Source organism: Leclercia sp. EC_58, from assembly GCF_019584355.1.
GTDB lineage: Bacteria > Pseudomonadota > Gammaproteobacteria > Enterobacterales > Enterobacteriaceae > Enterobacter.
The window spans coordinates 576,301-633,528 of the sequence record NZ_VDAM01000001.1; the positions used below are offsets into that span (position 1 = coordinate 576,301).

The window sequence follows — 57,228 nt, forward strand, 5'->3', positions numbered from 1 at the left end:
GAAGATCCTGGAAGTGATGTCCAAAGCGGTGAACGTCATTGCGGAAGGCGAAGTTCTGCAGCTGATGAACGTCAACGACCCGGACATCACTGAAGAGAACTACATGCGGGTGATCTACAGCAAAACCGCTCGTCTGTTCGAAGCCGCTGCGCAGTGCTCCGGTATTCTGGCCGGCTGTACTGACGAGCAGGAGCGTGGGCTGCAGGATTACGGGCGCTACCTTGGCACCGCCTTCCAGCTGATCGACGATCTGCTCGACTACAGCGCCGATGGCGAAACGCTCGGCAAGAACGTCGGTGATGACCTTAATGAAGGCAAACCGACGCTGCCGCTGCTGCATGCTATGCGTCACGGCACCCCTGAACAGGCTAAGCTTATTCGCGAAGCGATTGAGCAAGGAAACGGTCGACATCTTCTGGAACCTGTACTGGAAGCAATGGCAACCTGTGGTTCCCTGGAATGGACGCGCCAGCGTGCTGAGGAAGAAGCGGATAAAGCCATTGCCGCACTTCAGGTCATCCCTGACAGCCCATGGCGAGACGCCCTGATCGGCCTCGCGCATATTGCTGTTCAGCGCGATCGATAACCCCCGATGAACTCTCTTTTATGTGAAAAGAGAGTTCTAGTAAGTTCCAATTTTTATCCATGAAACTGTTAAATAATCCCCTTACAGGCCGCATGATTAAAGCCCTGGTAAAATCCGAATATTGCCTCCTGTAATGCGAACTTTTTAGAACCGATGTTTGAAGAAGGTATAGTAACACTGTCATTTAAGAGGAAATGACGTACACGTACCCGAACAGAGGGATAGCTGAATGGATAAGAAATTTACCGACTGGCACTCGGCCGATATCATCGCCGCGCTGCGCAAAAAGGGAACATCACTTGCTGCAGAATCCCGCCGTAATGGCCTGAGTTCATCCACCCTTGCAAATGCGCTAACGCGCCCCTGGCCAAAGGGAGAATTGATCATTGCTACAGCGCTCGGCACCGACCCTTGGGTTATCTGGCCATCACGCTACCACGACCCCATCACTCACGAGTTTGTCGACAGAACGCGCATGATGCGCCATAAGAAACAAGAAAAAGAGCGCCAGGAATGACGCTCTTGTAAACGGGAATAGCAACCCCCCGGTCATTTTGGCAGGGGGCTGCCGGAACGATTACTCGCCTTTTACACGCTCAATATTTGCACCCAGAGCGCGCAGTTTATCTTCAATGCGTTCATAGCCGCGATCGATGTGATAAATACGATCCACCAGCGTCGTCCCTTCCGCAATACAACCTGCCAGCACCAGGCTCGCAGAAGCACGCAGATCGGTTGCCATCACCTGAGCACCAGACAGTTTTTCCACGCCATGACAGATCACGGTGTTACTTTCGATCTCAGCGTGTGCGCCCATACGGATCAGTTCCGGTACATGCATAAAACGGTTTTCAAAAATCGTTTCAGTGATCACACCCGTCCCTTCCGCCACCAGGTTCAGCAGAGTAAACTGGGCCTGCATATCGGTCGGGAATGCCGGATGCGGAGAGGTACGTACGTTAACGGCTTTCGGACGTTTACCGTGCATATCCAGGCTGATCCAGTCTTCGCCGGTTTCAACATCGGCACCGGCTTCGCGCAGTTTTGCCAGTACCGCGTCCAGCGTATCAGGCTGGGCGTTGCGGCAGACGATCTTACCGCCGGAGATGGCTGCGGCGACCAGGAAGGTCCCGGTTTCGATACGGTCAGGCAGGACGCGATATACGCCGCCACCCAGACGCTCAACGCCTTCAATGGTAATACGGTCGGTGCCCTGACCGGTGATCTTCGCGCCCAGCGTATTCAGGAAGTTCGCGGTATCCACGATCTCCGGCTCGCGGGCGGCGTTCTCGATGATGGTGGTGCCTTCGGCCAGCGTCGCTGCGGACATGATGGTGACGGTAGCGCCAACGCTTACTTTGTCCATCACGATGTGGGCGCCTTTCAGACGGCCATTCACGGACGCCTTCACATAGCCCTCTTCCAGCTTAATTTCTGCGCCCAGCTTCTCAAGGCCAAAAATGTGCAGGTCCACCGGACGCGCGCCAATGGCGCAACCGCCCGGCAGAGAAACCTGGCCCTGTCCAAAACGGGCCACCAGCGGACCCAGCGCCCAGATGGATGCACGCATGGTCTTCACCAGATCGTAAGGGGCGGAGAAGTTATTCACGTTGCTGGCGTCGATCCAGACGGATCCGTTACGCTCAACCTTGGTACCCAACTGGCCGAGCAGTTTCATGGTGGTATCAATGTCTTTCAGCTTTGGTACGTTCTGGATCTCTACCGGCTCTTCCGCAAGCAGTGCGGCGAAGAGGATCGGCAGCGCGGCATTTTTAGCGCCGGAAATTGTGACTTCGCCCTGGAGACGCGTCGGCCCCTGAACACGAAATTTGTCCATGTAATTACTCTCTGTATGAATTCAACCGTGCTGCGGGCAAATCACCCTCAGCTCAAAAACCGTTTAGTTTGCGATCGCGTGCCCACTCTGTAGGGGTAAACGCCTTGATCGACAGGGCATGGATACGATTATCCGCGATATATTCCATCAGCGGCGCATAGACAGCCTGCTGCTTCTTCACGCGGCTCATGCCGTCAAAAATCTCACCCACAGCAATAACCTGAAAGTGGCTGCCGTCGCCGGAGACGTGGACTTCCTGAAGGGCGAGTGCGTTCATCAGCACTGTCTGGATTTCATGATTTTCCATGGGTTCTATATCATCTGGTAGTGAAAACAAGCCCAACATCTTAGAGCAAAGTGGCGCGGTCTTAAATAAGCAAAAAGCCCCGACGATGAAACTGTCAGGGCTTTTGATAGTAACGTACTGAAAAAATTAGCGGGGCAATACGTCTTCCGGCAGATTATAGAGCTGGGCCAGGGTGACGACATTGTCGCTGACGCCCGAAAGCGTCACCGGGATGCCCTGCTGCTTGCCCGTTGAGACCAGATGAACCAGCAACGCCACACCCGCCGTATCCACGCGAGAGATACCACTCAGGTCGATTCGGGAAACTCCCTTCATGGCATCGTTCCGCGCATCCCAGAGAGGATTCAGATAATCCTGATCCAACTCGCCTGAGAGTAATAACGTCTCACCCTCACGGGTCCAGCTCAGCTGCGACATAATTACTTGTTTCCTTCCAGGGTAATTTTCTGACGTGCGATGCTGTTCAGCTGCGCGGTCAGACCATCAATGCCCTTGGTACGCAGCAGATCGCTCCATTCGTTCTGCTTGGTGGTGATCATGCTGACGCCTTCGGCAATCATGTCGTAAGCCTGCCAGTTACCGCTCTGGGTGTTCTTACGCCACTGGAAATCCAGACGCACTGGCGGACGACCGTTCGGATCGACGATGGTCACGCGGATAGGCACGATGGTCGCAGAACCCAGCGGCTGCTCCGGTGCGATCTGATACGTCTGACCGTGGTACATGGCGAGAGCCTGACCGTAGGCCTGCTTCAGATATTCACGGAACGCAGCGAAATAGGCTTCGCGCTGCGCAGGCGTTGCGTCTTTGTAGTAACGGCCCAGCACCAGCGCACCAGCATATTTCACCTGGACATAGGGCAGCAGTTCCTGGTCAACCACATCACGCAGATAGTCAGGATTGGAGCGGATCTTTGGCTGCTCATTTTTAAGGCGATCGAAGGTTTTCTTTGCTGCCTCATTCATCTGTTGATAAGGATTGCTCTGATCGGCTGCGTTAGCTGCAGTCAGAGGGGCAATCATCAGCATGGCAACCATTAACAGTCGTTTAATCATGAATTACTTCTCCTGAGATGAATTCGTCGTGCCAACAGGCGGCGTAATGTCACTCTGCGCAGGGGTCTGCGCAGCTTGATTCTCGTCACCCCCTTTACTGTTGCTGTTGTAAAGGAACTGACCAATCATATCTTCCAGCACCATGGCTGACTTCGTATCCTGAATCACGCCACCGTCCTTAAGGATAGACGTTCCCAGTTCGGGATCGTCAAAACCGATGTTCAGCGCCAGGTATTGTTCCCCTAACAGACCGGACGTACGAATAGAGAGGGAGCTGGTATCCGGAATATGGTTGTAGCGCTCTTCGATATCCAGCGCGACGCGTGGCAGATAGGTTTTCTCATCGAGGGTGATATCGGCGACGCGCCCTACCACTACCCCGCCAATACGCACCGGAGAACGGCTCTTCAGGCCGCCGATGTTATCGAAGGTGGCATAAATACGGTATGTCGGCTCGGTGCGGATGGTCGTTACGTCCGCCACTTTAAAGCTTAAAAAGAGTGCTGCCAGCAGCGCCAGCAGGACAAATACGCCAACCCAAATTTCTACTTTTTTCGTTTGCATGAACTCATTTCCCAAACATCAGTGCGGTGAGCACAAAATCCAGAGCCAGTATGGCCAGCGACGAATGAACAACGGTACGGGTGGTTGCCCGGCTGATACCGGCAGACGTCGGGATCGCATCGTAGCCATTGAACAGCGCAATCCAGGTGATCGTCACGGCAAATACCGCGCTTTTAATCAGGCAGTTAACCAGATCCAGACGCCAGTCAACGGCGCCCTGCATCGCTGACCAGAAGAAACCGGCATCGATCCCTTTCCACTGCACGCCAACCATCGAACCGCCCCAGATGCCGACCGCGACAAAGAGGATAGTTAACAGCGGCAGCGAAATCATACCGGCCCAGAAGCGCGGCGAGATGACCCGACGCAGCGGATCCACGGCCATCATTTCCATACTGGAGAGCTGCTCCGTGGCGCGCATCAGGCCGATTTCAGCGGTCAGCGCCGAACCGGCACGTCCCGCGAATAACAGCGCGGCGACCACCGGTCCCAGCTCACGCAGCAGGGAGAGCGCCACCAGCATTCCGAGGCTGGTTTCTGCGCTGTAGGTAGTGAGAACCAGATACCCCTGCAGCCCCAGCACCATCCCGATAAAGACCCCGGAAACGATGATAATGAGCATCGACAGCACGCCGACATTATACAGCTGGCGCACCAGCAGAGGGGCATGTTTGCGGAATTCCGGTTTCCCGACCAGCGCATTGAATAACATCAACCCGGCACGCCCGAACGTCCTGATGGTTTTTATGCCACGGTGTCCGAGAGCGGCCAACGCATTTAACAGCATGAGTGGCTTAACTCCCTATTCCCAATAGATCTTTATGATAATCACCCGCAGGATAACGGAACGGCACGGGGCCATCTGCAATGCCGTCGAGGAACTGACGGACTCGCGCATCGCTGTTGGTCTGCAATGATTGGGCGCTACCATGCGCCACAATTTTTTTATCCGCCACGATATAGGCGTAGTCGGCAATGCTCAGCACTTCCGGTACGTCATGAGATACCACAATACAGGTTACGCCCAGCGCGCTGTTCAGCTCAGAGATCAGTTTGACCAGCACGCCCATGGTGATTGGGTCCTGCCCGACAAACGGCTCATCGAACATGATCAAATCGGGTTCCAGCGCGATCGCGCGCGCCAGCGCCGCACGGCGGGCCATACCGCCAGAGAGTTCGGAAGGCATCAGCTTCGCCGCGCCACGCAGCCCCACAGCCTCAAGCTTCATCATTACGGTGCTTTTCAGCAGCGCCGGGGGCAACTGCGTATGCTCACGCAGCGGGTAGGCGACATTATCGAAGACATTCATGTCAGTAAATAGCGCCCCGGACTGGAACAGCATGCTCATGCGTTTACGCACGGTATAGAGGCGCGAGCGTGACATTGCCGGAATATTTTCGCCATCAAAAAGGATCTCGCCCTGGCTTGGCGGAATTTGCCCTCCAATCAGGCGTAACAGCGTTGTTTTACCAATGCCGGAGGGGCCCATGATGGCGGTAATTTTACCGCGGGGCACGGTGAGAGAGATGTTGTCAAAAATGACCCGGCTGCTGCGCGTGAAGCTGACGCCACGGACATCGACTATATTCGCCTCATTCAGGCTCATGTACATTTCCTTTCTGTTGCCGGTTCAGGATCAGCTTGATGCCTGATTTCGCCGCAAACCCAACATTTTTACAGAATATTACCTCTGCCGGTAAGCGAAAGCTGGCATTTGTTTTACTTTTACAGCGCATAAAGTCAAAATTAGGATTCGTTACATCTACAGACAGTATGCAGCGGCAGAGATTTTTTCTCAGTGGACCGGCGAGTATACCTGAAGAAAGGACTTTTGATGCTTCTTGCAACGGCACTGTTAATAATTGGTTTACTTTTGGTGGTCTACAGTGCCGACCGTCTGGTGTTCTCCGCTTCAATCCTCTGCCGTTTGTTAGGTGTTCCCCCCCTGATTATTGGGATGACAGTGGTCAGCGTGGGCACTTCCCTGCCGGAGATCATCGTCTCTGCGGCCGCCTCGATGCACGATCAGGTTGATCTTGCGGTAGGAACGGCTATTGGCTCCAATATCGTCAATATCTTGCTCATCCTGGGCCTTGCTGCGCTACTGCATCCATTTCGCGTGCATTCTGATGTTCTGCGGCGTGAATTACCGCTAATGTTAATTGTCAGCCTGCTGGCGGGTTATGTGTTATATGACGGGCAGTTAACCCTCAGCGATGGCATTTTTCTGCTGGCGCTGGCGGTCATCTGGCTGTTTTATATTGTGAAGCTTGCCCGGGCGGCAGAAAAGCAAGGCAGTGACACGTTAACCCGCGAACAGGTGGCAGAGCTGCCGCGTGAGGGGAACTTACCCGTCGCGCTGCTCTGGCTGGGCGTGGCGTTGATCATCATGCCCATGGCGACGCAGATGATTGTAGATAACGCTACGGTTCTGGCCAACTATTTCGCCATGAGCGAGTTAACCATCGGCCTGACGGTGATTGCCATTGGTACCAGTTTGCCTGAGCTCGCAACGGCTATCGCCGGGGCGCGTAAGGGTGAAGATGACATGGCGATTGGCAATATCATCGGCTCGAATATTTTTAATGTTGCTATCGTGCTTGGCCTGCCTGCCCTGATTGCCCCTGGCGCGTTTAATCCGCTCGCGTTCAGCCGCGATTACGGGGTGATGGTCTTAGTCAGCGTAATTTTCGCCCTGCTCTGCTGGCGGCGAAAAAGGCAGATTGGTCAGGGCGCTGGTGCGCTGCTGACGGTGGGATTTGTCGTATGGATGGCGATGCTGTACTGGCTCTCGCCGCTTCTCTCTGGGTAAACGGAAACGCATTATGTCGCAAATAGAATTGCAGCCGGGTTTTGACTTTCAGAAAGCAGGAAAAGAGGTTCTGGAGATTGAACGTGAAGGTCTGGCGCAGTTAGATCAATACATTAATCAGGACTTTAGCCTGGCGTGCGAAAAACTTTTCCACTGTCCTGGCAAAGTCGTGGTGATGGGGATGGGTAAATCTGGCCATATTGGCCGTAAAATGGCAGCGACCTTCGCCAGTACCGGCACGAAAGCGTTTTTCGTCCATCCCGGCGAAGCGGCGCATGGCGATCTGGGTATGGTTTCGTCACAGGATATCGTCATTGCGTTATCCAACTCGGGCGAATCGAATGAGATCCTGGCGCTGATCCCGGTCCTGAAACGCCTGCACGTTCCCCTGATCTGTATTACCAGCCGTCCGGAGAGCAGCATGGCGCGCGCCGCAGATATCCACCTGTGCGTTAAAGTGCCAAAAGAAGCCTGTCCCCTGGGGCTGGCACCGACCTCCAGCACCACTGCCGCGCTGGTTATGGGTGATGCGCTGGCCGTCGCCCTGCTTGAAGCGCGCGGCTTTACCGCCGAAGATTTTGCCCTCTCCCATCCGGGCGGTGCGCTGGGACGTAAACTGCTGCTGCGCGTAAATGATATTATGCATACGGGGGATGAAATTCCGCACGTCAGCAAAGAGGCCTCCCTGCGCGATGCGCTGCTGGAAATTACCCGCAAAAACCTCGGGATGACCGTCATCTGCAACGATCAGATGAAGATTGAGGGTATCTTTACCGACGGGGATCTCCGTCGCGTATTCGATATGGGTGTGGATGTCCGTAAGCTGGGTATCGCCGATGTGATGACCTCAGGCGGCATTCGGGTGCGTCCCGGCACGCTGGCCGTTGAGGTACTGAACCTGATGCAGTCCCGCCATATCACCTCCGTTATGGTTGCCGATGGCGACCAGTTACTGGGTGTGGTACATATGCATGATCTTTTGCGCGCAGGCGTAGTGTAATGAAGGATAAGACAATGATTAATACGGGTGCATCCCTTGCAACCTGTTATGGCCCGGTAAGCGCGCAGATGATGTCGCAGGCCGAGAAAATTCGCCTGCTGATCCTGGATGTGGATGGCGTGCTGTCAGACGGCCTGATTTACATGGGCAATAATGGTGAAGAGCTGAAAGCGTTCAACGTGCGTGATGGCTACGGGATTCGCTGTGCCCTGACGTCTGGCATAGAAGTTGCCATCATCACCGGACGTAAGGCTAAACTGGTAGAAGATCGGTGCGAAACGCTGGGCATTACCCATCTCTATCAGGGGCAATCCGATAAGATGGTCGCTTTCAGGGACTTACTTGGTAAACTTGCCATCGCCCCGGAAAACGTTGCCTATGTCGGAGACGATCTTATTGACTGGCCAGTGATGGCAGAAGTGGGACTTAGCATCGCCGTGGCCGATGCCCATCCGCTTTTGATCCCACGCGCTGACTATGTCACCCGGATTAACGGTGGCCGTGGCGCAGTACGAGAAGTCTGCGACCTGTTACTGCTGGCGCAAGGTAAGCTTGATGAGGCCAAAGGGCAATCGATATGAGTAAAACCAGACGTTGGGTTATTATTCTGCTAACGCTTGTCGTACTGGTACTGATTGGCGTGAATCTCGCTGACCGGGACGACGAACAAGCGCCGACGGTCAACACGAACGATCCAACGTATAAAAGCGATCACAGCGATACCGTCGTTTACAGCCCGGAAGGGGCGCTGAATTACCGCCTTATCGCTCAGCACGTTGAGTATTTTTCCGAACAGGGCGTCTCATGGTTTACTCAACCGGTGATGACCACGTTTGATACCGATAAAATTCCGACATGGTCGATTAAAGCAGATCGGGCAAAACTGACGAATGACCGTATGCTTTATCTGTATGGCCATGTTGAAGTGAATGCGCTGACCGCAGATGCGCAGTTGCGCAAAATCACGACCGATAACGCACAGATAAACCTTGTGACTCAGGATGTAACATCGCAGGATCTGGTCACGTTATACGGCACAACATTTAATTCCAGCGGTCTGAGAATGCGCGGGAACTTACGCAGCAAGAACGCAGAGCTGATTGAAAAGGTTAGAACCTCTTATGAAATTCAAAACAAACAAACTCAGCCTTAATTGTGTTATAGCCAGCGCCCTGCTGGCCCTTAGCCTGCCTGCGCTTGCTGTGACGGGTGATACCGAGCAGCCGATTCATATCGAATCTGATACGCAATCACTCGATATGCAAGGCAACGTGGTGACCTTTACCGGCAACGTGGTCGTGACTCAGGGCACCATCAAAATTAATGCCGACAAAGTGGTGGTGACGCGTCCTGGCGGTGAGGACGGGAAAGAGATTATCGATGGCTACGGCAACCCGGCCACCTTCTATCAGATGCAGGATAACGGCAAGCCGGTGAAAGGCCACGCCTCCCAGATGCACTACGAACTGGCGAAAGATTTCGTTGTCCTTACCGGTAATGCGTACCTGGAGCAGCTCGACAGCAACATCAAGGGCGACAAGATCACCTACCTGGTCAAAGAGCAGAAAATGCAGGCCTTCAGCGAGAAAGGCAAACGCGTGACCACCGTACTGGTTCCATCGCAGCTGCAGGACAAAAATAGCAATCAGGCCCCGGCACAGAAAAAGAGTAACTAATTCGTTATGGCAACATTAACTGCAAAGAATCTCGCCAAAGCCTATAAGGGCCGCCGCGTCGTGGAAGATGTCAGTTTGACCGTCAACTCCGGCGAGATTGTCGGCCTGTTGGGTCCTAACGGTGCTGGTAAAACCACCACCTTTTATATGGTGGTGGGCATTGTTCCGCGCGACGCGGGTAACATCATTATTGATGAAGAAGATATCAGCCTGCTGCCCCTGCACGCCCGTGCGCGCCGCGGGATCGGTTATCTGCCGCAGGAAGCATCCATTTTCCGTCGCCTGAGCGTTTTCGATAACCTGATGGCGGTGCTGCAGATCCGCGATGATCTGACCGCCGAACAGCGTCAGGATCGCGCCAACGAGCTGATGGAAGAATTCCATATCGAACACCTGCGCGACAGCATGGGCCAGGCGCTCTCCGGTGGTGAACGTCGCCGTGTGGAAATTGCCCGCGCGCTGGCGGCTAATCCGAAATTTATTCTGCTCGATGAACCGTTTGCGGGCGTTGACCCCATTTCGGTTATCGATATCAAACGTATTATTGAGCATCTGCGCGACAGTGGCCTCGGGGTTCTCATCACCGACCACAACGTACGTGAGACGCTGGCGGTGTGTGAGCGTGCCTATATCGTCAGCCAGGGCCACCTCATCGCCCACGGTACCCCGCAGCAGATCCTCGAAGACGATCATGTTAAGCGCGTGTATCTTGGGGAAGACTTCAGACTCTGATAGGGTAGAAGTTAAGACTCGCGTAAACGGAGAAAAATGCTCTGAACATGAAGCAAGGTTTGCAATTAAGGCTCAGCCAACAGCTGGCAATGACGCCGCAGTTACAACAGGCTATTCGTCTGTTGCAACTGTCGACGCTGGAACTGCAGCAGGAGCTCCAGCAAGCGCTGGAAAGTAACCCCCTGCTCGAGCAAACCGATCTTCACGATGAGGTAGAAACGCAACAAAGCCAGGATAACGAGACCCTCGACACGGTTGATGCCCTTGAGCAAAAAGAGATGCCTGACGAGCTCCCTCTCGATGCCAGCTGGGATGAGATCTACACCGCCGGCACGCCATCCGGTACGCGCGCAGACTACCAGGATGACGAGCTGCCGGTCTATCAGGGCGAAACCACCCAGTCACTGCAGGATTACCTGATGTGGCAGGTGGAGCTGACGCCGTTCTCCGATACCGATCGCGCCATCGCCACCTCCATTGTGGATGCCGTGGATGAGACCGGCTACCTGACCGTGTCGCTGGACGATATTCTGGAGAGCATAGGCGATGACGAGATTGAGCTCGAAGAGGTCGAAGCGGTCCTGAAACGCGTTCAGCGCTTTGACCCCATTGGCGTCGCCGCGAGAGATCTCCGTGACTGCCTGCTCATTCAGCTTTCGCAGTTTGTTAAAGAGACCCCGTGGCTGGAAGAGGCCCGACTTATCATCAGCGAACATCTGGATCTGCTTGCCAACCACGATTTCCGCTCATTGATGCGCGTCACGCGGCTGAAAGAGGAGATCCTGAAAGAGGCGGTCAACCTGATTCAGTCGCTGGATCCGCGCCCGGGGCAGTCTATCCAGACCAGCGAGCCGGAGTATGTCATTCCCGATGTGCTGGTGCGCAAGCATAACGGTCTGTGGACCGTCGAGCTGAATTCCGACAGCATTCCCCGCCTGCAAATCAATCAGCAATACGCCTCAATGTGCACCAGCTCGCGCAACGACTCGGATAACCAGTTTATCCGCAGTAATCTGCAGGAAGCCCGCTGGCTGATCAAAAGCCTTGAGAGCCGCAATGATACACTGCTGCGCGTCAGCCGCTGCATCGTCGAGCAGCAGCAGGCGTTTTTTGAGCAGGGTGAAGAGTTTATGAAACCGATGGTGCTGGCGGATATCGCCCAGGCCGTCGAGATGCATGAGTCGACCATTTCTCGCGTGACGACGCAGAAGTATCTGCACAGCCCGCGTGGTATTTTTGAGCTTAAGTATTTTTTCTCCAGCCATGTCAACACCGAAGGCGGCGGCGAAGCCTCGTCGACGGCCATTCGGGCGCTGGTGAAAAAATTGATCGCCGCGGAAAACCCCGCGAAACCGCTGAGTGACAGTAAGTTGACCACCATGCTGTCCGAACAAGGTATCATGGTGGCACGCCGCACTGTTGCGAAGTATCGAGAGTCTTTATCCATTCCGCCGTCAAACCAGCGTAAACAACTGGTCTGACACAACCGATAAGGAAGACACTATGCAGCTCAACATCACAGGACACAATGTCGAAATCACTGAATCCCTGCGTGAATTTGTGAATACCAAGTTCGCTAAGCTCGAGCAGTATTTCGAGAGGATCAACCAGGTCTATGTTGTGTTAAAAGTGGAAAAAGTGACTCATATCTCGGATGCTACCTTGCACGTCAACGGGGGCGAAATCCATGCCAGTGCGGAAGGGCAGGACATGTACGCGGCTATCGACGGCTTGATTGACAAGCTGGCACGACAGCTAAACAAACATAAAGACAAACTGAAACAACACTAATTGTCCGGGCAGTTAACGGGTGCAGGACGGCCTGTTGTGAAACACAACGGGCCCTTTGTACAGTTAGCGCTTAGGTGAAATTATGATGAATAACGATTCCACTCTACAACTGAGCAGTGTCCTTAATCAGGAATGTACCCGCAGTGCCGTTCACTGCCAGAGCAAAAAACGTGCGCTGGAGATCATCAGTGAACTGGCCGCAAAACAGCTGAGCCTGGCGCCACAAGTGGTCTTTGAAGCGATCCTCACCCGCGAAAAAATGGGCAGTACCGGCATCGGTAACGGCATCGCCATTCCACATGGCAAACTGGAAGAGGATACTCTGCGCGCTGTAGGGGTGTTTGTTCAACTGGAAACACCTATCGCCTTCGATGCCATTGATAACCAGCCGGTCGATCTGCTGTTTGCCCTGCTGGTGCCAGCCGATCAGACCAAAACGCATCTGCATACGCTCTCGCTGGTGGCTAAACGTCTGGCGGATAAAACCATCTGTCGTCGTTTACGCGCGGCGCAGAGCGACGAAGAGCTTTATCAAATTATTACAGAAACGGAAGGCAATCAGGATGAGGCGTAATCGGGTGATGGCTTTAACATCTGTGGTCCTGAGGAGAAACGGTACATGGTGCTGATGATCGTCAGCGGGCGTTCGGGCTCCGGGAAATCGGTCGCCCTGCGCGCGCTGGAAGATATGGGCTTTTACTGCGTGGATAACCTGCCGGTGGTGCTTCTGCCCGAGCTGGCCCGTTCGCTGGCGGATCGGCAGATCTCTGCGGCAGTCAGCATCGACGTGCGTAACATGCCTGAATCGCCAGAGATCTTTGAGCAGGCGATGAGCAATCTGCCAGAGGCCTTTTCACCTCAGCTGCTGTTCCTTGATGCCGACCGCAATACGTTGATTCGTCGCTACAGTGACACCCGCCGTTTGCATCCGCTCTCCAGTAAAAATCTGTCGCTGGAAAGTGCCATTGACCAGGAGAGCGATCTGCTGGAGCCGCTGCGCTCGCGCGCCGATCTGATCGTCGATACCTCAGAGATGTCGGTCCATGAGCTGGCGGAGATGCTGCGCACCCGTCTGCTGGGTAAACGCGAACGCGAGCTCACGATGGTCTTTGAATCGTTCGGCTTTAAGCACGGTATCCCTATCGATGCAGACTATGTGTTTGACGTGCGCTTCTTACCGAACCCGCACTGGGATCCGAAGCTGCGCCCGATGACCGGCCTGGATAAGCCGGTCGCAGCCTTCCTTGACAGACATACGGAAGTGCATAACTTTATCTATCAGACGCGCAGCTATCTTGAACTCTGGTTGCCGATGCTGGAGACAAACAATCGCAGCTACCTGACGGTGGCGATTGGCTGTACCGGGGGTAAACACCGTTCGGTCTATATTGCTGAGCAACTGGCTGACTATTTCCGCTCGCGCGGTAAAAACGTGCAGTCCCGTCATCGTACGCTGGAAAAACGTAAAACATGACCGTAAAGCAGACCGTTGAAATCACCAACAAGCTGGGCATGCATGCCCGCCCGGCGATGAAGTTATTTGAACTGATGCAGGGATTTGACGCGGAAGTTCTGCTGCGTAACGACGAAGGCACCGAAGCCGAAGCCAACAGCGTCATCGCTCTGCTGATGCTGGATTCGGCAAAGGGCCGTCAGATTGAAATTGAAGCCACTGGCCCGCAGGAAGTGGAGGCGCTGGCAGCAGTCATTGCGCTGTTCAACGCCGGGTTTGATGAAGATTAATGCAGCTTATTGGCCTGCATAAATCCTTCCCCACCGAGCTGGCGCATCTGGCGCAGGATCCACGCCTGACGGCTACGTACATAGCCTGATGGCGCACTGGCCTTAAAGCGAATCGGGTTCGGTAACACAGCCGCCAGCAGCGCGGCCTCCGACGCTGTCAGACGGCTTGCTGGTTTGTTGAAATAGCGCTGCGCCGCGGCTTCTACCCCAAATATCCCTTCGCCAAATTCCGCGATATTGAGATATACCGTCAGGATCCGTTTCTTACTCCACACCGTTTCGATACCCAGCGTCAGCCCGGCTTCAAAGCCCTTTCTCACCCAGCTGCGACCGTCCCATAAAAACAGGTTTTTCGCCGTCTGCTGAGAAAGCGTGGATGCCCCGCGGATACGGCTCTCGTTGCGCTCGTTATGCGCTAGCGCCTTCTCGATCGCCCCGACGTCAAACCCCCAGTGCTGAGGGAATTTTTGATCTTCGGCGGCAATCACGGCCAGCCCCATCCAGGGGGAGATCTCATCCATACTCACCCAGTCAGAATGCGCAAAGTAGCTGAAATTACCGCTCAGCCAGTTGCTCACCTGACGTTCAACCATTACCGCTGAAAATGGCACCGGCAGAAAGCTGAACAGGGCGATACCCCCACCCCAGAAAACCGCCATAATCAACAGAATGCGAATGACGATCCGTCTTAACCAACCCGCTTTCGGACGTCTTAACTTCATGCAGCGAGTACCAGTACGCGGGTGACCAGCTTCTCAATGCCCGTCGCCGCTTCCGCAATAGTTTGTGCCAGCATGTAAGCAGGTGTGGTGACGATCCTGTTCTCTTCATCAACCACAATATCATCCACCGGACAGGGGATATGCTCACCGCCCATATCCTCGATAGCCTCAGCGGTATCAATATCCGTGCCGATGGTCAGGCGCAGCGGCATATCAAAAATGGCTGGCAGCATCGCAGGGGCGATACAGATAAAGCCCAACGGTTTACCAGCTTCATGCATCTGCAGCGCCAGCGCTTTTAAATCACTGTCTACCCGGCAACCACTTCCCTGGGCGGCAAAATCGCTCAGGTTTTTTGCCGCGCCAAAACCGCCCGGCACAATCAGCGCGTCCAGCTCGGTAGCCCGGGCCTCGCTGAGCGGACGAACCTGTCCACGCGCGATCCGCGCGGCCTCAATCAGGACGTTACGGCTTTCGGCCATCGTTTCGCCGGTCAGGTGGTTGATCACGTCGACCTGGGTTTTATCCGGGGCGAAGCAGACCGCTTCGGCGCCGTTACGCGCCAGAGCCAGTAGCGTCAAAACAGCTTCATGAATTTCAGAACCATCGTAAACACCACATCCGCTCAGTACCACGCCAACCTTTTTCATCCTGGGATCCCTCTCGAAAAATGCTAAATGCACATTAAAGATTCTGATTAAAACGGTATGCTTCACACATTTAACTGATTCATGTAACAACGTATTTAAGATTTGCTATCTTAACTGCGTGCAGCCTAAAGTTTCCGGCTACGCCATTTACGAAAAAAACTATTTCTATTCAGGCGCAGCCAAGATTTCCCTGGTGTTGGCGCAGTATTCGCGCACCCCGGTCTACCGGGGTCATTTTTTTCTGCTCTCCACCCAGGCTTTCAGCACAGCCACATCGTTCTGCCACTCCTGCTTCATCTCCTCAACCCATTCACCCACGTTATCTTCCCACGCGGGTAAATCCGGAGACTGAATCTGCTGACCAAGCTGCTGCAGATGACGCAAACCCACCGATCCAGCCGCTCCTTTGATTTTGTGGCCTTCTTCAACGATGCCTTTCTTATCCCGCGCCGTCAGGTTTGACTCAAGCACGTTTAAATAGCCCGGCATCATCTTCTCGAAAATCGCCAGGCCATCGGTAATCAACTTCGGACCAACCAGATCGATGTACTGCTCGAGCATGTCGATATCCAGCAAAGACTGCGCTTTCTCTGTATCTACCTTCGTCATGGTGCTCTCCTCTTCGTCACAGGTGTCCCAGAACTTCTTGATCATGGCGGTTAAGGCGGGTACCGCCAGCGGCTTGCTCAGTACATCGTCCATACCAGCATCCAGGTACTCTTTTTTGTCTTTCAGCACGTTGGCGGTCAGCGCCACCAGCGGCGGCAGTTCGTCGCTGGCGTAACGGCTCGTCAGCTCGCGCGAGATATCCAGCCCGGTCATATCCGGTAACTGAATGTCCAGCAGCACCAGGTCATATTCGCCCGGCGTGAACATCTCCAGCGCGGCTTTACCGGTCATGGCAACGTCCACGCTGCTGCCCAGTTTCTCCAGCACCGATCGCGCGACAATCACGTTCAGCTCGATATCTTCCACCAGCAGCACATGCAGGGCAGGCAGAGGCATATCGTCATGGGCAAAGGTGTCCTCGACCTCTTCCGCCACTGCCGGGGCCCGAATGCTGAGTTTAAAGACAGAGCCGTGCCCAGGGTTGCTGGTCACCGTGATATCACCGCCCATGCTCTTCGCCAGACGGCGCGATACCGCCAGACCGATGCCGGTCCCGGTAGCGGGTTTGCCCCCGTGGCTGTCTTTAACCTGGTAATACATGGCGAAGATTTTGTCCTGCTCCTCCTGCGGGATCCCGATCCCGGAATCTTCCACCTCGAAGTGCAGCATCTCCCCCTCGCCGTAGCGCACGCGAACCGCCACCTGGCCACTCTGGGTGAATTTGACCGCGTTGCTGATTAAGTTCCACAGGATCTGGCGCAGGCGCGTGCCGTCGGTCACCACCTTATGCGGCAGCGGCAGGGTTGGCTCCATCACAAAGCGTAGCCCTTTCTGCTGCGCCTGCAGACCGGAGAGGTTTTCCAGATCGGCCAGGAAGCTGGTGAAGTCCACCGGCTGGTTATCCAGTTGGACTTTGCGCCGCTCCATCTTATCCATATCAATAATATCGTTGAAGATATTGCCGAGCGTGACCGCCGAGACATGGATGGTTTTAAGATATTTCTCCTGCTCGGCCGTCAGTTCGGTGTCGAGCAGAATGCGGCTTAACCCGACGATACCGTTAAGCGGAGTACGCAGTTCATGGCTGATGGTGGAGATAAAGGTCGTTTTATCCCGGCTGGCGCGCTCCAGCGCATCCTGGTAGCGCTTACGCTCGGTAATATCACGCCCGAAGCCCATCAGCCCGTGGCGTTTCCCGACGCGGTCGTAATACGGCACTTTACGGATTTCGAAGCAGGCTTTGCGCCCGTCCGGGTAGTCGAGCCACTGCTCGTAGGTCAGGGAGACGTTGTGACGGAACACCTTCTCATCGGTTTCGATAACTTTGGCTGCCGCTTCCGGAGAATAGACATCCTGCGGGCGCAAGTTGATAAGCTGTTTTTCGCTCTTACCGGTCAGTAACTCCATCGCCCGGTTACAGCCGGAGAACTCTTTATCTTCATTGCGGTAGAAGACCAGATCCGGGGAGGCATCAAGGAAAGAGCGCAAGAACGAAGACTGCTGCTCAAGCTGGATCTGCGTCTGTTCACGCTCTTTCATCTCGATTTTCAGCTGTTCCAGCGTAGTCTGGCGCTCAGCCTCCGCTTTTTCACGATCTGAGATCTCCTGGTTCAGCTGAGCGATGTTGTCTTTTAGCTGCACGTTGAGCTTCAGATCGCGCTCGCGCATCTCTTCCAGCTTTTCCACCAGCCGGGTCAACCGCTGGCGGGACTCCTCCAGCTGCTCAACCACCACCGAGAGGAAATAGACCGCCCAGGGCGTAATCAGCAGGCCAAAGAAAATGGAACGTATAAGGTCGATACTCTCAACCTGGCCGTGGAGCACCATGGTAATGGCCATCTGTACCACAATCGCCAGCACCACCAGCGCCAGCGCCAGCAACAGGGAGAAGCGCACCAAGCCAAGCTTCATCATCAGATCGACATAGTATTGCGCCAGTAACCGAATTTGCTTCATAAGGGATCTCTTCACGACGTCATCGCACAATAATACTCAAATTCCAGGCAAGACGTTGAAGGTTGTGCAAAAAAGTGAGGGGTAAAACAGGCGATGCGCCTCACTTCCCGGGCAGGGAAGTGAGGCGGGAGGGATTACGAGCGCTTCAGCAGCAGCCAGAGGCTGATCACGAAGAAGGAGGCGCTCGGTAGCAGCGCGCCAATCACCGGCGGTATACCGTACACCAGCGTCAGCGGGCCGAAGATTTGGTCCAGTACGTAGAAGACAAAGCCGAAGCTGATACCTGTCACGACACGCACGCCCATCGGGACGCTACGCAGCGGACCAAAGATAAACGACAGCGCCATCAGCATCATCACCGCCACCGAGAGCGGCTGGAAGACCTTGCTCCACATGTTGAGCTGATAACGTCCGGAATCTTGGCCGCTCGATTTCAGGTACTTCACGTAGTTGTACAGGCCGCTGATGGAGAGAGCATCCGGATCCAGCGCAACCACACCGAGCTTATCCGGCGTCAGGTTGGTTTTCCAGGTGCCAGAGACCGTTTGCGACCCGGTGATCTGTTTTGGATCCTGCAGGTTTGATTCATCTACCTGCGACAGACGCCAGACCTTGTTATCAGTATCAAACGTGGCCGACGCGGCGTAACGCACCGCCTGCAGACGACGCTGATCGTTAAAGCTGTAAATGCTCACACCGCCGAGGGAGTTATCGCCCGTGACGCGTTCGATGTAGACAAAGTTATTGCCATCTTTCGCCCACAGCCCCTGTTGGGTAGAGAGCAACGAGCCGCCATACATCATTTGCGCGCGGTAGTTACGCGCCATCTGTTCGCCCTGTGGCGCAACCCACTCCCCCATCGCCATGGTCAGCAATACCAGCGGGATCGCCGTTTTCATGACCGAGAGTGCCACCTGCATACGGGTAAAGCCGGAGGCCTGCATGACCACCAGCTCACTGCGCTGCGCCAGCATCCCCAGCCCCAGCAACGCCCCTAATAGCGCCGCCATCGGGAAGAAGATTTGCACATCTTTTGGAATGCTGAGCAGGGTATACATACCCGCGCCCATGGCATCGTAGCTCCCCTGCCCGGCCTTTTTCAGCTGGTCCACAAACTTGATGATGCCGGAGAGCGACACCAGCATGAATAAGGTCATCATGATGGTGGTGAAAATGGTTTTACCGATATAGCGGTCAAGAACGCCAAACGCCTGCATTACACCGCTCCTTTACGCATAAACCGGGCCCGCACGCGGCGCATCGGCACGGTGTCCCACAAGTTGAGGGCAACGGCCAACAGCAGATAGAGTCCGTTAATTACCCAGGTCCAGATAACCGGGTCAATTTTTCCTTTGCCGCCGTTCGATTTGATCGACGTTTGCAGCAGGAAGAACACCAGATAAAGCAGCATGGCCGGCAGCATGGAGAGCACCCGTCCCTGACGTGGGTTTACCACGCTAAGCGGCACCACCATCAACGCCATCATAAATACAGTGAATACCAGGGTGATTCGCCAGTGCAGCTCCGCGCGGGCGCGATTGGTATCGGTATTGATCAGTGTGCGCATGTCCATCTGCTCGGTATCGCTGGGATCCAGCGCAACCGCCTGATGACCAATAATTGCCTGATAGTTCTGGAAGTCAGTGATGCGGAAATCACGCAGCAGCGCCGTGCCTTCAAAGCGGGTGCCTTTGTTCAGCGTCACAATCTGCGAACCGTCTTTCCCCTGCGCCAGCTGGCCGGAATCGGCCACTACAACAGAGGGACGGGCATTGCCCTTGGGACGGATTTGCGCAAGGAACACATCGTTAAAGCGGTTGCCATCCACGCTTTCGATAAACAGCACGGAGTTACCATCCGTTGCCTGCTGGAACTGCCCCTGGGCCAGCGCGGCCATACCGGGGTTGGCTTTCGCCTCTGCCAGCACTTCATCCTGATGACGAGAAGAGACCGGACCGGCCCACATGACGTTTACGGCGGCCACGATGCCGGTGAATAACGCCAGGAGCATAGCGGCTTTAACCAGAACCGCTTTGCTCAGACCGCACGCATGCATGACGGTGATTTCACTTTCGGTATAGAGTTTACCGAGCGTCATCAGCAGTCCGAGGAAAAGGCTAAGTGGCAGGATAAGCTGCGCCATTTCAGGCACGCCCAGCCCAAGCAGAGAAAGCACCAGATTTGTGGGAATTTCGCCATCAACAGCCGCGCCGAGGATCCTTACCAGTTTCTGACAGAAAAAGATCAGAAGCAGTATGAAGAGTATCGCCAGCTGGCTTTTGAGCGTCTCCCGCACCAGATATCTTATGATTATCACATTAAATACGCCCGTAAAAACCCGTCTCTTTGCAGGAAAATCGCTTGTTTCATGGCTTAAACGTCATTTATTCTCTTGAGTCGTCGAAATCATCGCTAAGATTAGAACACCCGACGGATTCGCGCTTCAGGAGTTATTATGACGTGCCGAAACCGTAATAACGTAAGATTAACACGAAGTCACCGCAACAGCGGGTACGAGTTACGAAAGGTTTCAATTCTATCCGTAGCTGCCGCTGTTGTCTTTAAGATTCAGGAGCGTAGTTCATGGAGTTCAGTGTAAAAAGCGGTAGCCCGGAGAAACAGCGGAGTGCCTGCATCGTTGTCGGCGTGTTTGAACCCCGCAGACTCTCTCCAATCGCCGAACAACTCGATAAGATCAGTGACGGCTACATTAGCGCCCTGCTGCGCCGCGGCGAGCTGGAAGGCAAGCCGGGCCAGACATTGCTGCTGCATCATGTGCCTAACGTCCTCTCCGAGCGCATCCTGCTGATTGGCTGTGGCAAGGAGCGTGAGCTGGACGAACGCCAGTACAAACAGGTCATTCAGAAAACCATCAATACGCTGAATGATACTGGCTCAATGGAGGCCGTCTGCTTCCTGACCGAACTGCACGTCAAAGGCCGCAATACCTACTGGAAAGTACGCCAGGCGGTTGAGACAGCCAAAGAGACCCTTTACAGCTTCGATCAGCTGAAAACCACTAAAAGCGAACCGCGTCGTCCGCTGCGTAAGATGGTCTTTAACGTCCCGACCCGTCGCGAGCTGACCAGCGGTGAACGCGCCATTCAGCATGGCCTGGCTATTGCAGCCGGTATCAAGGCCGCGAAAGATCTGGGCAATATGCCGCCTAACATCTGTAACGCGGGCTATCTTGCGTCACAGGCGCGTCAGCTGGCTGACTCCTACAGCAAAAATGTTGTCACCCGCGTGATTGGCGAACAACAGATGAAAGAGCTGGGGATGCACTCCTATCTCGCCGTCGGTAACGGTTCACAAAATGAATCCCTGATGTCGGTCATTGAGTACAAAGGCAACCCGGCAGAAGACGTACGTCCGATTGTGCTGGTGGGTAAAGGCCTGACCTTCGACTCCGGCGGTATCTCCATCAAGCCTGCCGAAGGCATGGACGAGATGAAGTACGACATGTGCGGCGCGGCGGCGGTTTACGGCGTAATGCGCATGGTGGCCGAGCTGCAACTGCCAATCAACGTGATTGGCGTGCTGGCGGGCTGTGAAAACATGCCAGGTGGTCGCGCCTATCGTCCAGGTGACGTCCTTACCACCATGTCCGGGCAGACCGTTGAAGTCCTGAACACCGACGCCGAAGGCCGTCTGGTGCTATGCGACGTGCTGACCTACGTTGAGCGCTTCGATCCAGAAGCGGTTATCGACGTCGCAACCCTGACCGGCGCCTGCGTGATTGCCCTGGGTCACCACATCACCGGCCTGATGTCGAACCACAACCCGCTGGCGCATGAGCTGATTGGTGCCTCCGAGCAGGCGGGCGATCGTGCATGGCGCCTGCCGCTGGGCGATGAGTATCAGGAGCAGCTGGAGTCGAACTTTGCGGATATGGCGAATATCGGCGGTCGTCCTGGCGGTGCTATCACCGCGGGCTGCTTCCTGTCGCGCTTTACCCGCAAGTACAATTGGGCACACCTGGATATCGCGGGCACCGCATGGCGCTCCGGTAAAGCCAAAGGCGCAACTGGCCGTCCAGTGGCTCTGCTGTCGCAGTTCCTGCTCAATCGCGCCGGTTTTAACGGCGACGAGTAAGGGTAAATGCCGGGTGGCGGCGTCGCCTTACCCGGCCTACAAACGGCAGTAAACCGTAGGCCCGGTAAGCGTAGCGCCACCGGGCTTAAGCATTTAAAGTCACCACAAGAAACCCCATATATGAAAAACGCAACGTTCTATCTTCTGGACAATGACACCCAACAGGATGGCTTAAGCGCCGTTGAACAACTGGTGTGTGACATTGCCGCAGAACGTTGGCGCGCGGGTCTTCGCGTGCTGATTGCCTGCGAAGATGAGCAGCAGGCCATCCGTCTGGATGAAGCGCTGTGGGCACGACCGCCGGAAAGTTTTGTTCCGCATAATCTGGCGGGAGAAGGACCGCGCGGCGGTGCGCCGGTGGAGATCGCCTGGCCGCAAAAGCGTAACAGCAGTCCACGCGATATTCTGATTAGCCTGCGCAGCGGCTTTGCAGATTTTGCCACCGCTTTCACAGAAGTGATAGACTTTGTCCCTCACGAAGATTCCCTGAAACAACTGGCGCGCGAACGCTATAAAGCGTACCGCCTGGCTGGTTTTAACCTGAATACGGCAACCTGGAAATAATGGAAAAGACATATAACCCACGCGATATCGAACAGCCGCTTTACGAGCACTGGGAACAGCAGGGCTATTTCAAGCCTAACGGCGATGAAAGCAAAGAGTCCTTCTGCATCATGATCCCGCCGCCGAACGTCACCGGCAGTTTGCATATGGGGCATGCCTTCCAGCAGACCATCATGGATACCATGATCCGTTACCAGCGCATGCAGGGCAAAAACACCCTGTGGCAGGCCGGTACTGACCACGCGGGTATCGCTACCCAGATGGTGGTTGAGCGTAAGATTGCCGCTGAAGAAGGTAAAACCCGTCACGACTATGGCCGCGACGCCTTTATCGACAAAATCTGGCAGTGGAAAGCGGAATCTGGCGGCACCATTACCCGTCAGATGCGCCGTCTCGGCAACTCCGTGGACTGGGAGCGCGAGCGCTTCACCATGGACGAAGGTCTTTCCAATGCCGTTAAAGAAGTGTTCGTCCGTCTGTATAAAGAAGACCTGATTTACCGTGGCAAGCGCCTGGTAAACTGGGACCCGAAACTGCGCACCGCCATCTCTGACCTGGAAGTGGAAAACCGCGAGTCGAAAGGCTCCATGTGGCACATCCGCTATCCGCTGGCCGATGGCGCAAAAACCGCAGACGGTAAAGATTACCTGATTGTCGCCACCACCCGACCGGAAACCCTGCTGGGCGATACCGGCGTGGCCGTTAACCCGGAAGATCCGCGTTACAAAGATCTGATTGGTAAATTTGTGGTGCTGCCGCTGGTGAACCGCCGTATTCCGATTGTGGGCGACGAACACGCCGACATGGAAAAAGGTACCGGCTGCGTGAAGATCACCCCGGCACACGACTTTAACGACTACGAAGTGGGTCGTCGTCACGCCCTGCCAATGATCAACATCCTGACCTTTGACGGCGATATCCGTGAAAGCGCAGAAGTGTATGACACCAAAGGCAACGAATCTGACGTTTACTCAAGCGACATTCCGGCTGAGTTCCAGAAGCTGGAGCGCTTCGCTGCGCGTAAAGCGATCGTTGCCGCTGTCGACGCTCTGGGCCTGCTGGACGAAATCAAGCCGCATGACCTGACTGTCCCTTATGGCGACCGTGGCGGCGTGGTGATCGAGCCGATGCTGACCGACCAATGGTACGTCCGTGCTGACGTACTGGCGAAACCCGCGGTTGAAGCGGTCGAAAACGGCGACATCCAGTTCGTACCGAAGCAGTACGAAAACATGTACTTCTCCTGGATGCGCGATATTCAGGACTGGTGTATCTCCCGTCAGCTGTGGTGGGGTCACCGTATCCCGGCATGGTATGACAACGAAGGCAATGTCTACGTTGGCCGTACTGAAGACGAAGTGCGTCAGGAAAACAACCTGAGCGCGGACGTTGCCCTGCGTCAGGACGAAGACGTACTGGATACCTGGTTCTCCTCCGCGCTGTGGACCTTCTCCACCCTCGGCTGGCCAGAAAACACCGACGCGCTGCGTCAGTTCCACCCAACCAGCGTGATGGTCTCCGGCTTCGACATTATCTTCTTCTGGATCGCCCGCATGATCATGATGACCATGCACTTCATCAAAGATGAAAACGGCAAGCCGCAGGTTCCGTTCCATACCGTCTATATGACCGGTCTGATCCGTGACGACGAAGGCCAGAAGATGTCCAAGTCCAAGGGTAACGTTATTGACCCACTGGATATGGTTGACGGTATCTCTCTGGAAGAGCTGCTGGAAAAACGTACCGGCAACATGATGCAGCCGCAGCTGGCTGAGAAGATCCGCAAGCGCACCGAGAAGCAGTTCCCGAACGGCATTGAGCCGCACGGTACCGACGCCCTGCGTTTCACCCTGGCGGCGCTGGCCTCTACTGGCCGTGACATTAACTGGGACATGAAGCGTCTGGAAGGTTACCGTAACTTCTGTAACAAGCTGTGGAACGCCAGCCGCTTTGTGCTGATGAACACCGAGGATCAGGATTGCGGCTTTAACGGCGGCGAAATGACCCTTTCCCTGGCAGACCGCTGGATCCTGGCTGAATTCAACCAGACCATTAAAGCGTTCCGCGAGGCGCTGGATAACTATCGCTTCGATATCGCGGCAGGCATTCTGTACGAATTCACCTGGAACCAGTTCTGCGACTGGTACCTGGAGCTGACCAAGCCGGTCATGAACGGCGGCACTGAAGCGGAACTGCGCGGCACGCGCCATACGCTGATTACCGTTCTGGAAGGTCTGCTGCGCCTGGCGCACCCGATCATCCCGTTCATCACCGAAACCATCTGGCAGCGTGTGAAGGTCATTGCCGGTATCAATGCCGATACCATCATGTTGCAGCCGTTCCCGTCCTTCGATGCCACGCAGATTGATGAAGCCGCCGCATCCGATACCGAATGGCTGAAGCAGGCAATCATTGCGGTGCGTAATATCCGTGCCGAAATGAACATCGCCCCGGGCAAACCACTGGCGCTGTTACTGCGCGGTTGCAGCGAAGCGGCACAGCGTCGCGTGACCGAGAACAGCACCTTCCTGCAGACCATGGCGCGTCTGGAGAGCATCACCGTGCTGCCAGCCGATGATAAAGGTCCGGTCTCCGTGACCAAAATCATCGACGGCGCCGAGCTGCTGATCCCGATGGCAGGCCTGATTGACAAAGATGCTGAGCTGGCACGTCTGGCGAAAGAAGTGGCTAAAGTTGACGATGAAATTGGCCGTATCGAAAGCAAACTGTCCAATGAAGGCTTCGTTGCCCGTGCCCCGGAAGCGGTGATCGCCAAAGAGCGTGAAAAGCTGAACGGTTATGCACAAGCGAAAGCGAAGCTGATTGAGCAGCAGGCGGTGATCGCCGCGCTCTAATCGCACATGCAGGCAGAACAAAAAAGCCGGAGTACGCTCCGGCTTTTTTTATTCAGTTTCTATTTTAAATAACGAAACCACTGCACAAACGAGTCGTTACATTGGGTTCCGGCTGGCTCTCTTCAATGTCAGTAGACACACTATCCAGATCGCCAACAACAGCAGTATTCTCAGCCAGATAACGTAATAAACCAATTTTTGCCCATGGATAAGCCAGCCCCAGCGTGATAGCCGACAGGAAAACTAAACCTAAAAGGCGCGGAGCCATTCCAGAGAATGTCAGCGTAGAGCGGAATCGAATGCTTTCCCCCAGCACCAGGTTATTCATGGCAAGATTACGTAAAGCACCCCAAAGATACGCCTTCGATAAAACGGCGCCGATCCCCAGAACGAGATAGCAAAAAACAACCCAGCCTGAATTTGTCAATATATATCTCTCCGCTGTACTGCCATTGCATATACCCAGCATACAGCTCGTCATTATCCCGTAAAAAAGGGAAACCAGTACCCAGATAATGAATAAAATAAAGGGGATCATTATTGCCGCGGCACATAAAAAAATAATGATGCAACGTTTGCTACTAATCAAAATGCTGAATGTATTTGCGCCAAATGAGAGACCATTCCCTATTAACTCCATTAAATGGCTATAAACGAGACCGTAAATGACACCGCTTGCCACAAAAATGAGCAGCAATACCACAGCGGCGCGAAATAGCATATCGCTGAGACTCATTGGATCCCTGACAATCAGACTCAACATCACCGTCACCAGCGCGGCCATCACCACGGGCATCCCAATCATCACCCACCATGCACGAAGTGCAGACGTTTGAAAATTAAAATGGATGGAATTGAGTGACGTCATCATGAGGTGATAGCTGATCCCCTTTACGATCATAAACGGCAGAGCCAGCAAGATAAAAAGCAGTGTACCGACACCTTCGGCATCCGGGATAATGAAGAGTTGCGCCAGCGATACCAGCGTTAACACGACCAGGATGAAAAGCCAACTGAGCAGGATCGTGCCGCCACGCGCCCTGTAGGCAAAACGCGCCCCTTTTAGCTCCATGTTCTCACAGATATAGCGCCGCGTACGCACCAACGCCCAGGGAATAAATATGCCGAATGTAATAATCGATAAAATGACATTAACTAAACAGATAATAAAATAGGGTTTAACCTGCCCATGAAATATAAAATGTTGCGTGTTATTATGTTGCCCTGATAGTGCACTCATAAATATATCGTCCTTGTATTTTTAATAACAAATAAAAATCCAGCCTTGCTCGAACAAACAAAAGGATATATTGATTTCCGTTGCGTCAGCAATACATTAAACACGTACCTTGCGCCATTAAAAAAATAGTGGTATTAAAGAAACGTATAGTTTTCTGAATTGAAATTGAGTTATTTATGAATCTTGTTGCGCCAAAGACCGCCTCGCTACGCCGCCTCTCTGCGCAGGATAATGCCGCGATAGCCGCTGTTATCCGTCAGGTTTCCGCAGAATATGGCCTGACCGCCGATAAAGGCTACACCGTGGCCGACCCTAATCTGGATGAACTTTTTCAGCTGTACAGCCAGCCGGGTGCAGCCTATTGGGTGGTTGAGCAAGAGGGTCAGGTCGTAGGTGGAGGTGGGGTTGCGCCATTAGTTTGCAGCGAACCCGATATCTGCGAGCTGCAAAAAATGTATTTCCTGCCCGTTGTCCGTGGACAAGGCCTGGCGAAAAAACTGGCATTACTGGCGATGGATCACGCCCGCGCTCAAGGGTTTAAACGCTGCTATCTTGAAACCACCGCCTTCCTGACCGAAGCCATCAGGCTGTACGAGCATCTCGGCTTTGAGCATATCGACCAACCACTGGGCTGTACCGGCCATGTTGATTGCGAAGTGCGAATGCTGAAAACGCTGTAACCTCTCTCCTGCCCCCTTCTGTTAAGCGGTTGTAAACTGAATGCTCTACACTCTCAGTTCAACACCACGAAGGGGAAAACTGATGTCAAAGATAAAAAGCTACGCCGCACCGCAGGCGGGTGCAGAGCTTGAGCTGTACGAATACGATGCGGGCGAGCTGAAAGCAGAAGACGTCGAAGTGCAGGTGGATTACTGCGGCATTTGCCATTCCGACCTGTCGATGATCGATAACGAATGGGGCTTTTCACAATACCCGCTAATTGCCGGTCACGAAGTGATCGGGCGCGTTGTTGCCCTGGGCGATGCCGCACAGGATAAAGGGCTGAAAATTGGTCAGCGCGTGGGCATTGGCTGGACTGCCCGTAGCTGTGGTCACTGTGACGCCTGTATCAGCGGCAACCAGATCAACTGTCTGGAAGGGGCCACACCCACCATCCTGAACAACGGCGGTTTCGCCGACAAACTGCGCGCCGACTGGCAGTGGGTCATTCCTCTCCCTGAGCAGATGGATATTGAATCTGCGGGTCCGCTGCTGTGCGGCGGTATCACGGTTTTCAAACCGCTGCTGATGCACCACGTCACGGCCACCAGCCGCGTAGGGGTGATTGGCATCGGTGGGCTGGGCCATATTGCCATTAAGCTGCTGCATGCGATGGGCTGTGAAGTGACCGCCTTTAGCTCAAACCCGGCCAAAGAGCAGGAAGTGCTGGCGATGGGCGCAGACAAAGTGGTCAACAGCCGTGATCCCGAGGCGCTGACCGCCCTGGCGGGGCAGTTCGATCTGATCATCAACACCGTAAATGTCGATCTCGACTGGCAGCCCTACTTTGAAGCGCTGGCCTATGGCGGAAACTTCCATACCGTCGGTGCCGTGCTGAAGCCGCTCCCGGTTCCCGCCTTTACGCTGATCGGTGGCGACCGTAGCATCTCCGGTTCCGCAACCGGCACACCGTACGAGCTGCGCAAACTGATGAAGTTTGCCGGCCGCACCGGTGTTGCGCCGACCATCGAGATGTACCCGATGTCGAAAATCAACGAAGCGATCCAGCATGTCCGTGACGGCAAAGCCCGTTACCGTGTGGTGCTAAAAGCGGATTTCTAAGTCCAGATGCCCGGTGGCGCTACGCTTACCGGGCCTGGGGTGTGTAGGCCGGGTAAGGCGAAGCCGCCACCCGGCATTTTTTACCTAGCGCACCAGAGCCGCAAACACCTCGGCCACCGCAACCGCACCAGGATCGGCAACCCCCTGCAGATTCTCCTTGTTCACATACGATGAACGCCCCGCCCCGGCTTTGCCCATGCTTGTCGTGGCATCTGCCCCCTCTTTTGCCGCCCTGACGGCAGCCTGAAGCCCCTCTTTCTGCCACGCTTCCAGCGCGGGCTGCAGCGCATCAACCAGCGTGCGATCCCCCAGTTCGGCACCGCCATAGTGCTTCATTTGCGCAAGCCCGGTCAGCAAGGCATCCGGCAGGGGCTTACCGCTACGCAGCCCCTCCCCGGCGGCGGTAAAGAAGATCGACATCAACACCCCGCTTGAACCGCCCATCACCGTCGCCAGCCGCTCACCCACCAGCAGCAACAGCTGCGGCAGATCGTTCAGCGGCAGGCGATCTTCTTCCAGCCATTGCGCAATGTCCCGCGCGCCTTGCGCAAAGGTCGAACCGGTATCGCCATCACCCACTTTCGCATCCAGGGCGTTAAGGCGGTTTTCCAGGGCGATTAACCGCTCCGCCACCGCAGCGACGTGCTGCGCCACCTGTGCATTTGCCGACGGGGTAAATTCCACGCTGTCGTGCAGCGGAGTGTGCGTTAACGTACGCAGCGGCGTAAAGGCGACGGGCTTTTGCCAGCCCAGCGTCTCCACCGGGGCGTTCAGCGCCTGCTCAAATGTCGCGTTCAGCTTCAGCAGCGATAACGAAAAGCCTTTCATGTCCAGCGAGCTCACCAGCGGTGCCGGGCCAATCAAATACGCAATCTGATCCTTCAGGGCGGAATGCGCCAGCTCTTTGGTCAGCAGCGCCATCTCCAGGGCCGACACGCCGCCAAGGTTATTGATAAGCACCGCCAGTCGTCCCTCCCCCGCCTGCGCCAGCAGCGGTTGCACCAGCGTATCGATAATCTCCCTGCTGTTTTGCGTCTCCACCACCGATGCCCCGGGCTCGCCGTGGATCCCCAGCCCCAGCTCGACATGGCCTTTTTTGATGCGCCCCTCTTCATCGTCGCTGCCCGGCAGGTTGCAGGTTTGCATGGCCACACCCAGGCTCCAGAGATTTTCGCAGGCCAGGCGGGCCATATCGCGTACCTCGTTTAGCGACTTGCCCTGTTCGGCGGCATACCCGGCGATCTTATGCACCAGCGCAGTTCCGGCGATGCCACGCGGCTGCTTGTTATCCGGCAGGGCAATATCATCGGCCACGATCACCATCTCCACTTTGAGCCCGTAGCGTTTAGCCTTTTCTGCCGCGAGGCCAAAGTTGAGACGATCCCCGGTGTAGTTTTTGACGATCAGCAGACAGCCACGATCGCCCGTGACGGCCACAATGGCGTTCAGCACCGCCTCGACGCTGGGGGACGCAAACAGATCGCCGCAGACGGCCGCGGTCAGCATCCCTTTACCCACAAAGCCCGCGTGCGCCGGTTCATGGCCGGAGCCCCCGCCGGATATCACCGCCACGCGACTTTTATCCCAGTCGGCGCGTACCACCACGCGGATAGCCGGATCGATATCCAGTCTGGCGAGATTGCCGTGCGGGGCAGAGATCAGCATCCCTTCAATGGCATCATTCACCAGCTGTTTGCGGTCGTTAAAGAAGAATCTGGACATAGCTTTCCAATATGTTGTTAACCGTATGCAAAAGCATAGTCCGCGCTGCGTAATGCGCTGCAAACTAAGAAATTGACACATTCATTTTGCCGTCAGGTTGCCTATACTCCACGCAGGATTCCACGAGGATGCGCATCATGAGTACACCCCTGCTGATTGCCCGGACGCCAGACACTGAGCTGTTTTTGCTGCCCGCGATGGCAAACCGTCATGGTCTGATCACCGGTGCAACGGGCACGGGGAAAACGGTGACGTTGCAAAAGCTGGCCGAGTCATTTTCCACTATTGGCGTGCCGGTGTTTATGGCTGACGTGAAAGGCGATCTCAGCGGCGTTGCCCGGGAGGGAGCCGCATCGGATAAGTTACTCGAACGGCTAAAGAATATTGGCGTGACCGACTGGCAACCGCAGAGCAACCCGGTGGTGGCGTGGGATATTTTTGGCGAGCGCGGCCACCCGGTACGGGCGACCGTTTCCGATCTCGGCCCGCTGCTGCTGGCACGTCTGCTCGATCTGAACGAGGTGCAGACCGGCGTGCTGAACATTATCTTCCGCATTGCCGACGATCAGGGGCTGTTGCTGCTCGATTTCAAAGATCTGCGGGCCATTACGCAGTATATCGGCGATAACGCCAAAGCCTTCCAGACGCAGTACGGCAATATCAGCTCCGCCTCTATCGGCGCTATCCAGCGTGGCTTGCTCTCCCTGGAGCAGCAGGGAGCCGAGCACTTCTTTGGCGAGCCGATGCTCGATATCAAAGACTGGATGCGAACCGACAGCAACGGCAAAGGCATTATCAACATCCTGAGCGCGGAAAAGCTCTACCAGATGCCGAAGCTCTACGCGGCCAGCCTGCTCTGGATGCTCTCAGAGCTCTTTGAACAGCTGCCGGAAGCGGGCGATCTGGACAAACCGAAGCTGGTCTTTTTCTTCGACGAAGCCCATCTGCTGTTCAACGATGCGCCACAGGTGCTACTGGATAAGATCGAGCAGGTGATCCGCCTGATCCGCTCTAAAGGGGTGGGCGTCTGGTTTGTTTCGCAAAACCCGGCCGATATTCCTGATAACGTCCTGGGCCAGCTGGGTAACCGCGTCCAGCACGCCCTGCGCGCCTTTACGCCGAAAGATCAGAAAGCGGTCAAAGCCGCAGCGCAGACCATGCGCGCTAATCCGGCCTTTGAGACCGAAGCGGCCATTCAGGCGCTGGGCACCGGCGAAGCGCTGATCTCTTTCCTGGATGCCAAAGGCAGCCCATCCATGGTGGAGCGCGCGATGGTCATTGCACCCCACTCCAGAATGGGGCCGATTAGCGACGACGAGCGTAACGGGCTGATCAACCATTCCCCGCTCTACGGTAAATATGAAGATCAGGTGGACCGGGAGTCCGCGTTTGAGATGCTGCAAAAAGGGGTGCAGGCCACCACAGAGCAGCAGGCGCCCGCCGCTAAAGGCCAGTCCGTGGCGGTCGATGAGGGCATTCTCGGCGGGTTAAAAGAGATTCTGTTTGGCAGCACCGGGCCGCGCGGCGGTAAACGCGACGGGGTGGTGCAAACCATGGCGAAAAGCGCAGCGCGTCAGGTGACGAATCAGATTGTCCGCGGTGTGTTGGGCAGTTTACTGGGCGGACGCCGGAGATAGCGTGGGCACCCAGGGTGTACCCAGGGCCGAGCCCTGCACGCCCTGCTCGTTCAGATAGCGGTCCAGCTCCACCATCCCCGTCCAGCGATTCTCACACCACAGCGGTGCCAGTAGCGTTGGACGACGGGCGCTGGCGGAGATGCGGTGATAGACCACTTCCGGTGGTGTATGGCGAATCATCTCCCCGGCGGTGAGAACATACTCGTCCAGCTCAATCCCGTTCAGCCGCCCGGCTTCCCACGCTTTCGCCATAATGCTGCCTCTGACGATATGCAGCGGGTGCAGCTTGATGCCATCCACGCCGGTCTCTACGACGCTGTGCAGGGTTTCCAGCGCGTGATCCCGCCCTTCTCCCGGCAGGCCGACAATAAGATGGGTACAGACCTTCAGCCCGCGCTCGCGCGCCAGCCGGGTGGTGCGCTGATAGCAGGCAAAATCATGACCACGGTTGATGCGATGCAGGGTTTTATCGTGGGCGGTCTGCAATCCCAGCTCCAGCCAGATCTCGTACCCCTGCTCTTTATATTCGCTGAGCAGATCCAGTACCGCTTCCGGTACGCAGTCGGGGCGTGTGCCGACGCAGAGCCCGATGATATTCGCCTGGCTCACCGCCTGTTGATACATCGATCGCAGCACCTGCACTTCAGCCCAGGTGCTGGTATAAGCCTGAAAATAGGCCAGATACTGCTTCGCCCGGTTAACCCGCGTCGACTGATAGGCAAGCTGCGCAGCGATAGACTGATGCTGTTGCGCTTCGTCAGCAAAAGAGGCCACATTACAGAAGGTACAGCCGCCGCGTCCGATAGTGCCGTCGCGGTTCGGGCAGCTAAATCCCCCGTGGAGCGACAGCTTATGAACCTTTTGCCCGTACCGGCGCGAAAGATCCCCACCAAACATATTGACTAATTTCTGTAACTGCATAATCTGTTAGACCGCCCCGTTGAAAGGGGACAAGCCTGCCATTTTTAACCGCCTTCGGCGATGACCTGGATCAATCGCCCCGGTGCGCTTTTATCTTTTGAATAATTAACCAGGATAATTGCAATTTCATGCACCGCCCGCTTAATTACTTTTCCTTATGTTCTGATGGTTTTTTTCATTTATATCGTCTTCGCTGAAAAACAGTGACATCATGCGGGATTTTCTGGCATAGCAGCATTTAATCCTGCTTAAATCGCACTATTTAGCATGCTACAGCGATAATACCGCTTTCATATAGTGAGTCAGATCACACTCCCCAAAAGCCCACAGCAAGGTTACAGTGATGTGAAAGCGGTTAAATATTCAAATAAATCAAACAATTAACCTCCTCTTAGCACATATTTGGATAAATAAGATTGCCATTTGACCTGTGTACAGATTCCCGATAAGTTGGAAATCCGCTGGAAGCTTTCTGGATGAGCAGCCTGCTCATCATATTTATGCAGTAATTGAGATTCCCTCTGAAGCAAGTCCTCAAACTTGTTTACCTGCGCGAAAAGGATATTAAGAGGGCGAATGCGAGGTACGCGTATGAAGCGCAAACCCCGTCGCCATGCTCTTTCTGTGCCTGTGCGCCACGGTTCAGTGGGAAGCCCGACGAGCCTGGGGAGGTTCACTGATATGTTGTACGATAAATCCCTTGAGAAGGATAACTGTGGTTTCGGCCTGATCGCCCACATAGAAGGCGAACCTAGCCACAAGGTAGTGCGTACTGCTATACACGCACTGGCCCGTATGCAGCACCGTGGCGCTATCCTTGCGGATGGTAAAACCGGCGACGGTTGCGGTCTGCTGCTGCAAAAACCGGATCGTTTCTTCCGTATCGTGGCGGAAGAGCGCGGCTGGCGTTTAGCCAAAAACTACGCTGTCGGCATGCTGTTCCTGAATCAGGACGCTGAAAAAGCCGCCGTATCACGCCGCATCGTCGAAGAAGAACTTCAACGTGAAACCCTCTCTATTGTCGGCTGGCGCGATGTGCCAACCAACGAAGGGGTGCTCGGTGAAATCGCCCTCTCCTCGCTGCCTCGTATCGAGCAAATCTTTGTCAACGCGCCTGCGGGCTGGCGTCCGCGTGATATGGAACGCCGCCTGTTTATCGCCCGCCGCCGCATTGAAAAACGTCTCCAGGACGATAAAGAGTTCTACGTTTGTAGCCTCTCGAACCTGGTGAACATCTATAAAGGTCTCTGTATGCCGGCTGACCTGCCGCGCTTCTACCTGGACCTGGCGGACCTGCGTCTGGAATCGGCCATTTGCCTGTTCCACCAGCGCTTCTCCACCAACACCGTACCTCGCTGGCCGCTGGCTCAGCCGTTCCGCTATCTGGCGCACAACGGCGAGATCAACACCATCACCGGTAACCGCCAGTGGGCACGCGCCCGTACCTATAAATTCCAGACCCCGCTGATCCCGGATCTGCACGATGCCGCGCCGTTCGTTAACGAAACCGGCTCGGACTCCAGCTCCATGGATAACATGCTGGAGCTGCTGCTCGCCGGCGGGATGGATATCGTCCGCGCCATGCGCCTGCTCGTGCCACCAGCCTGGCAGAACAACCCGGATATGGATCCGGAGCTGCGCGCCTTCTTCGACTTTAACTCCATGCACATGGAGCCGTGGGATGGCCCGGCCGGTATCGTCATGTCCGACGGTCGCTTTGCCGCCTGTAACCTCGACCGTAACGGTCTGCGTCCGGCGCGCTACGTCATCACTAAAGACAAGCTGATCACCTGTGCCTCCGAAGTGGGCATCTGGGATTACCAGCCTGACGAAGTGGTAGAAAAAGGCCGCGTTGGCCCTGGCGAGCTGATGGTCATCGACACCCGTGGCGGTCGCATCCTGCACTCCGCGGAAACCGACAACGATCTGAAGAGCCGTCACCCGTATAAAGAGTGGATGGAGAAAAACGTCCGCCGTCTGGTGCCGTTCGAAGATCTGCCGGATAACGACGTGGGCAGCCGCGAGCTGGATGACGATACCCTCGCCAGCTACCAGAAACAGTTTAACTACAGCGCGGAAGAGCTGGACTCTGTTATCCGCGTACTGGGTGAAAACGGCCAGGAAGCGGTCGGCTCTATGGGTGACGATACCCCGTTTGCCGTGCTCTCCAGCCAGCCGCGCATTATTTACGACTACTTCCGTCAGCAGTTCGCGCAGGTCACCAACCCGCCGATCGACCCGCTGCGTGAAGCCCACGTAATGTCGCTGGCGACCAGCATCGGTCGTGAGATGAACGTCTTCTGCGAAGCCGAAGGCCAGGCGCACCGTCTGACCTTTAAATCGCCGATCCTGCTCTACTCCGATTTCACCCAGCTGACCACCATGCAAGAGGAGCACTATCGCGCCGACACGCTCGATATCACCTTCGACGTGACCGAAGCGAACCTCGAAGAGACGGTGAAAGCGCTGTGCGATAAGGCCGAACAGATGGTGCGTAACGGTACCGTTCTGCTGGTGCTGTCCGACCGTAATATCGCGAAGAACCGTCTGCCGGTTCCGGCGCCTATGGCGGTGGGTGCAATCCAGACGCGTCTGGTGGAGAAGAGCTTGCGCTGCGACGCCAACATCATTGTTGAGACCGCAAGTGCGCGCGACCCGCACCACTTTGCCGTGCTGCTGGGCTTTGGTGCGACGGCGATCTACCCGTACCTGGCCTACGAAACGCTGGCAAAACTGGTCGACACCAACGCCATCGAAAAAGATTACCGTACCGTGATGCTGAACTACCGTAACGGCATCAACAAAGGTCTGTACAAGATCATGTCCAAAATGGGCATCTCGACTATCGCCTCTTACCGCTGCTCGAAGCTGTTCGAAGCCGTTGGTCTGCATGACGATGTCGCCGATCTCTGCTTCCAGGGCGTGATCAGCCGTATCGGCGGGGCGGGCTTCAGCGACTTCCAGCAGGATCTGCTGAACCTCTCCAAACGCGCCTGGCTGGCACGTAAGCCGCTGGATCAGGGCGGACAGCTGAAGTATGTGCACGGCGGCGAATACCACGCCTATAACCCGGACGTGGTGCGCACCCTGCAACAGGCTGTCCAGAGCGGCGAGTACAGCGATTATCAGCAGTATGCTGAGCTGGTAAACAACCGCCCGGCGGCCACGCTGCGTGACCTGCTGGCGCTGAACCCGGGTGACGAGGCTGTGAGCATCGACGACGTAGAGCCTGCGTCTGAACTGTTCAAACGCTTCGATACCGCTGCGATGTCCATCGGTGCGCTGAGCCCGGAAGCCCACGAGGCGCTGGCTGAGGCGATGAACAGCATCGGCGGTAACTCCAACTCCGGCGAAGGCGGTGAAGATCCGGCGCGCTATGGCACCAATAAAGTGTCGCGTATCAAGCAGGTTGCGTCCGGTCGCTTCGGTGTGACCCCAGCGTACCTGGTCAACGCCGACGTGATTCAGATTAAAGTCGCTCAGGGTGCAAAACCGGGCGAAGGTGGCCAGTTACCGGGTGACAAAGTGACCCCGTACATCGCCAAACTGCGCTACTCGGTACCGGGCGTGACGCTGATCTCCCCGCCGCCGCATCACGATATCTACTCTATCGAGGACTTAGCGCAGCTGATTTTCGACCTGAAACAGGTCAACCCGAAAGCGATGATCTCCGTGAAGCTGGTTTCCGAACCGGGTGTCGGCACCATCGCCACCGGCGTGGCAAAAGCCTATGCGGATCTCATCACCATCGCCGGTTACGACGGTGGCACCGGCGCAAGCCCGCTCTCTTCCGTGAAGTATGCGGGCTGTCCGTGGGAGCTGGGCCTGGTGGAAACCCAGCAGGCGCTGGTGGCTAACGGCCTGCGTCATAAGATCCGTCTGCAGGTGGATGGCGGCCTGAAAACCGGCCTCGACATCATTAAAGCGGCGATTCTGGGTGCGGAAAGCTTTGGTTTCGGTACCGGCCCGATGGTGGCGCTGGGCTGTAAATACCTGCGTATTTGTCACCTGAACAACTGCGCAACCGGTGTTGCTACCCAGGACGAGAAGCTGCGTAAGAACCACTATCACGGTCTGCCGTTCAAAGTAACCAACTACTTTGACTTCATCGCCCGCGAAACCCGCGAGCTGATGGCGCAGCTGGGCGTGACGCGTCTGGTGGATCTGATTGGCCGTACCGACCTGCTGAAAGAGCTGGACGGGTTTACGGCTAAACAGCAGAACCTGAAGCTCTCCCGCCTGCTGGAAACGGCTGAGCCGCATCCGGGCAAAGCGGTCTACTGCACCGAGAACAACCCGCCGTTCGACAATGGCGTGCTGAACGCGCAGCTGTTGCAGCAGGCGAAGCCGTTTGTGGATGAGAAGCAGAGCAAAACCTTCTGGTTTGATATTCGCAACACCGACCGTTCCGTAGGCGCGTCGCTCTCTGGCTATATCGCGCAGACGCACGGCGATCAAGGCCTGGCTGCCGATCCGATTATCGCGCACTTCAGCGGTACCGCGGGCCAGAGCTTCGGCGTCTGGAACGCAGGCGGCGTTGAGCTGTACCTGACAGGCGATGCCAATGACTATGTCGGTAAAGGCATGGCGGGCGGTCTGCTGGCGGTACGTCCTCCGGTGGGTTCTGCCTTCCGCAGCTGTGATGCGAGCATCATCGGCAACACCTGTCTGTACGGTGCCACCGGCGGTCGTCTGTTTGCCGCAGGCCGTGCGGGTGAGCGTTTTGCGGTACGTAACTCCGGTGCCATCACCGTGGTGGAAGGTATCGGCGATAACGGCTGTGAATACATGACCGGCGGGATTGTCTGTGTACTGGGCAAAACGGGCGTTAACTTCGGTGCAGGCATGACCGGTGGTTTCGCCTATGTACTGGATGAAGACGGTGAGTTCCGCAAACGCGTGAACCCGGAACTGGTGGAAGTGCTGGAGGTTGATAGCCTGGCGATCCACGAGGAGCACCTGCGTGGTCTGATTACCGAGCACGTGCATCATACCGGTTCCGTACGCGGCGAAGAGATCCTGGCGAACTGGCCGGCGTTCTCTGCAAAATTCGCGCTGGTTAAACCGAAGTCCAGCGATGTCAAAGCCCTGTTGGGTCACCGTAGTCGTAGCGCAGCAGAGCTGCGTGTGCAGGCGCAGTAAGGAATTCAGATGAGCCAGAATGTTTACCAGTTTATCGACCTGCAGCGTGTGGATCCGCCGAAGAAGCCGCTGAAGATCCGTAAAATTGAATTTGTTGAAATTTACGAGCCGTTTTCCGAAGGCCAGGCCAAAGCACAGGCAGACCGCTGCCTCTCCTGCGGCAACCCGTACTGCGAGTGGAAATGTCCGGTGCATAACTACATCCCGAACTGGCTGAAGCTGGCTAACGAAGGACGTATTTTTGAGGCCGCCGAGCTCTCTCACCAGACCAACACCCTGCCGGAAGTGTGCGGCCGCGTCTGCCCTCAGGACCGTCTGTGTGAAGGTTCCTGCACCCTGAACGACGAGTTCGGTGCGGTGACCATCGGTAATATCGAACGCTATATCAACGATAAAGCGTTTGAGATGGGCTGGCGCCCGGACATGACCGGCGTGCGTCAGACTGACAAACGCGTGGCGATCATCGGTGCCGGTCCGGCAGGACTGGCCTGTGCCGACGTGCTGACCCGCAACGGCGTGAAAGCGGTGGTGTTTGACCGTCATCCGGAGATCGGCGGTCTGCTGACCTTCGGCATCCCGGCCTTCAAGCTGGAAAAAGAAGTGATGACCCGCCGCCGTGAAATCTTCACCGGTATGGGCATTGAGTTCAAACTCAACACCGAAGTGGGCCGTGACGTTCAGCTCGACGATCTGCTGAAAGATTACGACGCCGTGTTCCTGGGCGTGGGGACCTATCAGTCGATGCGTGGCGGGCTGGAGAACGAAGAGGCGCCAGGCGTATACGACGCGCTGCCGTTCCTGATTGCCAACACCAAGCAGCTGATGGGCTATGGCGAAACCGCCGACGAGCCGTTTGTGAGCATGGAAGGCAAACGCGTGGTGGTGCTGGGCGGGGGTGATACCGCGATGGACTGCGTGCGTACCTCCATTCGTCAGAATGCGGCACACGTTATCTGTGCCTACCGTCGTGACGAAGAGAACATGCCGGGCTCTAAACGTGAAGTGAAAAACGCGCGTGAAGAGGGCGTGGAATTCCAGTTCAATATCCAGCCACTGGGTATTGAAGTGAATGCCAACGGTAAGGTGAGTGGCGTGAAGATGGCGCGTACCGAGATGGGTGCGCCAGATGCCAAAGGCCGTCGCCGCGCCGAGATTATGGCTGGTTCCGAGTTTGTGATCCCGGCTGACGCGGTCGTCATGGCGTTCGGTTTCCGACCTCACAGCATGGAGTGGCTGGCGAAACACAGCGTCGAGCTGGATTCTCAGGGCCGCGTCATCGCCCCGGAAGGCAGCGACAACGCCTTCCAGACCAGCAACCCGAAAATCTTCGCCGGTGGCGATATCGTTCGCGGTTCAGACCTGGTGGTGACCGCCATTGCCGAAGGCCGTAAAGCGGCTGACGGCATCATGAACTACCTCGAAGTGTAAACAGGCCCGGCGGGATTGACTCCCGCCGAACCGTTAAAGAGGTGTTTACGGGACAAAAAAAAGGGCCAACAGGCCCTTTTTTATTTCACAACGCGAAGCGATGGACGCCCACCGCGTGGTGGCGGCGTGTCGTCTGGATCATCATCGTGATCGGGCTTATCGCCATCGATAATCGACATGACCGGTTCGCTTTCACTCTCGGTCGCGCCATGTTCATCATTGAGGCTGGCAACGTCTACATCATAAGCCGCTTCCGGCTCAAACATGGTGCCCGCGCCGTTTTCCCGTGCGTAAATAGCCAGTACAGCGGCCAGCGGCACAGAAACCTGACGCGGAACGCCGCCAAAGCGGGCGTTGAAGCGAACTTCGTCGTTCGCCAGCTCAAGACCACCCACCGCGCGCGGCGCAATGTTCAACACAATTTGCCCGTCACGTGCATATTCCATAGGAACCTGCACGCCCGGTAACGTCACATCCACTACCAGGTGCGGCGTGAGCTGGTTATCCAGCAGCCATTCATAGAAGGCACGCAGCAGATACGGACGGCGCGGAGAAAGCTGTGACATTTCCACAATGATTAACCCCGGCCGAGACGCATTTCACGTTCAGCTTCAGTCAGAGAAGCAAGGAAGGAGTCGCGTTCAAATACGCGCGTCATGTAGCCTTTAAGCTCTTTCGCGCCAGGACCGCTGAATTCAACACCCAGAGTTGGCAAACGCCACAGCAGCGGAGCCAGGTAGCAATCCACCAGGCTGAACTCATCGCTCAGGAAGAACGGACGCTGACCGAACACTGGTGCGATCGCCAGCAGCTCTTCACGCAGCTGTTTACGCGCAGCATCGGCTTCCGAAGAGGAACCGTTCGCAATGACGTTCATCAGCGTATACCAGTCTTTCTCGATACGCTGCATGTACAGACGGCTTTCCCCACGTGCAACCGGATAGACCGGCATCAGCGGCGGATGCGGGAAACGCTCATCCAGATATTCCATAATGATACGGGATTCCCACAGGGTCAGCTCACGATCCACCAGCGTTGGTACGCTCTGGCTTGGGTTGAGATCAATAAGATCCTGAGGCGGGTTATCCTTTTCCACATGCTCGATCTCAAAACTGACACCCTTCTCGGCCAGCACGATACGAACCTGATGGCTATAAATGTCAGTAGGACCAGAAAACAGCGTCATTACCGAACGTTTGTTGGCAGCGACAGCCATGAAAACCTCCAGGTATATTCAGAATTTTTACTGCTACCGGCCATACAGGCCAGCCAGATGTTTTGTTGCCCATCCCAGGGAATTTCTACTCTTGTTCAAAAAGAGAACAAAAATCGAGCATTCACCATTATTTGGGCAGAAAAGTGGATGATAGTTTACCAGATTTTGCGACCTTTGTGGTGAGGGTATTCTGGAAATGCGGAAAAAGAGGTCAGAAAGGGCCTCTGGACGTGGATGCGTTGAGCATGAACCATAAAAAAACCCGCCGAAGCGGGTTTTTCGCAAATTGTTGTCTGCCGAAGCAGAAAGCAATTAACGCTTGGAGAACTGTGGACGACGACGTGCTTTACGCAGACCCACTTTCTTACGTTCAACCTGACGAGCGTCACGAGTAACGAAGCCAGCTTTACGCAGTTCAGAACGCAGGGATTCGTCGTACTCCATCAGAGCGCGGGTGATACCGTGACGGATCGCACCTGCCTGACCGGAGATACCACCACCTTTAACGGTGATGTACAGATCCAGTTTTTCTACCATATCAACCAGTTCCAGCGGCTGGCGAACTACCATGCGGGCAGTTTCACGACCGAAGTATTGTTCCAGAGAACGCTGGTTGATTACGATTTTACCACTGCCCGGTTTGATGAACACGCGAGCGGCGGAGCTTTTGCGGCGACCAGTGCCGTAGTATTGATTTTCAGCCATTGCCTATAATCCCGATTAGATGTCAAGAACTTGCGGTTGCTGTGCCGCGTGGTTGTGCTCGTTACCTGCGTAAACTTTCAGTTTACGGTACATAGCACGACCCAGCGGGCCTTTTGGCAGCATGCCTTTAACCGCGATTTCAATCACACGCTCAGGACGGCGGGCAATCATCTCTTCAAAGGTCGCTTGTTTGATACCGCCGATGTGGCCGGTGTGGTGATAGTACACTTTGTCAGTACGCTTGTTGCCGGTTACAGCAACTTTGTCAGCGTTCAGAACGATGATGTAATCACCGGTATCGACGTGCGGAGTGTATTCCGCTTTGTGCTTACCGCGCAGGCGACGAGCCAGTTCGGTAGCCAGACGGCCCAGAGTTTTACCGGTCGCGTCAACAACATACCAGTCGCGTTTTACGGTTTCTGGTTTAGCTGTAAAAGTTTTCATTAAAAGCTTACCCAAATAAATAAGTTACACGTTGGTGAACACCCAAACGTTTAGTAGTTGAGGTTCACACGACATTGTCCAGCAAACCTACCCCTTCGAATAGCCTATGCCGGCGCAGAGAAAGTTTTGGGAAAAAAACCTTCTTGTAACGTGGGGTCGCAAGATTATAGAGAAGTCAGGGGTAAAGATCGACCCTTAATTGTGATTTGAAGCGGGTTTTTCCAGGGGCAGGAAAAGCGCGGTCTGTTGCCCTCTCCCACGGGGAGAGGGCGGCATTTATTACGGCATATGCTCGCGCTTCAGATACTCTTCGCTTTGCATCTCCTGCAGGCGTGACAAGCAGCGCTGGAACTCAAACTTCAGCCGCTCCCCCTGATAGATCTCATATAAAGGCACGGCTGCGCTCACCACCAGCTTGACGTGGCGTTCGTAGAACTCATCGACCAGCGCGATAAAACGTCGGGCTTCGCTCTCCATCAACGTAGTCATCACCGGCACCTCGAACAGCATCACCGTATGGAACAGGCGCGAGAGCGCAATATAGTCATGCTGACTGCGGGCATCGACACAGAGGGTGGCAAACGACACGGCGAGGGTCTGGTTGACGACGCCCAGCGTTTGCAGCGGACGATGGTTTACCTCCAGCACCGGGGCGTTACCCCGCTCTGCGCCGGCAAGCGCCAGCCACAGCTTGTCCATCTGCTGTTGCGTGTCGTCATTTAACGGCGAAATCCACAGATGGGCCTGGGTCAGCGTACGCAGACGGTAGTCGATGCCAGCATCCACATTCATGATGTGACAATGCTCTTTGATGGCCGCGATAGCCGGCAGGAAGCGGGCACGTTGCAGGCCGTTACGGTAGAGCTCATCTGGCGGAATGTTTGACGTCGCCACCAGGGTGATACCCCGGTCAAAGAGCGCTTTCATTAATCCGCCCAGCAGCATGGCGTCGGTAATATCCGAGACAAAAAACTCATCGAAGCAGAGCACATCGGTTTCGGCTTTAAAACGCTCAGCGACGATATCCAGCGGATCGCTCTGCCCCTGCAGGGCCGTCAGCTCTTCATGCACCCGCAGCATAAAGCGGTGAAAGTGCAGACGCTGCTTACGCGTCCCCGGCAGGCTCTGGTAAAAAAGATCCATCAGCCAGGTTTTGCCGCGCCCGACGCCCCCCCACATATATAAGCCGCGCACTGGCGTGACGCTCTGCGGCGCTTTCTTGCCCAGCAACCGTCCAAATGCGGCTTTTAACCCACCGGAAGGCGCAGCTTCGGCTGGCCGGGCCGTCAGCTCATGCCAGATGCCGTCCAGACGGCTTACCGCTTCACGCTGTACCTCATCTGGCTGGTGGGAGCCCTCGCTCAGGGCCTGTTGATAACGCGATGTAGGGGAGAGACTTTGCATAATGTTATTGTTATTCCTTCAATTAATACCCGTCAGATTGCTCAGTTGACGAAAAAAAGGCCGTTCTACAGTACGCGATGATGCGGCGGGATTCCACTTCTAAGGAAATAGCGGTTATAGTGGCATAATCAGGCCCTGGCATGGAGCCGAGCCAACACCCTACGGAACCACAAGACAACGGGAGAAGTTCATGACCTGGGAATATGCGCTAATTGGTTTAGTCGTCGGCATCGCTATCGGCGCCGTGGCCATGCGTTTTGGTAATCGCAAATTGCGTCAGCAACAGGCGTTGCAGTACGAACTGGAAAAGAACAAAGCGGAACTGGACGAGTATCGTGAAGAGCTGGTCAGCCACTTTGCTCAGAGCGCCGAGCTGCTGGACAACATGGCGCATGACTACCGTCAGCTTTATCAGCACATGGCGAAAAGCTCCAGCAGCCTGCTGCCGGAGATGAGCGCGGAAAACAATCCGTTCCGTAACCGTCTGGCCGAGTCCGAAGCCAGTAACGATCAAGCGCCTGTACAGATGCCACGTGACTACTCCGAAGGGGCTTCCGGCCTGCTGCGCGGTGGCGCAAAGCGCGACTAATCGTAGATCGAAAATAAATTTTACGGGCGCAGCCTTTGCGCCCGTCCTTTCTTCCTGACCCCAGCTATTATTTAGTCAAACACCTCATTGTTCAGCGTTTTAAAATTCAATAACATCAGTCTGTTTCAGGGCCGTTATCCCTTCATTCCAGGTTGCGAGAGCCAGCATAAATGAACAAAAAAAATCAGCTGTTGAGCGCGTTAGCATTGAGTATCGGTTTATCCCTGTCGGCCTCGTATCCGCTGGCCGCCGCACTTCCTTCGCAGGTTCCCGGCGAGGCCGCTCTGCCGAGCCTGGCGCCAATGCTGGAGAAAGTCCTGCCCGCCGTCGTGAGCGTACAGGTCGAAGGCACTGCGGTGCAGAGCCAGCGTATTCCGGAGGAGTTGAAAAAGTATTTTGGCGATGAGGCCCCTGACCAGCAGGGACAGCCCTTTGAAGGTCTGGGCTCCGGGGTCATCATCGACGCCGCGAAGGGCTATGTCCTGACCAATAACCACGTCATCAGCCATGCCGATAAAATCAGCGTGCAGATGAATGATGGCCGGGAGTTCGATGCCAAACTGATTGGCGGTGACGATCAGAGCGACATCGCCCTGCTGCAGTTGCAAAACCCAACCGGCCTGACGCAAATCGCCATTGCTGACTCGGATAAACTACGCGTCGGGGATTTCGCGGTGGCGGTGGGTAACCCCTTCGGCCTCGGCCAGACCGCCACCTCGGGCATTATCTCCGCGCTGGGCCGCAGTGGGCTGAATCTTGAAGGGCTGGAAAACTTTATCCAGACCGACGCCTCCATTAACCGCGGTAACTCCGGCGGCGCGCTGCTGAACCTGAACGGCGAGCTGATTGGCATTAACACCGCTATCCTGGCCCCTGGCGGCGGCAGCGTCGGGATTGGCTTTGCCATTCCCAGCAACATGGCCCGCACGCTGGCCCAGCAGCTGATTGAATTTGGCGAAGTGAAACGTGGCCTGCTGGGTATTAAAGGCACCGAGATGAGCGCGGATATCGCCAAAGCGTTCAACCTGAACGTGCAGCGCGGCGCCTTCGTCAGCGAAGTGTTGCCGAATTCCGGTTCCGCAAAAGCGGGCGTGAAATCCGGGGACGTGATTGTCAGCCTGAATGATAAACCGTTAAGCAGCTTTGCCGAACTGCGCTCGCGCATCGCCACTACAGAGCCGGGTGCGACGGTTAAGCTCGGCATTTTGCGGGACGGCAAACCGATGGATCTGCAGGTCACGCTCGATAAAAGCACCTCTTCATCGGCCAGCGCAGAGATGATTGCCCCGGCCCTGCAAGGCGCGACCTTGAGCGACGGGCAGTTAAAAGATGGCACCAAAGGCATCACTCTCGACAGCGTTGAGAAGAGCAGCCCTGCCGCGCAGGCGGGGCTTCATCAGGACGATGTGATTATCGGGGTGAACCGCGTTCGCGTGCAGTCTATCGCCGAAATGCGCAAGGTGCTGGAGAGCAAACCTACCGTTATCGCCCTGCAGATCGTGCGTGGTAACGATACGCTCTATATTCTGCTGCGTTAAGCCTGTGCCTGTCCGGACATCGCCCCGTGTGATGTCCGGATAAGTCATGTTATGCTGCTTGCGTTCTCCCTTTAACGACGCCCGTATCATGGTTTTTAAGCTCATTCGTTCGGTCGCCATCGGCCTGGTAGTAGGTGGCCTGTTACTGGCCGCGATGCCCTCTTTACGTCAGTTCAATCAACTGGCTGCGCCGCAGTTCGACAGCGCAGATGAAACGCCTGCCAGTTATAACCAGGCAGTACGCCGCGCCGCCCCTGCGGTGGTTAACGTCTATAACCGTGGGCTGAACAGCACCAGCCATAATCAGCTGGAGATCCGCACCCTTGGCTCCGGGGTGATCATGGATGAACGCGGCTACATTATTACCAACAAACATGTGATCAACGATGCCGATCAGATCATCGTGGCGCTGCAGGATGGCCGCGTCTTTGAAGCACTGCTCGTGGGCTCCGACAGTCTGACGGATCTGGCAGTCCTCAAAATCAACGCCACGGGCGGCCTGCCCGTTATCCCCATCAACCGTAAGCGGACGCCGCATATCGGCGACGTGGTGCTGGCGATTGGCAACCCCTATAACCTCGGACAGACCATTACCCAGGGGATCATCAGCGCAACCGGGCGTATCGGTCTGAACCCATCCGGACGGCAGAACTTCCTGCAGACGGACGCGTCCATCAACCATGGCAACTCCGGCGGCGCGCTGGTGAACTCACTGGGCGAACTGATGGGCATCAACACCCTCTCGTTTGATAAGAGCAACGACGGGGAAACGCCCGAAGGGATCGGCTTCGCCATCCCGTTCCAGCTCGCCAACAAGATTATGGATAAGCTGATTCGCGACGGACGCGTGATCCGCGGCTACATTGGCATTGGCGGGCGTGAGATTGCTCCGCTGCATTCTCAGGGTGGCGGAATCGATCAGATCCAGGGGATTGTGGTGAACGAAGTGACCCCTGGCGGCCCGGCGGCAGAAGCGGGTATCAGGGTTAACGACGTGATTGTCTCGGTGAACGGTAAACCGGCCGTATCGGCGCTGGAAACCATGGATCAGGTGGCGGAGATCAGGCCTGGCTCTATCATCCCGGTGGAAGTGATGCGTGATGATAAGAAACTGACCCTGCAGGTGACCATTCAGGAATACCCGGCCACCAACTGAGTTGGCTGGCATAAAAAAACCGGAGTCCATGCTCCGGTTTTTTATTGCCCTGACGGGAAGCGCGTCGCTTACTTGTTAACGAACTCTTCGCCCAGAACGATATCGTTCTTCAGGGTTTCCAGCATGCCAGCCATCGCCTGCTGTTCAAACGCGCTCAGGGTGCCGATAGACTTACGCTCTTCGATACCGTTTTTACCCAGCAGCAGCGGCTGAGAGAAGAAGCGTGCGTGCTCGCCATCACCTTCAACGTACGCGCACTCCACCACGCCTTGCTCACCCTGCAGGGCGCGGACCAGAGAGAGGCCGAAACGTGCTGCAGCCTGGCCCATAGAGAGGGTTGCAGAGCCGCCACCCGCCTTCGCTTCCACCACTTCGGTGCCGGCGTTCTGGATACGTTTGGTCAGGTCAGCCACTTCCTGCTCGGTGAAGCTCACGCCTGGGATCTGGGACAGCAGTGGCAGAATGGTCACGCCAGAGTGGCCGCCGATAACCGGGACTTCCAGCTCGGTTGGCTGTTTGCCTTTCAGTTCCGCAACAAAGGTGTTGGAGCGGATGATGTCCAGCGTGGTCACGCCAAACAGTTTGTTCTTGTCATACACGCCCGCTTTTTTCAGCACTTCTGCCGCGATAGCCACAGTGGTGTTAACCGGGTTAGTGATGATACCGATGCAGGCTTTCGGGCAGGTAGTAGCAACCTGCTGAATCAGGTTCTTAACGATACCCGCGTTCACGTTGAACAGGTCGGAACGATCCATACCAGGCTTACGCGCCACGCCTGCGGAGATCAGCACCACGTCTGCGCCTTCGAGCGCCGGGCGAGCATCTTCACCGGAGAAGCCTTTGATTTTAACAGCCGTCGGGATGTGGCTGAGGTCTACCGCCACACCAGGTGTTACCGGGGCGATATCGTAGAGAGAGAGTTCTGAGCCTGCAGGCAGCTGAGTTTTCAGTAGTAGGGCAAGCGCCTGGCCGATACCGCCAGCAGCGCCGAGGACTGCGACTTTCATCCTAAACTCCTTATTATGGTGAGCTAACTTTCTGTTACTCCGTCGCGGCGACCTTAATTCAGCAGATCAATAATTACAATCGTGATGTATCAGGAATTAGCGGTCACGCGCTTTTCGCTTCTGCCGGAAAGCTATCGGGCGTTATGCGATAACTAAGCAACGAATCAAGAGGTGGTTACAATACACCCTCGCCAGCCACCAAAACAACATCAATTTGATAACATTTAATTTACTTTTAAGGTTATTTGCGAGGCGTGACGCAGGCATGTTCCTTGATAACGAATTTTGATAAAATCACTCCCTTTCATAACATTATTTCAGCCTAAGATTGGGCAGATAATTTGCATAAAAATTCATCCATGTGCATAATAATGTTGTTTCTACCGCTATATTTCGGGTGATTTATGCGAATCTCTTCTAAACAAGAAGAATTGGTTAAAGCGTTTAAAGCGCTGCTTAAAGAAGAAAAATTTAGTTCCCAGGGGGAGATTGTCCAGGCTCTCCAGGATGAGGGTTTCGAAAACATCAACCAGTCGAAAGTCTCCCGCATGTTAACCAAGTTCGGCGCGGTGCGTACCCGCAACGCCAAAATGGAGATGGTCTACTGTCTGCCAGCCGAACTGGGCGTCCCGACCACCTCGAGCCCGCTGAAGAATCTGGTACTGGATATCGACTATAACGATGCTGTGGTGGTGATCCACACCAGCCCGGGTGCAGCACAACTGATTGCGCGCCTGCTCGACTCGCTGGGTAAAGCGGAAGGTATCCTCGGCACTATTGCTGGTGACGATACCATCTTCACGACTCCGGCCAATGGTTTCTCCGTGAAAGATCTCTACGAAGCCATTCTGGTGCTGTTCGAACAGGAACTCTGATCCCCTTCCCCGCTGCCATTCGCGGCGGGGAACCTTCTGCTCCCGCCTCGTTTTTCCGTACAATCTGTTATCTGTAATTTAACAAATAGTGCGTTTTTCTGTACCAATGCATTCACCCAGTGAATGATAAACCGCGAGATCGCACGAATAATCAAATTCGTGTATCCCCTTAATTTCAATAGAAATAAACGTCTGAACTCCGCTTAATCTTCTGGTTTTTATTCCATGTGGTTATAAAAAGCATTTTGCTTAATACGTGATTACACAAGAAACAATTAGCATGGTATTAATTTTTGCCGTTATTAGTGTATACTTGATTTTGTGATGAGGGTCACGAAACGAAGACCCCAGTAAAGAATATGACGAGGAAGAGAATCATGAAAATCAAAACTACCGTAGCCACACTAAGCATTCTGTCTGTCCTGTCTTTCGGTGCTTTTGCCGCCGATGCGATTAACGCCGAGCAGGCCCAGTCCCGTGAATCTATCGGTACGGTTTCCGTCGGTGCTATCGGTACCTCTCCGATGGACATGAATCAGATGCTGAACAAAAAAGCGCAGGAACAGGGTGCCTCTTCTTATCGCGTTATCGAAGCGCGTTCAGGTGACCACTGGCACGCCACTGCTGAGCTGTACAAATAAGTCGTACCGAGCATTACCCGTACTACCCGATATCTCTGTTCAACGGCATCAGGCATAAAAATAGCAGCACAACCCTTCCTGCCGTTGAGCCTGCACTCCAGGAGTAAAGACTATGAACACTAAATTAATCATCGCCGCTGGTTTCGCTTCCGTTCTCTCATTTGGTGCCAGCGCAGCCGTACACCAGGTAAACGCTGACCAGGCGCAAGGCCTGCAATCGATGGGAAGTATCTCTGTTAATGAGGTTGCCGGTTCTCCGATGGATATCCGTCAGGCTCTGGCGGAAAAAGCTGAAAAGGCGGGCGCCAGCAGCTACCGCGTCACCGAGCTGAATACCGGTGACCACTGGCACGCGACCGCTGAGCTGTACAAATAAACCCTCGTCGTATTGATATACGACTTGCCCCTGCTTTGCAGGGGCTTTTTTATGTCCCGCACTAACGTACGTTAAAGCGAATCTGCCCTTCCAGCTCCTCTTCCGCCTCATCAAACAGCAGGATCAGCGCCCCAAAACGTCTGCGCAGCTTTTCCGGTAAATGGATGAATTCGATTTCAAGCGGTAGCGGCAACTGGCTGCTGGTCACTATTTCCCACAGGGAGTCCAGATCCGTCACCCTCTCCTGACCTATGCCGAAGGTCCGTGAAAACTCACGGTAGAAATCCTCCTGACTGTCGATTTCATCAAAATCAAACGTATAGATATTCATGCCAGCCACCCCGTCCAGGTGAGCGGCTTCTGCCGCCCCGTCGATTATAATCCCCCGATATGCAGGGTTTTCACTTCCAGGAACTCCTCCAGTCCCAGTACTGACCCTTCGCGGCCCAGCCCCGACTCTTTCACCCCGCCAAAAGGCCCAAGCTCCGTGGATACCGCGCACTCGTTTATGCCGATCATCCCGCTCTCAATGGCTTGCGAAACGCGGAACACCCGCTGCAAATTCTGAGTATAGAAATAGGCAGCCAGGCCAAACGGCGTATTGTTGGCACGCTGAATTACCTCCTCTTCGGAGGTGAAACGGAAGCAGGCCGCCACGGGTCCGAAGGTCTCTTCGCTGGCAAGCGCCATCCCTTCATGACAGTTTCCCAATACCGTCGGTTGCCAGAAGTTGCCGCCGAGGGCATGGGCTTTGCCGCCCGCCAGCACCGTGGCTCCTTTGGCGACCGCATCCTCCACATGTTCACGCACTTTTTTCACTGCGGCGGGTTCAATCAACGGCCCGACAACGGTCCCCTCTTCCAGACCGTCACCCACTTTTAAGTCGTTCACGGCAGCCACGAGTTTGCTGACAAACGCCTCATACACCGACTCCTGAATATAGAAGCGGTTAACGCTGACGCAGACCTGACCCGCGTTACGGAATTTATTGGCAATCGCCCCTTTCACCGCCGCATCGATATCGGCATCGTCAAAGACGATATAAGGCGCATTCCCGCCCAGCTCCATTGAGACTTTTTTCATGGTCTCGGCGGCATTGCGCATCAGGGTTTTGCCCACCGCCGTCGAGCCGGTAAAGGAGATTTTGCGCACCTCAGGGCTGGACATGATCGCGTCGCTTATCTCAGCGGTATTTCCGGCCACTGCGTTGAGTACGCCGTCCGGGACACCCGCTTTTTTAGCCAGAGTGAGCAGCGCAAAGGCGCTCAACGGCGTGTTATTGGCCGGTTTTATCACACCGGTACAGCCTGCCGCCAGTGCCGGGCCCAGCTTGCGGGTCAGCATCGCCATCGGGAAGTTCCACGGCGTGATAGCCGCCACCACGCCAACCGGTTCACGGGTGGCCAGAATGCGGGAGCCGGGTTTAACAGGAGGGATGATTTCGCCGTTGGCGCGTTTGGCCTGCTCGGCAAACCACTGGATGAAACTGGCCGCGTACTCCACTTCCCCTTCCGCCTCTTTCAGCGGTTTGCCCTGCTCGGTGGTCATCAGCTGGCCAAGCCACTGCTTGTTTTCAATGATTAATTCATACCAGCGATAGAGGATGGCCGAACGCTCTTTAGCGGTTCTGGCACGCCAGGCCGGGAAAGCCCGGCTTGCGGCAGCGATGGCCTCTTCGGTCTCTTTCTTGCCTGCTTTTGCCACCTGGGCTACTACCGCCCCGGTCGCCGGGTTAAGTACATCGAATGTGGTATCGAGCGTTTTCCATACGCCATCGACTAAATATCCGGTCTGAAATAGCGCACTATCCTGAAGAGACTGGGTAGTCATGTATCCTCCCATTCTGGGTTTAAGTACTTGCCCGAATAAGTATAGTCACAAAAAACCGACGCTTATGGCGTCGGTTTTCGGAAGGATCAGCTGTCGGTCAGGGCATTCTGGTAACGATGCAGCATGCCCACCAGCCGCTGCACCGGTTCGGTCACCTGTCGCGGCGCCTCCCAGATACGCAGTTTTTCCTGATAGATATCCAGCTCCGCCAGCAGCTGCGTGAAGTAGCGTCGGCGCTTGTCGTCGCTGGACGCCGAAATCACATGATCGGCAGTACGGCGCAGCTGGCGGTGGAAGGCGGAGAGATCGTCATTAACCGGAATCGGCGCGTTGCGCAGACGCTGGTGGGCGATGATCAGCGTCAGGGCCAGGCGGAATTTCGCGATATCGCCCGGGAACTTGTTCAGTAGTAAAAAGAGTTGCTGATAGAGCGCAGGCAGATGGTTCTCTTTACGCCGGGCGGTATTAGTGGTCATCGCGGAAACGGCAGCAGAAACGAACTGGTTCAGCAGTACGCGTCCGGTTCTGACCTGGGAATTATCGCGCACCAGCAGGATCACCATCATCGCCAGGAAGCAGCCGACAATCTGCCCCAGCGCGCTGTCGAGAAACTGGCTGAAGTGGAAGGTCATCGGGTTATCCAGCACCAGAATATTGATGGTACTGGCCAGGGCCCCCAGCGATCCGAGGCGTCGCTTCTGCACCTCGATACCAATAAAGAAGGCCATAACCGCGAGACTCAGACAGAGCAACAGCATGCTTTGCTGGGTCGACGGGAGAACCACCAGGAAATAGAAGGCGCCAAGCGGCAGCGCCGCCAGCGTGCCATACAGAAAATCGAGTGCCACCATCCGGGGATTAGGCAGACGCATCGCCAGCGAGGTGACCACCGCGATCATCACCATCGCACCGCTGCCAGAGGTCCAGCCGGTCCAGAGCCAGAAAAGCGTACCCAGCATACAGGCCAGCGTGGTGCGCCAGAAGTTAACCATCGCATGGTGACGTTCCGCCGACTCGGCTTTCACCACCACTTCCCCCTGCAACACCTCCTCTTCGGTGGCGCTGATTTTGGTATTACCGATCACGCCACGTTTGAGCAGCAGGTAGCGCGTCGCCGCGCCAACCCAGGTATAGATGGTGACTGGCGTATCGCGTTCGCCGGTCCAGGCGATGACCCGGCGCATGCGTTTGAGCTGTTTATGCACGTCCTGAACGGTGGCAACGGGGGTGGCAAACAGCTCCCGGAAGGTCCCGGTGATCGCCTCGGGGCGCGTGTTCTGGATCAGATAGGTTTCACAGGCCTGGGTGATCAGGGTTAAGGAGACGGTATTAAGCGCCTTAAGGCGGCGGTTTGCCCGCGACCAGCGCGACGACTCCATATTGAGGTTGCTGCGCATCCCTTCCAGTGCGGTGGTACGGCGTACCAGCGCACTCCAGGCATTATCCACTTCTTCACTATCGCCATGCTCGATGCAGAGCTGCATGAGTTGATACTGGGCAACGATCAGCGCATCCAGTTCGCGATCCACCTCCTGTTTGATCGAGCGGGGAGAAAACAGCAGATCCGCTACGATCGCGCAGACGATCCCCATCACGATCTCACTGCAGCGCTCAACGGCAAACTGCGGCGTCAACAGCGGGTTGGCCTCAATAGTGATGATAATGATCAGTGCCGTATAGCCGGAAAGGCCCCAGGCGTAGGAGTTCTCCACCCGCACCAGAGAGGAGATCCAGGTGCAGAAACCGGCCCAGATACAGCACACCATCAGCATCAGCAGCGGGGTGCGGATCATCAGGATCACGATGGTCAGGGCGGCAATACAGCCGATAAAGGTGCCGACAATACGCAGCATCCCGCGATAGCGGATGGCGCCGGAGTAAGGTTCGCCACCCGCCGCAAAGGCCGGGCCGGCGGCAACAATCGCGGCCGTCAGCACCGCCCAGCGGGGCGTTTCCAGCTGAAAGTGGAACCCGACAAACAGCGCCAGCACAATGGCGAAGGCCAGCTTAATCGCGAAGCGCAGGTGCTGATTGGCGATGGAAAGGATACCCATGGCGATTAACCAAACTCGCGCAGACGGTGGGCAATTTTGCGGAACAGCGAGTCGTGGCTGGCATCCCGGTCTTTCTCACCGGTGATCACCACCGTCGCCGTCGTACCCGCTGGCCACAGGTCGCCCTGCTGCTCATCCAGACGAATACGCACCGGCACGCGCTGCGCCAGACGCACCCACTCCAGATTGGAATCGACGGTCGCCATCCCTTTGCTGTCGCGGGTGGCGCTGGAGTTGGTCACCCCTGCCGCTATGCTGTCGACGGTACCTTTCAGCACCTGGTTGCTGCCAAGCGGGGTGATCTCCGCCCGGTAACCCGGACGGACGTTTTCCAGTTTGGTCTCTTCCATATAGGCGAGTACATAGAAGGAGTGCTGTTTCACCAGCGCCACGGCGGTGGAGCCGCGGGTAATAAATTCACCGGTATAGACGTTGAGGTTGGTCACCCAGCCATCGGACGGGGCGCGGATGACGGTACGCTCGAGATCAAGCTTCGCCAGATCGCGCGTGGCCTCGGACTTCGCCAGCTGATGCAGTACGGTTTGCAGCACGTTGTTGGACTGGTCAATCTCCTCACGGGACATCGCCTGCACCCCCAGCTTATTACGCCGCCCTGCCTCGCGGCGTTTTTCCGCGGCCAGCGCCTGGTAATAGGAGACATCCGCTTCCGCTTGTTCCAGGGCTTTCTGGTAACGAGGCTGGTCAACGGTGAACAGCACCTGGTCCTTTTTGACCAGCTGGTTATCATGCACATTGACGGCGGTAATAAGCCCCGCCACATCCGGGGCGATGGCGACGATGTCGGCGCTAAAGCGCGCATCACGCGTCCACGGTGATTCGGTGTAGTAAACCCACGCGCGGAAAATAGCGATGAACGCGAGGATGACCAGTGCCAGCGTAATGGCGGTACGGGAGACTTTTCTTGTTAGTGTTTTCACATCTACCTCAAACAAACAGGCGCGATACCAGATAGAACAGGCAGCAATAGAGCGCGGAATTGAACAATGCAGGGTGCCAGACGAAATCATAGATCCCGGTTGGAGCCAGCACCTTTCGCACCAGCCAAAAAATCGCCAGTGATAAAAGCAGTTCGAAGAATATCGGTGGGAACGACAAACCGAACACCACGATAACGGGAAACAGACTCATGTTGACCTTGATTAGAGCGAGCAGGCGAAAGAATTATTCAGCGTACACCACCGCAGAAGTGGCCAGAAAAGCCGGGCGAGAGTGGCGTAGCTATAATGTATTAATAATATATTAGCGTAACTGTTATGCTGTTATCTATCATATGTGATCTAAATCACTTTTAAGCCAGAGTGAATAATGGAACGTCTAAAACGGATGTCAGTTTTTGCCAAAGTCGTTGAGCTGGGCTCTTTTACCGCCGCGGCCAGGCAACTACAGATGAGCGTCTCTTCTATCAGCCAGACCGTTGCCAAACTGGAAGATGACCTCCAGGTAAAGCTTCTCAACCGCAGCACCCGCAGTCTCGGCCTGACGGAGGCCGGGAAAATCTATTACCAGGGCTGTCGGCGAATGTTGTATGAAGCCCAGTCGGTGCATGAGCAACTCTACGCTTTCAATAACACCCCCATCGGCACGCTGCGCATCGGCTGCTCTTCAACTATGGCACAAAATGTCCTGGCTGAAATGACCGCCGAGATGTTGCAGGAGTATCCGGGGCTGACGGTTAATCTGGTCACTGGTATTCCCGCCCCGGATCTGATTGCCGATGGCCTGGATGTGGTGATCCGCGTCGGGGCTTTGCAGGATTCGAGCCTCTTTTCGCGTCGTCTGGGGAGCATGCCGATGGTGGTGTGCGCGGCGAAAAAGTACCTCGCCAGAGCGGGGATCCCGGAAAAACCGGCGGACCTCAGCAATCACGCCTGGCTGGAGTACAGCGTGCGCCCGGATAATGAATTTGAGCTGACTGCACCAGAGGGTTTGTCAACAAAGCTGCTGCCGCAGGGGCGTTTTGTGACTAACGATCCGATGACCATCTCCCGCTGGCTGGTGGCCGGAGCCGGGATCGCCTATGTGCCGCTGATGTGGGTGATCAACGAGATCAACAGCGGCGAGCTGGAGATCCTCTTCCCGCGCTATCAGTCGGATCCGCGCCCGGTGTACGCGGTCTATACCCAAAAGGACAAGCTGCCGCTGAAGGTGCAGGTGTGCATTAACTATCTGACGGACTATTTTGTGCAGGTGGCGACGCTGTTTCAGGAGATGCGGGGAAGGAAGGAGTAACCCTCTCCCGCGGGGAGAGGGTCAGGATGACAAGATTACGCAGTACCGCCGACGGTCAGGTTATCCACTTTCAGGGTTGGCTGGCCGACGCCCACCGGCAGGCTCTGCCCCTCTTTACCGCAGACACCGACGCCGTTATCCAGCTTCAGATCGTTACCCACCATTGAGATCTGCTGCATCGCTTCGATGCCGGAGCCAATCAGGGTGGCGCCTTTCACCGCTTTGGTCACTTTGCCCTTCTCAATCAGATAGGCTTCTGAGGTTGAGAAGACAAATTTACCGGAGGTGATATCCACCTGGCCACCGCCGAAGTTCGGGGCGTAGATCCCATAATCAACGGATTCGATAATTTCCTGCGGCGTGGATTTACCCGCCAGCATATAGGTGTTGGTCATACGCGGCATCGGCAGGTGCGCATAGGATTCGCGACGGCCATTGCCGGTTGGCGCAACGCCCATCAGGCGCGCATTCAGCTTGTCCTGCATATAGCCTTTCAGGATGCCGTTTTCGATCAGCACGTTGTACTGGCCCGGCGTGCCTTCATCGTCGATGGAGATCGAGCCACGACGGTCGGTCATGGTGCCATCATCCACTACGGTACAGAGTTCAGAGGCCACCAGCTCCCCTACCTGACCGCTGAATACAGAAGTGCCGCGGCGGTTGAAGTCACCTTCCAGACCGTGGCCTACCGCTTCGTGCAGCAGTACGCCAGGCCAGCCCGCACCCAGCACCACCGGCAGCGTACCCGCAGGCGCCGCCACGGCAGAGAGGTTAACCAGCGCCATGCGCACCGCCTCTTTCGCCCAGGCGTCGGCACGCACTTCGCCATCCACCGGATTGAGGAACCATTCATAACCGAAACGACCGCCGCCGCCGCTGGAGCCGCGCTCGCGTTTGCCATCCTCTTCCACCAGCACGCTGACGGAGAGACGCACCAGCGGACGCACGTCGGCGGCCAGGGTGCCGTCGGTTGCCGCCACCAGAATCAGCTCATACACGCCGCTCAGGCTGGCCGAGACTTCCTGCACGCGCTTGTCTTCCGCCCGTGCGACTTTGTCCACCCGGCGCAGGATATCCAGCTTCTCTTCACGACTCATGCTTTGCAGCGGATCGACGCTGGTATAGAGCGCAGAGTGCTGCACTTCGCCCAGAGTTTTCACGTGGCCATCGCCGCTTTCGCGCACGATGGTGCGGGCTGCCTGCGCGCTCTGTTCCAGCGCGGTCAGGCTAACCTGGTCCGCATAGGCAAAACCGGTTTTCTCACCGCTAATGGCACGTACGCCGACGCCCTGGTCGATGTTATACGAGCCATCTTTGATGATGCTGTCTTCTAAAACCCAGGATTCGTGATAGCTCGACTGAAAGTAGAGATCGCCGTAGTCGAGACGGCGTTCGGTCAGTTGACCAAGAATGGAAAACAGGTCCTGATGGCTCAGGCCGTTCGCTGCCAGCAGATGTTCACTTACCAGGTTCAGACTCATCGTTTTGCTACTCGTTCGTTGCCGTCCACAGGACGTATCTAAGATCTTATCTATTGAGAGTGAGGCAATTAATTGCCCGCGTCAAATCATTGCTGTGCATCTTTGCGTGGCTGACGCAGCACTTCATTAATCTGCGGTTTATCCACCGGGCCGGTGATGTGATAGCGCAGAATAGAGACTTTGCTCCACAGCGGCCCCAGCACTTTGCTGGCGGCAAACACGGCCGCGCCGACAA

The 57,228-nt window shown here is 55.7% G+C and carries 56 protein-coding genes (2 of these 56 cut by a window edge); 28 read left to right on the top strand and 28 right to left on the bottom strand.

Going from position 1 to position 57,228, the window contains the following annotated elements:
• Both ispB and sfsB read left to right on the top strand, forming a co-directional pair.
• Nucleotides 1-586, top strand: partial view of an octaprenyl diphosphate synthase gene (gene ispB / locus FHC51_RS02875; protein WP_103824929.1) — the 3' portion only. Its footprint begins 386 nt before the window's first position; only the last 586 of its 972 coding nucleotides appear in the window; the start codon falls outside the window, past its left edge; the stop codon is at nt 584-586.
• A 229-nt stretch (nt 587-815) separates the two neighbouring features.
• On the top strand, nt 816-1,103 hold the full coding sequence (gene sfsB / locus FHC51_RS02880) for a DNA-binding transcriptional regulator SfsB (protein ID WP_103824930.1): 288 nt from the start codon (nt 816-818) through the stop codon (nt 1,101-1,103).
• 60 nt (nt 1,104-1,163) lie between these two features.
• On the opposite strand, the gene murA is transcribed toward sfsB, so the two are convergent.
• From murA to mlaF, 7 genes are all read right to left on the bottom strand, one after another.
• Complete coding sequence (murA, locus tag FHC51_RS02885) at nt 1,164-2,423, bottom strand: UDP-N-acetylglucosamine 1-carboxyvinyltransferase (RefSeq protein ID WP_103824931.1); 1,260 nt, start codon at nt 2,421-2,423, stop codon at nt 1,164-1,166.
• Nucleotides 2,424-2,475: 52 nt separating this feature from the next.
• Complete coding sequence (gene ibaG / locus FHC51_RS02890) at nt 2,476-2,730, bottom strand: BolA family iron metabolism protein IbaG (RefSeq protein WP_103177182.1); 255 nt, start codon at nt 2,728-2,730, stop codon at nt 2,476-2,478.
• Between the two features lie 126 nt (nt 2,731-2,856).
• On the bottom strand, nt 2,857-3,150 hold the full coding sequence (gene mlaB, locus FHC51_RS02895; protein ID WP_220436643.1) for a lipid asymmetry maintenance protein MlaB: 294 nt from the start codon (nt 3,148-3,150) through the stop codon (nt 2,857-2,859).
• Nucleotides 3,150-3,785, bottom strand: coding sequence for a phospholipid-binding protein MlaC (mlaC, locus tag FHC51_RS02900; protein WP_103177184.1), 636 nt, complete (start codon nt 3,783-3,785; stop codon nt 3,150-3,152). The genes mlaB and mlaC overlap by 1 nt, the downstream gene beginning before the upstream one ends.
• A gap of 3 nt (nt 3,786-3,788) precedes the next feature.
• A complete protein-coding gene (mlaD, locus tag FHC51_RS02905; protein ID WP_103824983.1) occupies nt 3,789-4,349 on the bottom strand; it encodes an outer membrane lipid asymmetry maintenance protein MlaD in 561 nt (186 codons plus the stop codon).
• Nucleotides 4,350-4,353: 4 nt separating this feature from the next.
• Complete coding sequence (gene mlaE / locus FHC51_RS02910; protein ID WP_103824932.1) at nt 4,354-5,136, bottom strand: lipid asymmetry maintenance ABC transporter permease subunit MlaE; 783 nt, start codon at nt 5,134-5,136, stop codon at nt 4,354-4,356.
• Nucleotides 5,137-5,143: 7 nt separating this feature from the next.
• Nucleotides 5,144-5,956: a phospholipid ABC transporter ATP-binding protein MlaF gene (mlaF, locus tag FHC51_RS02915; protein ID WP_103824933.1), complete on the bottom strand. Its 813-nt coding sequence runs from the start codon at nt 5,954-5,956 to the stop codon at nt 5,144-5,146.
• Between the two features lie 228 nt (nt 5,957-6,184).
• Here mlaF and FHC51_RS02920 point away from each other — a divergent pair, with 228 nt between their 5' ends.
• The 11 genes from FHC51_RS02920 (at nt 6,185) to npr (ending at nt 14,104) form a co-directional block, all read left to right on the top strand.
• Nucleotides 6,185-7,162 (top strand): calcium/sodium antiporter, encoded by a 978-nt coding sequence (locus tag FHC51_RS02920; protein WP_103824934.1) that lies wholly within the window; start codon nt 6,185-6,187, stop codon nt 7,160-7,162.
• A gap of 13 nt (nt 7,163-7,175) precedes the next feature.
• The gene (gene kdsD, locus FHC51_RS02925) at nt 7,176-8,162 is read left to right on the top strand and encodes an arabinose-5-phosphate isomerase KdsD (protein ID WP_103177188.1); all 987 of its coding nucleotides are present in this window, start codon (nt 7,176-7,178) and stop codon (nt 8,160-8,162) included.
• A 14-nt stretch (nt 8,163-8,176) separates the two neighbouring features.
• Nucleotides 8,177-8,743, top strand: coding sequence for a 3-deoxy-manno-octulosonate-8-phosphatase KdsC (kdsC, locus tag FHC51_RS02930; RefSeq protein ID WP_103824984.1), 567 nt, complete (start codon nt 8,177-8,179; stop codon nt 8,741-8,743).
• A complete protein-coding gene (gene lptC / locus FHC51_RS02935) occupies nt 8,740-9,315 on the top strand; it encodes an LPS export ABC transporter periplasmic protein LptC (protein ID WP_103824936.1) in 576 nt (191 codons plus the stop codon). The genes kdsC and lptC overlap by 4 nt, the downstream gene beginning before the upstream one ends.
• Entirely contained in the window at nt 9,284-9,838 is a 555-nt protein-coding gene (lptA, locus tag FHC51_RS02940; protein WP_103177190.1) for a lipopolysaccharide ABC transporter substrate-binding protein LptA, read from the top strand. The genes lptC and lptA overlap by 32 nt, the downstream gene beginning before the upstream one ends.
• Nucleotides 9,839-9,844: 6 nt before the next feature.
• Nucleotides 9,845-10,570 carry an LPS export ABC transporter ATP-binding protein gene (gene lptB, locus FHC51_RS02945; RefSeq protein ID WP_103177191.1) on the top strand — a complete coding sequence of 242 codons (726 nt, stop codon included), beginning with the start codon at nt 9,845-9,847 and terminating at the stop codon, nt 10,568-10,570.
• Nucleotides 10,571-10,617: 47 nt separating this feature from the next.
• Nucleotides 10,618-12,051: an RNA polymerase factor sigma-54 gene (gene rpoN / locus FHC51_RS02950; protein ID WP_103177192.1), complete on the top strand. Its 1,434-nt coding sequence runs from the start codon at nt 10,618-10,620 to the stop codon at nt 12,049-12,051.
• Nucleotides 12,052-12,073: 22 nt separating this feature from the next.
• Nucleotides 12,074-12,361 carry a ribosome hibernation promoting factor gene (gene hpf / locus FHC51_RS02955; protein ID WP_103177193.1) on the top strand — a complete coding sequence of 96 codons (288 nt, stop codon included), beginning with the start codon at nt 12,074-12,076 and terminating at the stop codon, nt 12,359-12,361.
• A gap of 82 nt (nt 12,362-12,443) precedes the next feature.
• On the top strand, nt 12,444-12,935 hold the full coding sequence (gene ptsN / locus FHC51_RS02960; protein ID WP_103177194.1) for a PTS IIA-like nitrogen regulatory protein PtsN: 492 nt from the start codon (nt 12,444-12,446) through the stop codon (nt 12,933-12,935).
• A gap of 45 nt (nt 12,936-12,980) precedes the next feature.
• The gene (gene rapZ, locus FHC51_RS02965) at nt 12,981-13,835 is read left to right on the top strand and encodes an RNase adapter RapZ (protein ID WP_032614487.1); all 855 of its coding nucleotides are present in this window, start codon (nt 12,981-12,983) and stop codon (nt 13,833-13,835) included.
• Complete coding sequence (gene npr / locus FHC51_RS02970) at nt 13,832-14,104, top strand: PTS phosphocarrier protein NPr (protein WP_032614489.1); 273 nt, start codon at nt 13,832-13,834, stop codon at nt 14,102-14,104. Before rapZ ends, npr begins: the two co-directional genes overlap by 4 nt.
• On the opposite strand, the gene mtgA is transcribed toward npr, so the two are convergent.
• The 5 genes from mtgA to lptF form a co-directional block, all read right to left on the bottom strand.
• Nucleotides 14,101-14,826 (bottom strand): monofunctional biosynthetic peptidoglycan transglycosylase, encoded by a 726-nt coding sequence (mtgA, locus tag FHC51_RS02975; protein WP_103824937.1) that lies wholly within the window; start codon nt 14,824-14,826, stop codon nt 14,101-14,103. The two genes, npr and mtgA, sit on opposite strands and share 4 nt — an antisense overlap.
• Nucleotides 14,823-15,476: an isoprenoid biosynthesis glyoxalase ElbB gene (gene elbB / locus FHC51_RS02980; protein WP_103177196.1), complete on the bottom strand. Its 654-nt coding sequence runs from the start codon at nt 15,474-15,476 to the stop codon at nt 14,823-14,825. Before elbB ends, mtgA begins: the two co-directional genes overlap by 4 nt.
• Before the next feature lie 231 nt (nt 15,477-15,707).
• On the bottom strand, nt 15,708-18,041 hold the full coding sequence (gene arcB, locus FHC51_RS02985; protein ID WP_220434870.1) for an aerobic respiration two-component sensor histidine kinase ArcB: 2,334 nt from the start codon (nt 18,039-18,041) through the stop codon (nt 15,708-15,710).
• Between the two features lie 134 nt (nt 18,042-18,175).
• Nucleotides 18,176-19,258 carry an LPS export ABC transporter permease LptG gene (gene lptG, locus FHC51_RS02990; protein WP_103177198.1) on the bottom strand — a complete coding sequence of 361 codons (1,083 nt, stop codon included), beginning with the start codon at nt 19,256-19,258 and terminating at the stop codon, nt 18,176-18,178.
• Nucleotides 19,258-20,358: an LPS export ABC transporter permease LptF gene (lptF, locus tag FHC51_RS02995; RefSeq protein WP_103177199.1), complete on the bottom strand. Its 1,101-nt coding sequence runs from the start codon at nt 20,356-20,358 to the stop codon at nt 19,258-19,260. Before lptF ends, lptG begins: the two co-directional genes overlap by 1 nt.
• Before the next feature lie 266 nt (nt 20,359-20,624).
• Between lptF and pepA the strand changes: the two genes are divergently transcribed.
• From pepA to FHC51_RS03010, 3 genes are all read left to right on the top strand, one after another.
• Entirely contained in the window at nt 20,625-22,136 is a 1,512-nt protein-coding gene (gene pepA / locus FHC51_RS03000) for a leucyl aminopeptidase (protein WP_103824940.1), read from the top strand.
• A 120-nt stretch (nt 22,137-22,256) separates the two neighbouring features.
• Nucleotides 22,257-22,700, top strand: a complete 444-nt coding sequence (gene holC, locus FHC51_RS03005) for a DNA polymerase III subunit chi (RefSeq protein ID WP_103177201.1) — start codon at nt 22,257-22,259, stop codon at nt 22,698-22,700.
• Complete coding sequence (locus FHC51_RS03010) at nt 22,700-25,555, top strand: valine--tRNA ligase (protein ID WP_103824941.1); 2,856 nt, start codon at nt 22,700-22,702, stop codon at nt 25,553-25,555. The genes holC and FHC51_RS03010 overlap by 1 nt, the downstream gene beginning before the upstream one ends.
• Nucleotides 25,556-25,619: 64 nt before the next feature.
• Here FHC51_RS03010 and FHC51_RS03015 read toward each other — a convergent pair whose 3' ends face one another.
• Complete coding sequence (locus tag FHC51_RS03015) at nt 25,620-26,795, bottom strand: YjgN family protein (RefSeq protein WP_220434871.1); 1,176 nt, start codon at nt 26,793-26,795, stop codon at nt 25,620-25,622.
• 176 nt (nt 26,796-26,971) lie between these two features.
• Between FHC51_RS03015 and FHC51_RS03020 the strand changes: the two genes are divergently transcribed.
• Together FHC51_RS03020 and FHC51_RS03025 are read left to right on the top strand one after the other, a co-directional pair.
• Nucleotides 26,972-27,475, top strand: coding sequence for a GNAT family N-acetyltransferase (locus FHC51_RS03020; RefSeq protein ID WP_103824943.1), 504 nt, complete (start codon nt 26,972-26,974; stop codon nt 27,473-27,475).
• A gap of 82 nt (nt 27,476-27,557) precedes the next feature.
• Nucleotides 27,558-28,577: an NAD(P)-dependent alcohol dehydrogenase gene (locus FHC51_RS03025; protein ID WP_103824944.1), complete on the top strand. Its 1,020-nt coding sequence runs from the start codon at nt 27,558-27,560 to the stop codon at nt 28,575-28,577.
• 84 nt (nt 28,578-28,661) lie between these two features.
• Here FHC51_RS03025 and FHC51_RS03030 read toward each other — a convergent pair whose 3' ends face one another.
• Complete coding sequence (locus tag FHC51_RS03030) at nt 28,662-30,299, bottom strand: dihydroxyacetone kinase subunit DhaK (protein ID WP_220434872.1); 1,638 nt, start codon at nt 30,297-30,299, stop codon at nt 28,662-28,664.
• 137 nt (nt 30,300-30,436) lie between these two features.
• On the opposite strand from FHC51_RS03030, the gene FHC51_RS03035 reads away from it, so the two are divergent.
• Entirely contained in the window at nt 30,437-31,936 is a 1,500-nt protein-coding gene (locus tag FHC51_RS03035) for a helicase HerA-like C-terminal domain-containing protein (RefSeq protein ID WP_220434873.1), read from the top strand.
• On the opposite strand, the gene FHC51_RS03040 is transcribed toward FHC51_RS03035, so the two are convergent.
• Nucleotides 31,913-32,857, bottom strand: a complete 945-nt coding sequence (locus FHC51_RS03040; protein ID WP_220434874.1) for a TIGR01212 family radical SAM protein — start codon at nt 32,855-32,857, stop codon at nt 31,913-31,915. The genes FHC51_RS03035 and FHC51_RS03040 overlap by 24 nt on opposite strands.
• A 681-nt stretch (nt 32,858-33,538) precedes the next feature.
• On the opposite strand from FHC51_RS03040, the gene gltB reads away from it, so the two are divergent.
• Together gltB and gltD are read left to right on the top strand one after the other, a co-directional pair.
• Entirely contained in the window at nt 33,539-37,999 is a 4,461-nt protein-coding gene (gene gltB, locus FHC51_RS03045) for a glutamate synthase large subunit (RefSeq protein WP_146052371.1), read from the top strand.
• Nucleotides 38,000-38,008: 9 nt separating this feature from the next.
• Entirely contained in the window at nt 38,009-39,427 is a 1,419-nt protein-coding gene (gltD, locus tag FHC51_RS03050) for a glutamate synthase subunit GltD (RefSeq protein WP_220434875.1), read from the top strand.
• 80 nt (nt 39,428-39,507) lie between these two features.
• Here the strand turns inward: gltD and sspB are convergent, their stop codons facing one another.
• The 5 genes from sspB to zapE form a co-directional block, all read right to left on the bottom strand.
• Nucleotides 39,508-39,999, bottom strand: coding sequence for a ClpXP protease specificity-enhancing factor (gene sspB, locus FHC51_RS03055; protein WP_220434876.1), 492 nt, complete (start codon nt 39,997-39,999; stop codon nt 39,508-39,510).
• Nucleotides 40,000-40,004: 5 nt separating this feature from the next.
• A complete protein-coding gene (sspA, locus tag FHC51_RS03060) occupies nt 40,005-40,643 on the bottom strand; it encodes a stringent starvation protein SspA (RefSeq protein ID WP_103177214.1) in 639 nt (212 codons plus the stop codon).
• A 312-nt stretch (nt 40,644-40,955) separates the two neighbouring features.
• Nucleotides 40,956-41,348 (bottom strand): 30S ribosomal protein S9, encoded by a 393-nt coding sequence (rpsI, locus tag FHC51_RS03065; protein ID WP_003860436.1) that lies wholly within the window; start codon nt 41,346-41,348, stop codon nt 40,956-40,958.
• A 15-nt stretch (nt 41,349-41,363) separates the two neighbouring features.
• Nucleotides 41,364-41,792 carry a 50S ribosomal protein L13 gene (gene rplM, locus FHC51_RS03070; protein WP_024551131.1) on the bottom strand — a complete coding sequence of 143 codons (429 nt, stop codon included), beginning with the start codon at nt 41,790-41,792 and terminating at the stop codon, nt 41,364-41,366.
• 279 nt (nt 41,793-42,071) lie between these two features.
• On the bottom strand, nt 42,072-43,196 hold the full coding sequence (gene zapE / locus FHC51_RS03075) for a cell division protein ZapE (protein ID WP_220434877.1): 1,125 nt from the start codon (nt 43,194-43,196) through the stop codon (nt 42,072-42,074).
• Nucleotides 43,197-43,386: 190 nt separating this feature from the next.
• Between zapE and zapG the strand changes: the two genes are divergently transcribed.
• From zapG to degS, 3 genes are all read left to right on the top strand, one after another.
• A complete protein-coding gene (zapG, locus tag FHC51_RS03080) occupies nt 43,387-43,785 on the top strand; it encodes a Z-ring associated protein ZapG (protein ID WP_103177216.1) in 399 nt (132 codons plus the stop codon).
• Between the two features lie 170 nt (nt 43,786-43,955).
• Entirely contained in the window at nt 43,956-45,323 is a 1,368-nt protein-coding gene (gene degQ, locus FHC51_RS03085; protein WP_220434878.1) for a serine endoprotease DegQ, read from the top strand.
• 88 nt (nt 45,324-45,411) lie between these two features.
• A complete protein-coding gene (degS, locus tag FHC51_RS03090) occupies nt 45,412-46,479 on the top strand; it encodes an outer membrane-stress sensor serine endopeptidase DegS (protein ID WP_103180994.1) in 1,068 nt (355 codons plus the stop codon).
• A gap of 68 nt (nt 46,480-46,547) precedes the next feature.
• Here degS and mdh read toward each other — a convergent pair whose 3' ends face one another.
• Nucleotides 46,548-47,486, bottom strand: a complete 939-nt coding sequence (gene mdh / locus FHC51_RS03095; RefSeq protein WP_103177218.1) for a malate dehydrogenase — start codon at nt 47,484-47,486, stop codon at nt 46,548-46,550.
• 404 nt (nt 47,487-47,890) lie between these two features.
• Between mdh and argR the strand changes: the two genes are divergently transcribed.
• The 3 genes from argR (at nt 47,891) to yhcN (FHC51_RS03110) (ending at nt 49,378) form a co-directional block, all read left to right on the top strand.
• Nucleotides 47,891-48,361: a transcriptional regulator ArgR gene (gene argR / locus FHC51_RS03100; protein ID WP_103824952.1), complete on the top strand. Its 471-nt coding sequence runs from the start codon at nt 47,891-47,893 to the stop codon at nt 48,359-48,361.
• 377 nt (nt 48,362-48,738) lie between these two features.
• A complete protein-coding gene (gene yhcN / locus FHC51_RS03105) occupies nt 48,739-49,002 on the top strand; it encodes a peroxide/acid stress response protein YhcN (protein WP_114385651.1) in 264 nt (87 codons plus the stop codon).
• 112 nt (nt 49,003-49,114) lie between these two features.
• Entirely contained in the window at nt 49,115-49,378 is a 264-nt protein-coding gene (gene yhcN / locus FHC51_RS03110) for a peroxide/acid stress response protein YhcN (RefSeq protein WP_220434879.1), read from the top strand.
• A gap of 61 nt (nt 49,379-49,439) precedes the next feature.
• Here yhcN (FHC51_RS03110) and FHC51_RS03115 read toward each other — a convergent pair whose 3' ends face one another.
• From FHC51_RS03115 to aaeX, 5 genes are all read right to left on the bottom strand, one after another.
• On the bottom strand, nt 49,440-49,709 hold the full coding sequence (locus FHC51_RS03115) for a barstar family protein (RefSeq protein WP_103824955.1): 270 nt from the start codon (nt 49,707-49,709) through the stop codon (nt 49,440-49,442).
• Between the two features lie 44 nt (nt 49,710-49,753).
• Nucleotides 49,754-51,208, bottom strand: coding sequence for an NAD-dependent succinate-semialdehyde dehydrogenase (locus FHC51_RS03120; protein ID WP_103824956.1), 1,455 nt, complete (start codon nt 51,206-51,208; stop codon nt 49,754-49,756).
• A gap of 86 nt (nt 51,209-51,294) precedes the next feature.
• Complete coding sequence (aaeB, locus tag FHC51_RS03125) at nt 51,295-53,262, bottom strand: p-hydroxybenzoic acid efflux pump subunit AaeB (protein ID WP_220434880.1); 1,968 nt, start codon at nt 53,260-53,262, stop codon at nt 51,295-51,297.
• Between the two features lie 5 nt (nt 53,263-53,267).
• Nucleotides 53,268-54,200: a p-hydroxybenzoic acid efflux pump subunit AaeA gene (aaeA, locus tag FHC51_RS03130; protein ID WP_114388365.1), complete on the bottom strand. Its 933-nt coding sequence runs from the start codon at nt 54,198-54,200 to the stop codon at nt 53,268-53,270.
• A 7-nt stretch (nt 54,201-54,207) separates the two neighbouring features.
• Nucleotides 54,208-54,411: a p-hydroxybenzoic acid efflux pump operon protein AaeX gene (gene aaeX / locus FHC51_RS03135; RefSeq protein ID WP_032614553.1), complete on the bottom strand. Its 204-nt coding sequence runs from the start codon at nt 54,409-54,411 to the stop codon at nt 54,208-54,210.
• 177 nt (nt 54,412-54,588) lie between these two features.
• On the opposite strand from aaeX, the gene aaeR reads away from it, so the two are divergent.
• Entirely contained in the window at nt 54,589-55,512 is a 924-nt protein-coding gene (gene aaeR / locus FHC51_RS03140) for an HTH-type transcriptional activator AaeR (protein WP_114316568.1), read from the top strand.
• 35 nt (nt 55,513-55,547) lie between these two features.
• Here aaeR and tldD read toward each other — a convergent pair whose 3' ends face one another.
• Together tldD and yhdP are read right to left on the bottom strand one after the other, a co-directional pair.
• Nucleotides 55,548-56,993 (bottom strand): metalloprotease TldD, encoded by a 1,446-nt coding sequence (gene tldD, locus FHC51_RS03145; protein WP_220434881.1) that lies wholly within the window; start codon nt 56,991-56,993, stop codon nt 55,548-55,550.
• Nucleotides 56,994-57,079: 86 nt separating this feature from the next.
• Nucleotides 57,080-57,228, bottom strand: the final stretch of a protein-coding gene (gene yhdP / locus FHC51_RS03150; protein WP_220434882.1) for an AsmA2 domain-containing protein YhdP. It continues 3,649 nt past the right edge of the window; the window shows 149 of its 3,798 coding nt (coding positions 3,650-3,798); the start codon falls outside the window, past its right edge; it ends in the stop codon at nt 57,080-57,082.

Bases quoted from the DNA above. Each gene is read 5' to 3' on its own strand.
- mtgA (WP_103824937.1), bottom strand. From the start codon at position 14,826: ATGAAGTTAAGACGTCCGAAAGCGGGTTGGTTAAGACGGATCGTCATT.
- ibaG (WP_103177182.1), bottom strand. From the start codon at position 2,730: ATGGAAAATCATGAAATCCAGACAGTGCTGATGAACGCACTCGCCCTT.
- FHC51_RS03010 (WP_103824941.1), top strand. From the start codon at position 22,700: ATGGAAAAGACATATAACCCACGCGATATCGAACAGCCGCTTTACGAG.
- mlaC (WP_103177184.1), bottom strand. From the start codon at position 3,785: ATGATTAAACGACTGTTAATGGTTGCCATGCTGATGATTGCCCCTCTG.
- ptsN (WP_103177194.1), top strand. From the start codon at position 12,444: ATGATGAATAACGATTCCACTCTACAACTGAGCAGTGTCCTTAATCAG.
- zapE (WP_220434877.1), bottom strand. From the start codon at position 43,196: ATGCAAAGTCTCTCCCCTACATCGCGTTATCAACAGGCCCTGAGCGAG.
- tldD (WP_220434881.1), bottom strand. From the start codon at position 56,993: ATGAGTCTGAACCTGGTAAGTGAACATCTGCTGGCAGCGAACGGCCTG.
- lptC (WP_103824936.1), top strand. From the start codon at position 8,740: ATGAGTAAAACCAGACGTTGGGTTATTATTCTGCTAACGCTTGTCGTA.
- aaeB (WP_220434880.1), bottom strand. From the start codon at position 53,262: ATGGGTATCCTTTCCATCGCCAATCAGCACCTGCGCTTCGCGATTAAG.
- aaeX (WP_032614553.1), bottom strand. From the start codon at position 54,411: ATGAGTCTGTTTCCCGTTATCGTGGTGTTCGGTTTGTCGTTCCCACCG.
- FHC51_RS03120 (WP_103824956.1), bottom strand. From the start codon at position 51,208: ATGACTACCCAGTCTCTTCAGGATAGTGCGCTATTTCAGACCGGATAT.
- lptB (WP_103177191.1), top strand. From the start codon at position 9,845: ATGGCAACATTAACTGCAAAGAATCTCGCCAAAGCCTATAAGGGCCGC.
- mdh (WP_103177218.1), bottom strand. From the start codon at position 47,486: ATGAAAGTCGCAGTCCTCGGCGCTGCTGGCGGTATCGGCCAGGCGCTT.
- kdsC (WP_103824984.1), top strand. From the start codon at position 8,177: ATGATTAATACGGGTGCATCCCTTGCAACCTGTTATGGCCCGGTAAGC.
- murA (WP_103824931.1), bottom strand. From the start codon at position 2,423: ATGGACAAATTTCGTGTTCAGGGGCCGACGCGTCTCCAGGGCGAAGTC.
- sspA (WP_103177214.1), bottom strand. From the start codon at position 40,643: ATGGCTGTCGCTGCCAACAAACGTTCGGTAATGACGCTGTTTTCTGGT.
- elbB (WP_103177196.1), bottom strand. From the start codon at position 15,476: ATGAAAAAGGTTGGCGTGGTACTGAGCGGATGTGGTGTTTACGATGGT.
- lptG (WP_103177198.1), bottom strand. From the start codon at position 19,258: ATGCAGGCGTTTGGCGTTCTTGACCGCTATATCGGTAAAACCATTTTC.
- argR (WP_103824952.1), top strand. From the start codon at position 47,891: ATGCGAATCTCTTCTAAACAAGAAGAATTGGTTAAAGCGTTTAAAGCG.
- holC (WP_103177201.1), top strand. From the start codon at position 22,257: ATGAAAAACGCAACGTTCTATCTTCTGGACAATGACACCCAACAGGAT.
- FHC51_RS03030 (WP_220434872.1), bottom strand. From the start codon at position 30,299: ATGTCCAGATTCTTCTTTAACGACCGCAAACAGCTGGTGAATGATGCC.
- npr (WP_032614489.1), top strand. From the start codon at position 13,832: ATGACCGTAAAGCAGACCGTTGAAATCACCAACAAGCTGGGCATGCAT.
- mlaD (WP_103824983.1), bottom strand. From the start codon at position 4,349: ATGCAAACGAAAAAAGTAGAAATTTGGGTTGGCGTATTTGTCCTGCTG.
- mlaF (WP_103824933.1), bottom strand. From the start codon at position 5,956: ATGAGCCTGAATGAGGCGAATATAGTCGATGTCCGTGGCGTCAGCTTC.
- FHC51_RS03035 (WP_220434873.1), top strand. From the start codon at position 30,437: ATGAGTACACCCCTGCTGATTGCCCGGACGCCAGACACTGAGCTGTTT.
- FHC51_RS02920 (WP_103824934.1), top strand. From the start codon at position 6,185: ATGCTTCTTGCAACGGCACTGTTAATAATTGGTTTACTTTTGGTGGTC.
- FHC51_RS03040 (WP_220434874.1), bottom strand. From the start codon at position 32,857: ATGCAGTTACAGAAATTAGTCAATATGTTTGGTGGGGATCTTTCGCGC.
- yhcN (WP_114385651.1), top strand. From the start codon at position 48,739: ATGAAAATCAAAACTACCGTAGCCACACTAAGCATTCTGTCTGTCCTG.
- rpsI (WP_003860436.1), bottom strand. From the start codon at position 41,348: ATGGCTGAAAATCAATACTACGGCACTGGTCGCCGCAAAAGCTCCGCC.
- mlaE (WP_103824932.1), bottom strand. From the start codon at position 5,136: ATGCTGTTAAATGCGTTGGCCGCTCTCGGACACCGTGGCATAAAAACC.
- rpoN (WP_103177192.1), top strand. From the start codon at position 10,618: ATGAAGCAAGGTTTGCAATTAAGGCTCAGCCAACAGCTGGCAATGACG.
- arcB (WP_220434870.1), bottom strand. From the start codon at position 18,041: ATGAAGCAAATTCGGTTACTGGCGCAATACTATGTCGATCTGATGATG.
- sfsB (WP_103824930.1), top strand. From the start codon at position 816: ATGGATAAGAAATTTACCGACTGGCACTCGGCCGATATCATCGCCGCG.
- FHC51_RS03015 (WP_220434871.1), bottom strand. From the start codon at position 26,795: ATGAGTGCACTATCAGGGCAACATAATAACACGCAACATTTTATATTT.
- degQ (WP_220434878.1), top strand. From the start codon at position 43,956: ATGAACAAAAAAAATCAGCTGTTGAGCGCGTTAGCATTGAGTATCGGT.
- yhcN (WP_220434879.1), top strand. From the start codon at position 49,115: ATGAACACTAAATTAATCATCGCCGCTGGTTTCGCTTCCGTTCTCTCA.
- FHC51_RS03025 (WP_103824944.1), top strand. From the start codon at position 27,558: ATGTCAAAGATAAAAAGCTACGCCGCACCGCAGGCGGGTGCAGAGCTT.
- kdsD (WP_103177188.1), top strand. From the start codon at position 7,176: ATGTCGCAAATAGAATTGCAGCCGGGTTTTGACTTTCAGAAAGCAGGA.
- aaeR (WP_114316568.1), top strand. From the start codon at position 54,589: ATGGAACGTCTAAAACGGATGTCAGTTTTTGCCAAAGTCGTTGAGCTG.
- FHC51_RS03020 (WP_103824943.1), top strand. From the start codon at position 26,972: ATGAATCTTGTTGCGCCAAAGACCGCCTCGCTACGCCGCCTCTCTGCG.
- lptA (WP_103177190.1), top strand. From the start codon at position 9,284: ATGAAATTCAAAACAAACAAACTCAGCCTTAATTGTGTTATAGCCAGC.
- hpf (WP_103177193.1), top strand. From the start codon at position 12,074: ATGCAGCTCAACATCACAGGACACAATGTCGAAATCACTGAATCCCTG.
- zapG (WP_103177216.1), top strand. From the start codon at position 43,387: ATGACCTGGGAATATGCGCTAATTGGTTTAGTCGTCGGCATCGCTATC.
- rapZ (WP_032614487.1), top strand. From the start codon at position 12,981: ATGGTGCTGATGATCGTCAGCGGGCGTTCGGGCTCCGGGAAATCGGTC.
- pepA (WP_103824940.1), top strand. From the start codon at position 20,625: ATGGAGTTCAGTGTAAAAAGCGGTAGCCCGGAGAAACAGCGGAGTGCC.
- gltB (WP_146052371.1), top strand. From the start codon at position 33,539: ATGTTGTACGATAAATCCCTTGAGAAGGATAACTGTGGTTTCGGCCTG.
- rplM (WP_024551131.1), bottom strand. From the start codon at position 41,792: ATGAAAACTTTTACAGCTAAACCAGAAACCGTAAAACGCGACTGGTAT.
- gltD (WP_220434875.1), top strand. From the start codon at position 38,009: ATGAGCCAGAATGTTTACCAGTTTATCGACCTGCAGCGTGTGGATCCG.
- FHC51_RS03115 (WP_103824955.1), bottom strand. From the start codon at position 49,709: ATGAATATCTATACGTTTGATTTTGATGAAATCGACAGTCAGGAGGAT.
- degS (WP_103180994.1), top strand. From the start codon at position 45,412: ATGGTTTTTAAGCTCATTCGTTCGGTCGCCATCGGCCTGGTAGTAGGT.